General features: G+C 42.4%; 41 protein-coding genes, 3 tRNA genes, 3 rRNA genes and 2 pseudogenes (1 of these 49 cut by a window edge). 11 read left to right on the forward strand and 38 right to left on the reverse strand.

What is annotated here, in order from left to right:
* The 4 genes from CU053_RS02600 to CU053_RS02615 all read left to right on the forward strand — a co-directional run.
* Positions 1–984, forward strand: partial view of an aminotransferase class V-fold PLP-dependent enzyme gene (locus tag CU053_RS02600; RefSeq protein WP_199244186.1) — the 3' portion only. The gene continues 240 nt to the left of window position 1, outside the view; the window shows 984 of its 1,224 coding nt (coding positions 241–1,224); its start codon lies beyond the left edge, outside the window; the stop codon is at positions 982–984.
* 147 nt (positions 985–1,131) lie between these two features.
* Positions 1,132–1,842, forward strand: coding sequence for a purine-nucleoside phosphorylase (deoD, locus tag CU053_RS02605; RefSeq protein WP_100551095.1), 711 nt, complete (start codon positions 1,132–1,134; stop codon positions 1,840–1,842).
* Between the two features lie 75 nt (positions 1,843–1,917).
* Positions 1,918–2,151 carry a hypothetical protein gene (locus CU053_RS02610; RefSeq protein WP_100551096.1) on the forward strand — a complete coding sequence of 78 codons (234 nt, stop codon included), beginning with the start codon at positions 1,918–1,920 and terminating at the stop codon, positions 2,149–2,151.
* Positions 2,152–2,395: 244 nt separating this feature from the next.
* Positions 2,396–2,471 (forward strand) — tRNA-Thr (locus CU053_RS02615).
* A gap of 40 nt (positions 2,472–2,511) precedes the next feature.
* Here the strand turns inward: CU053_RS02615 and truA are convergent.
* The 5 genes from truA to CU053_RS02640 form a co-directional block, all read right to left on the reverse strand.
* Complete coding sequence (truA, locus tag CU053_RS02620) at positions 2,512–3,321, reverse strand: tRNA pseudouridine(38-40) synthase TruA (RefSeq protein ID WP_100551097.1); 810 nt, start codon at positions 3,319–3,321, stop codon at positions 2,512–2,514.
* 30 nt (positions 3,322–3,351) lie between these two features.
* On the reverse strand, positions 3,352–3,894 hold the full coding sequence (locus tag CU053_RS02625) for a M15 family metallopeptidase (RefSeq protein WP_100551098.1): 543 nt from the start codon (positions 3,892–3,894) through the stop codon (positions 3,352–3,354).
* On the reverse strand, positions 3,881–4,468 hold the full coding sequence (locus CU053_RS02630) for a DUF4823 domain-containing protein (protein WP_100551099.1): 588 nt from the start codon (positions 4,466–4,468) through the stop codon (positions 3,881–3,883). Before CU053_RS02630 ends, CU053_RS02625 begins: the two co-directional genes overlap by 14 nt.
* A 77-nt stretch (positions 4,469–4,545) precedes the next feature.
* Entirely contained in the window at positions 4,546–5,127 is a 582-nt protein-coding gene (gene folE, locus CU053_RS02635) for a GTP cyclohydrolase I FolE (protein ID WP_199244187.1), read from the reverse strand.
* Positions 5,128–5,151: 24 nt separating this feature from the next.
* Positions 5,152–5,928 (reverse strand): type III pantothenate kinase, encoded by a 777-nt coding sequence (locus CU053_RS02640; protein ID WP_100551100.1) that lies wholly within the window; start codon positions 5,926–5,928, stop codon positions 5,152–5,154.
* Positions 5,929–6,088: 160 nt separating this feature from the next.
* On the opposite strand from CU053_RS02640, the gene CU053_RS02645 reads away from it, so the two are divergent.
* Positions 6,089–7,279, forward strand: coding sequence for an MFS transporter (locus CU053_RS02645; protein ID WP_100551101.1), 1,191 nt, complete (start codon positions 6,089–6,091; stop codon positions 7,277–7,279).
* On the opposite strand, the gene CU053_RS02650 is transcribed toward CU053_RS02645, so the two are convergent.
* From CU053_RS02650 to grpE, 8 genes are all read right to left on the reverse strand, one after another.
* Positions 7,276–7,890, reverse strand: coding sequence for a hypothetical protein (locus tag CU053_RS02650; RefSeq protein WP_100551102.1), 615 nt, complete (start codon positions 7,888–7,890; stop codon positions 7,276–7,278). The genes CU053_RS02645 and CU053_RS02650 overlap by 4 nt on opposite strands.
* Positions 7,891–8,015: 125 nt before the next feature.
* Positions 8,016–9,371, reverse strand: coding sequence for an MFS transporter (locus CU053_RS02655; protein ID WP_100551103.1), 1,356 nt, complete (start codon positions 9,369–9,371; stop codon positions 8,016–8,018).
* A gap of 8 nt (positions 9,372–9,379) precedes the next feature.
* A complete protein-coding gene (locus CU053_RS02660) occupies positions 9,380–10,399 on the reverse strand; it encodes an inorganic phosphate transporter (protein WP_199244190.1) in 1,020 nt (339 codons plus the stop codon).
* Positions 10,399–11,046, reverse strand: a complete 648-nt coding sequence (locus CU053_RS02665) for a DUF47 domain-containing protein (RefSeq protein WP_100551105.1) — start codon at positions 11,044–11,046, stop codon at positions 10,399–10,401. The genes CU053_RS02660 and CU053_RS02665 overlap by 1 nt, the downstream gene beginning before the upstream one ends.
* 94 nt (positions 11,047–11,140) lie before the next feature.
* Positions 11,141–11,692: a 1,6-anhydro-N-acetylmuramyl-L-alanine amidase AmpD gene (gene ampD, locus CU053_RS02670; RefSeq protein ID WP_100551106.1), complete on the reverse strand. Its 552-nt coding sequence runs from the start codon at positions 11,690–11,692 to the stop codon at positions 11,141–11,143.
* 9 nt (positions 11,693–11,701) lie between these two features.
* The gene (gene dnaJ, locus CU053_RS02675; protein ID WP_456061812.1) at positions 11,702–12,853 is read right to left on the reverse strand and encodes a molecular chaperone DnaJ; all 1,152 of its coding nucleotides are present in this window, start codon (positions 12,851–12,853) and stop codon (positions 11,702–11,704) included.
* 76 nt (positions 12,854–12,929) lie between these two features.
* Complete coding sequence (gene dnaK / locus CU053_RS02680) at positions 12,930–14,870, reverse strand: molecular chaperone DnaK (protein ID WP_100551107.1); 1,941 nt, start codon at positions 14,868–14,870, stop codon at positions 12,930–12,932.
* A 184-nt stretch (positions 14,871–15,054) separates the two neighbouring features.
* Positions 15,055–15,651 carry a nucleotide exchange factor GrpE gene (gene grpE / locus CU053_RS02685; RefSeq protein ID WP_100551108.1) on the reverse strand — a complete coding sequence of 199 codons (597 nt, stop codon included), beginning with the start codon at positions 15,649–15,651 and terminating at the stop codon, positions 15,055–15,057.
* A gap of 264 nt (positions 15,652–15,915) precedes the next feature.
* On the opposite strand from grpE, the gene CU053_RS02690 reads away from it, so the two are divergent.
* Positions 15,916–16,977 carry a radical SAM/SPASM domain-containing protein gene (locus CU053_RS02690; protein ID WP_100551134.1) on the forward strand — a complete coding sequence of 354 codons (1,062 nt, stop codon included), beginning with the start codon at positions 15,916–15,918 and terminating at the stop codon, positions 16,975–16,977.
* A 36-nt stretch (positions 16,978–17,013) separates the two neighbouring features.
* On the opposite strand, the gene CU053_RS02695 is transcribed toward CU053_RS02690, so the two are convergent.
* The 3 genes from CU053_RS02695 to CU053_RS02705 form a co-directional block, all read right to left on the reverse strand.
* Complete coding sequence (locus tag CU053_RS02695; RefSeq protein ID WP_158106953.1) at positions 17,014–17,187, reverse strand: hypothetical protein; 174 nt, start codon at positions 17,185–17,187, stop codon at positions 17,014–17,016.
* 106 nt (positions 17,188–17,293) lie between these two features.
* Positions 17,294–18,349 carry a bifunctional nicotinamide-nucleotide adenylyltransferase/Nudix hydroxylase gene (locus tag CU053_RS02700; protein WP_100551109.1) on the reverse strand — a complete coding sequence of 352 codons (1,056 nt, stop codon included), beginning with the start codon at positions 18,347–18,349 and terminating at the stop codon, positions 17,294–17,296.
* On the reverse strand, positions 18,346–19,011 hold the full coding sequence (locus tag CU053_RS02705) for a BON domain-containing protein (RefSeq protein WP_100551110.1): 666 nt from the start codon (positions 19,009–19,011) through the stop codon (positions 18,346–18,348). Before CU053_RS02705 ends, CU053_RS02700 begins: the two co-directional genes overlap by 4 nt.
* A gap of 218 nt (positions 19,012–19,229) precedes the next feature.
* Between CU053_RS02705 and gloA the strand changes: the two genes are divergently transcribed.
* Both gloA and typA read left to right on the forward strand, forming a co-directional pair.
* Positions 19,230–19,622: a lactoylglutathione lyase gene (gene gloA / locus CU053_RS02710; RefSeq protein WP_100551111.1), complete on the forward strand. Its 393-nt coding sequence runs from the start codon at positions 19,230–19,232 to the stop codon at positions 19,620–19,622.
* A gap of 158 nt (positions 19,623–19,780) precedes the next feature.
* Positions 19,781–21,598 carry a translational GTPase TypA gene (gene typA, locus CU053_RS02715; RefSeq protein WP_100551112.1) on the forward strand — a complete coding sequence of 606 codons (1,818 nt, stop codon included), beginning with the start codon at positions 19,781–19,783 and terminating at the stop codon, positions 21,596–21,598.
* A gap of 20 nt (positions 21,599–21,618) precedes the next feature.
* On the opposite strand, the gene thrC is transcribed toward typA, so the two are convergent.
* The 4 genes and pseudogenes from thrC to thrA all read right to left on the reverse strand — a co-directional run bounded on the left by thrC (position 21,619) and on the right by thrA (position 26,665).
* Entirely contained in the window at positions 21,619–22,914 is a 1,296-nt protein-coding gene (gene thrC, locus CU053_RS02720) for a threonine synthase (protein WP_100551113.1), read from the reverse strand.
* Positions 22,911–23,897 (reverse strand): homoserine kinase, encoded by a 987-nt coding sequence (locus CU053_RS02725; protein WP_100551114.1) that lies wholly within the window; start codon positions 23,895–23,897, stop codon positions 22,911–22,913. Before CU053_RS02725 ends, thrC begins: the two co-directional genes overlap by 4 nt.
* Positions 23,898–23,932: 35 nt before the next feature.
* Positions 23,933–24,217, reverse strand: a pseudogene (locus CU053_RS06640) (hypothetical protein).
* A gap of 357 nt (positions 24,218–24,574) precedes the next feature.
* Positions 24,575–26,665 (reverse strand): annotated as a pseudogene (gene thrA / locus CU053_RS02735) (bifunctional aspartate kinase/homoserine dehydrogenase I).
* 158 nt (positions 26,666–26,823) lie between these two features.
* Between thrA and CU053_RS02740 the strand changes: the two are divergent.
* Together CU053_RS02740 and vapC are read left to right on the forward strand one after the other, a co-directional pair.
* Positions 26,824–27,051, forward strand: coding sequence for an antitoxin (locus CU053_RS02740; protein ID WP_100551117.1), 228 nt, complete (start codon positions 26,824–26,826; stop codon positions 27,049–27,051).
* Positions 27,048–27,473, forward strand: coding sequence for a type II toxin-antitoxin system tRNA(fMet)-specific endonuclease VapC (gene vapC / locus CU053_RS02745; RefSeq protein WP_199244188.1), 426 nt, complete (start codon positions 27,048–27,050; stop codon positions 27,471–27,473). Before CU053_RS02740 ends, vapC begins: the two co-directional genes overlap by 4 nt.
* Positions 27,474–27,638: 165 nt before the next feature.
* Here the strand turns inward: vapC and CU053_RS02750 are convergent, their stop codons facing one another.
* The 4 genes from CU053_RS02750 to CU053_RS02765 form a co-directional block, all read right to left on the reverse strand.
* Positions 27,639–28,511, reverse strand: a complete 873-nt coding sequence (locus tag CU053_RS02750) for an outer membrane protein (RefSeq protein ID WP_158106955.1) — start codon at positions 28,509–28,511, stop codon at positions 27,639–27,641.
* 104 nt (positions 28,512–28,615) lie between these two features.
* A complete protein-coding gene (locus CU053_RS02755; RefSeq protein WP_100551119.1) occupies positions 28,616–28,816 on the reverse strand; it encodes a DUF378 domain-containing protein in 201 nt (66 codons plus the stop codon).
* 103 nt (positions 28,817–28,919) lie between these two features.
* Positions 28,920–30,260, reverse strand: a complete 1,341-nt coding sequence (gene rimO, locus CU053_RS02760) for a 30S ribosomal protein S12 methylthiotransferase RimO (protein ID WP_100551120.1) — start codon at positions 30,258–30,260, stop codon at positions 28,920–28,922.
* 21 nt (positions 30,261–30,281) lie between these two features.
* Positions 30,282–31,094, reverse strand: coding sequence for a carbon-nitrogen hydrolase family protein (locus tag CU053_RS02765; RefSeq protein WP_158106956.1), 813 nt, complete (start codon positions 31,092–31,094; stop codon positions 30,282–30,284).
* Between the two features lie 242 nt (positions 31,095–31,336).
* Here CU053_RS02765 and CU053_RS02770 point away from each other — a divergent pair, with 242 nt between their 5' ends.
* Positions 31,337–31,783: a hypothetical protein gene (locus CU053_RS02770; protein ID WP_100551122.1), complete on the forward strand. Its 447-nt coding sequence runs from the start codon at positions 31,337–31,339 to the stop codon at positions 31,781–31,783.
* 43 nt (positions 31,784–31,826) lie between these two features.
* Here the strand turns inward: CU053_RS02770 and CU053_RS02775 are convergent, their stop codons facing one another.
* The 14 genes from CU053_RS02775 to CU053_RS02840 form a co-directional block, all read right to left on the reverse strand.
* Positions 31,827–33,029 carry an amino acid permease gene (locus CU053_RS02775; protein ID WP_100551123.1) on the reverse strand — a complete coding sequence of 401 codons (1,203 nt, stop codon included), beginning with the start codon at positions 33,027–33,029 and terminating at the stop codon, positions 31,827–31,829.
* 66 nt (positions 33,030–33,095) lie between these two features.
* Positions 33,096–33,416 carry an MGMT family protein gene (locus tag CU053_RS02780; protein ID WP_100551124.1) on the reverse strand — a complete coding sequence of 107 codons (321 nt, stop codon included), beginning with the start codon at positions 33,414–33,416 and terminating at the stop codon, positions 33,096–33,098.
* A 15-nt stretch (positions 33,417–33,431) separates the two neighbouring features.
* On the reverse strand, positions 33,432–34,403 hold the full coding sequence (locus CU053_RS02785) for a hypothetical protein (RefSeq protein WP_100551125.1): 972 nt from the start codon (positions 34,401–34,403) through the stop codon (positions 33,432–33,434).
* A 56-nt stretch (positions 34,404–34,459) separates the two neighbouring features.
* Positions 34,460–35,218 (reverse strand): hypothetical protein, encoded by a 759-nt coding sequence (locus tag CU053_RS02790; protein ID WP_100551126.1) that lies wholly within the window; start codon positions 35,216–35,218, stop codon positions 34,460–34,462.
* A complete protein-coding gene (locus CU053_RS02795) occupies positions 35,194–35,886 on the reverse strand; it encodes an HAD family hydrolase (protein WP_100551127.1) in 693 nt (230 codons plus the stop codon). The genes CU053_RS02790 and CU053_RS02795 overlap by 25 nt, the downstream gene beginning before the upstream one ends.
* On the reverse strand, positions 35,849–36,550 hold the full coding sequence (gene ubiG / locus CU053_RS02800) for a bifunctional 2-polyprenyl-6-hydroxyphenol methylase/3-demethylubiquinol 3-O-methyltransferase UbiG (RefSeq protein ID WP_407643789.1): 702 nt from the start codon (positions 36,548–36,550) through the stop codon (positions 35,849–35,851). The genes CU053_RS02795 and ubiG overlap by 38 nt, the downstream gene beginning before the upstream one ends.
* A gap of 83 nt (positions 36,551–36,633) precedes the next feature.
* Positions 36,634–36,918, reverse strand: coding sequence for an IS66 family transposase (locus tag CU053_RS02805; RefSeq protein ID WP_100551129.1), 285 nt, complete (start codon positions 36,916–36,918; stop codon positions 36,634–36,636).
* The gene (locus CU053_RS02810; RefSeq protein WP_100551130.1) at positions 36,878–37,096 is read right to left on the reverse strand and encodes an IS66 family transposase; all 219 of its coding nucleotides are present in this window, start codon (positions 37,094–37,096) and stop codon (positions 36,878–36,880) included. Before CU053_RS02810 ends, CU053_RS02805 begins: the two co-directional genes overlap by 41 nt.
* Entirely contained in the window at positions 37,048–37,197 is a 150-nt protein-coding gene (locus CU053_RS06645; RefSeq protein ID WP_407643788.1) for a DUF6444 domain-containing protein, read from the reverse strand. The genes CU053_RS02810 and CU053_RS06645 overlap by 49 nt, the downstream gene beginning before the upstream one ends.
* Before the next feature lie 248 nt (positions 37,198–37,445).
* Positions 37,446–37,560 (reverse strand): 5S ribosomal RNA (gene rrf / locus CU053_RS02820).
* Between the two features lie 41 nt (positions 37,561–37,601).
* A 23S ribosomal RNA gene (locus CU053_RS02825) occupies positions 37,602–41,667 on the reverse strand.
* Between the two features lie 175 nt (positions 41,668–41,842).
* Positions 41,843–41,918: transfer RNA gene (locus CU053_RS02830), tRNA-Ala, on the reverse strand.
* Between the two features lie 142 nt (positions 41,919–42,060).
* Positions 42,061–42,137: transfer RNA gene (locus CU053_RS02835), tRNA-Ile, on the reverse strand.
* 231 nt (positions 42,138–42,368) lie between these two features.
* Positions 42,369–44,004, reverse strand: a 16S ribosomal RNA gene (locus tag CU053_RS02840).
* Together the 16S, 23S and 5S rRNA genes with 2 tRNA genes alongside form the textbook arrangement of a ribosomal RNA operon.
* Positions 44,005–44,229 lie beyond the last annotated feature (225 nt).

The raw sequence follows: 44,229 nt of genomic DNA on the forward strand, positions 1-44,229 counted from the left end.
GCACAAAAGATGGAAGAAATCATCTTCACAAAAGGTGCGACGGAATCAATTAATTTAGTGGCAAGCTCGCTATTGGATCAGTATTTTAGTGCGGGTGATGAGATTGTTATTACCGAAATGGAGCATCACGCCAATATTGTGCCTTGGCAATTGATGAGTAAACATAAACCACTCACCATCAAATACATTCCTGTGACCGATAAAGGGGAGCTCAACTTATCCGTACTTCCTTCATTGCTGAACGATAAAACAAAGCTTATTTCACTGACTCACTGCTCAAATGTCCTAGGCACGATTAACCCCATTAAAGAGATTATTCAGCAAATTCGCCAAACTCATCCTGATGTTGCTGTTGTCGTCGATGGTGCGCAGTCAGTGGTTCATCAAAAAATTGATGTTGTTGATCTGGATTGTGATTTCTTTGTTTTTTCAGCGCATAAACTCTATGGCACAACGGGTGTCGGTGTGCTTTATGCCAAAGAGAAATGGCATCCACTTATGTCACCCTATCAAGGTGGTGGAGATATGATTAAGCTTGTGACCATGAAGGAGACAACGTTTGCTGATCCCCCTTATAAATTTGAAGCAGGAACACCCGATATTATTGGTGTTATTGGTTTAGCCAAGGCGATTGAATATGTGCAAAGTCTTGGTATCTGTAATATCAAAGCACATGAACAGATGCTGCTTAAGTATGCAACAACAAGACTCCAGGAAATTACTGGTTTAAAAATTCTAGGTCAAAGTGAGCATAAAGCAGCTGTGATCACATTTGTAATCGAGAATTTTCATGCGAATGATTTAGGCACTTTGCTGGATCTATCAGGTGTTTGTGTGCGCACAGGGCATCATTGTGCCCAACCTTTGCTACAACGGTATAATGTACCATCAACCGTGCGCGCATCATTTGGTGTTTATAATACCAAAGAGGACGTGGATGTTTTGGTCAAGGGGCTGCATAAGGCGATTCATATGCTAAGTTAGAAAAGTATAACTCAGTGCCATTAAAGTATAACTGTTGTCAACACTTAAAATTGCCAGCTTTTAGGGTAAATAAATTGTTGAAGTTCCTGCAAATACAGTACACTGGCGAACCTAAAATTTGATCGACTAAAATCATAAGGACAAACGATGATTCCTACCCCTCATATTGAAGCCTCTGACAAAGATGAATTTGCCAAAACAGTAATTATGCCCGGCGATCCACTTCGTGCCAAACTCATTGCTGAGACTTATCTCAAGAATGCCAGACTGGTGAATAGTGTACGCAATATGTTGGGCTATACAGGGACTTATAAAGGTAAAAAGCTAACCATTATGGCACATGGCATGGGGATGCCAAGTGCAGGCATTTATACCGCTGAGCTGTTTAACCACTATGACGTGGATAATATTATTCGCATTGGCTCTTGTGGTGCTTATGTTCCTGAGGTTAAAGTTTATGATGTCCTTCTGGTGACGGAGTCTTATTGTGAGTCTGATTATATTGAAATTGTAACAGGTGAGAAAACACGAACGATAAAACCAGATTTATCCCTGACTGAACACATTGCTATGATCGCAAAGAAACTCGATTTACCAGTCAGTAAAGCAAAAGTGCATTGCACGGATGTGTTTTACCGTAAGAACTTTGATGACTATTTGAACATTCGTGATCGGCATGGCTGTAAAGCAGTTGAGATGGAAACAGCAGCAATATTTGCTAATGCCAAAGCCTATGGCAAAAAAGCGGCATGTTTATTAACCGTCTCGGATTCTCTGGTAACAAAAGAAGTGACCACAAGCCAGGAGCGGCAAAATTCATTTACTAATATGATTAAAATTGCTTTAGCAAGTGTTTAATTATTGTTGCTCGCAAATTTTAAAATGATATCTATTCTTTGGGGTGCAGGTTAGTCGTACTACACAGGGAGAATAATGATGGAATGTAAACAATCTGGTTCAACTATTGGCTGTCTTGTAATTGGTATTATTTTGATTGTACTAAGCATTGTACTGATTGTGGGTGCGTTTAGCTGGTTCCCACCTGAGCATAGCCTGTATGATCTTAGTGAGTCAGTTATCACAGGTATGCTAGGCTGCGCAAGCTTAATTATCGGTGCAATTTTTGTTGTTGTTGGAATTGTCCTAAACAACGTGAGTTCGACATAAAAAACCTTGTCAAAGCGTCGTCTTTTCAAGCATTTCTGCGTTAGTATGCACTTAAAAATGCTCGAATTAGCGCAGCTAGTCCTGTGCTTTTTAAGTGCAAAAGCCTTGAACTGCTTAAAAATACTTGCTTTGAGCATGTCATTCAATGTTTCTTACGTCGAACTCACGTTAAACAGAGTTGAAAAACGGACTTAAGACTCGTACTATATGCGGCAAGGAATGATGAAAAAACAAATAAAACTAAGCCGACATAGCTCAGTTGGTAGAGCAATTGATTCGTAATCAATAGGTCAGCAGTTCGATTCTGCTTGTCGGCACCATCTTTCCGTATCAAACCATATCTTATGAAAGTTTTTCCCTTTAAAATGCAGTGTTACAGAGATTTGTGTCAATAAAAGGAACAGCTTGAAATGCTTTGATATTAAACCCATCAGGATAACCAACTTCAACAAGATATAACCCATGTGCTGGCACTGTAATACCTGCCTGCGCCCTATCTCTTGCCTTAACCAGCTCGCACATCCAGTTGACTGGCTTTTTGTGAAGCCCAATCTCAAGCAGTGATCCCACAATATTTCTGACCATGTGATGCAAAAAAGCATTCCCCTGAATATCAAAGATGATGAACTTGCCGTATTGCTTAAAATACGCGTGATGAACATTGCGCATGGCACTGAATGACTGGCATTGTGACGAACGAAAGGCACTAAAATCCTGTTCGCCTAACAGATCCCTGCTGGCTACATTCATGTTATCTATATCCAGTGCTTGATTTATCCACACTGTCCGATCATGCCAAATTGCGCTACTGGTTTTATTTTGATAGATGACATATTGATAGCGCCGATAAAGTGCGGTAAAACGCGCACTAAAATTTGCAGTGACTTTAAAAACTGCTGATACTTTAATGTCTTTAGGCAAATGGGCATTTACGCCAAACACCCAGGCTTTTGTATCTCGCAATGCCTTTGTAGCAAAATGCACAACCTGTGCTGTGGCATGAACTCCCGTATCGGTTCTCCCTGCACAAACTACAGTAATCGGTTCATTGGCAATAATCGATAAGGCTTTTTCCAGATTTTCCTGCACAGTTGTACTGTGATTTTGGCGTTGCCAGCCACAGTAATTGGTTCCCAGGTATTCAAGCACAAGAGCATAATGTTTAAACATAGTATTGCCACAGCAACTAAAAGCTACAGATCATAGCATGGCTTCTGACAGCTTATAACACCAATGCCATGGCTCGTAGATAAATCCAGCTTTGTTATTCCTGGGATAACTTAAGTAAAACTGAAATTTATGAGCATTTTCTATGAGCCAGGCAAAGGCTTTTGTTTCTTCAAAATCTTCGACTAACACATCCTTTATTTCAGTTGAGCTTAAATCTAATGCACGCCCTGTGTGGTGCTCACTAAACCCAGGTAATGCCAGCACTCTTAAAATATCCTCAAGTGCAACACCCTTATTTAGTTTATTGAGAATAAGATTGGCTTGATATAAATAACCGCGATAGGCAGAAACAACCTGCAAAGTGACGCCCTCTTGCAACGCTGTTTGATACATTTTTTGCCATGCTTGATAGGCGTTTTGCTGCATATAATAATCTCGCTGAAAAACGTCTTTACCCCCATAGATCAGTTGCGACCCCTCACATTCAGCAAATAATGACAGCTGTTGATTTTCTTTAAATTGAAAAGGCAAAATAGCATAAGCATCATGAAGTTTTTGATTATTCAGGGACATCTTTGTTCTCCGTTTGCATGAATAAATGACCTGCCACCGTCGTTAAAGGTTCCTTTAATAAGTCTGGTGGCGTTTTCTCAAATCCAGGTATTTTTGAACTTTCACTTTGGATATGAATTTCATCGATTAACTGGTTGGTTCTTAAGTCGTAAATTTTGATATCAATTACAACTTTATTTGCCACACCAGTAAAAAACGTATAGCTATCAGTCCATTGGAGAAGACGTGGCAAAATGAAATATTCATAGTGTTTATCACGTGCTGCTAAATACTCAAACTGTGCTGAATTAAAGCTTTTTGCAACACCTAGCTTTTTAAAATAAGGCTTAAAAATATTACTTAAAACAGTCATGGTTTTTGGGGCACTATCTGGGTAACTGTGGAGCTCATCGTAACCGTTATTAGGGTAAGCCATGTAGGCCGTGGCATGCAAAGGCAGCTTGACCAAAACATCACTGTAACGAATGGCATCATCCTGTGCTGCCAGCGTTTTTTGCATGGAGTTGGTCACAATCTCATGGGTGCTTGTGCAGCCAATAAGCGCAAAACAAAATGTCAAAAAAAATTTCTTCATCTGGTGAGTAGCAGAACTAATATTGCAAATATTATACCGTTTATATTTTTCCCACCAAGCCTTCACACCCTTTTTTGTCAGTCCAAACCAGAAATAAGCGACATAAGCTCGCTGCGACTCTTCTCATCTTTACGAAAAATACCACGCATGCAGCTTGTGACCGTTGAAGTTTCTGATTTATGCACCCCTCTTGTTGTCATACATTGGTGCATGGAATCAATAATAACGGCAACTCCTTTGGGTGTTAGCGCCTGTTCGATCGCCAAAGCAATCTGCATTGTCAAGCGCTCTTGTGTTTGCAGGCGCTTTGCATAAACATCTAACACGCGCGCAATCTTACTAATGCCCACGACTTTTCCATCGGGTAAATAGGCAATGTGCGCCTTACCAACAATAGGCACCATGTGATGCTCACAATAAGACTCTAAACGCAGGTTTTTGAGTAATACAATCTCATCATATCCCTCGACATCTTCAAAGGTCTTTGCCAAAATTTCCTCAGGATTCTCGTGATAACCTTTAAAAAACTCGTCATAAGATTTTATGACACGCTTAGGGGTTTCAAGCAGACCTTCACGCATTGGGTCTTCACCAATATATTCCAATAGCGTTTTAATCGCGGCTTCTGCCTGCTGTTTCGTTGGTTTTTTGGTCATCATTTTTCTTTTTAAACTTTTTTTACATTAACGGTTTTTATCGAAAGCAATTTTAATCCCCTGCAACACTAGCTCTGGCACAATGACATCAAAGAGCCCCTTTTCATTAAATAGCTGAGAAAATCCCCCTGTTGCAATCGTTATCACTTCCTCGGCTTTGACGTTAAGCTCTGCAATGATCACTGACTTAAGTTCTTTTAAGGCACCCAAATGTCCATAGTAAATACCCGATTGTAAATTGGTATCGGTATCCTTGCCTATGGCAATGCTTGGTTTAACAATGCTTACTGAAGATAGTTGCGCCGCATTATTACTTAATGCTTCTAAAGAAATTTTCACGCCAGGCAAAATGGCGCCACTAAGATACGCCTTATCTTTGCGTACCACATCAAACACGGTTGCCGTACCCAAATCAATCACCAGCACATCTTTATTGGGGAAAAGTTCAACCGCCGCTATGCACCCTGCTATGCGATCAGCACCCACTTCTTTAGGTGTAGCCACCTGCATTTTCAAGCCTGTTTTAACCCCTGGCTGTAAGAAAAATGGCTCAGTTTGAAAATATTTCAATATCGCTGAGCGCAATGAGTAATTAATCGCTGGAACCACGGAGGCAATCGCCACCCCAGTAATGGCTTTGGGGTCAATATCATTTTCACTTAAAGCCTGGCGCAAAAAAATACCAATCTGGTCTGAGCTTCCATGTGCTGAAGCCGTCGTATAACGAAACTGCAAGATAAGCTCGTTTTGGTTAAAAACTCCCGCATGAATGTGCGAGTTGCCAACATCTAAGGTAAGTAACATATCCAAATAAAATCTCCTTAATTTGGCTTCGCAGTATATATGTATTACTCGCCATTTTACAGTGAATATCCCCCATTTTTACTCACTACAGCACTATTATTTTTTTTGTTTTCGGCTATGATGGCGATAAATTTATCGCACTGTTTTTACGAATAATAATATGGCTACTTTCGATCGTCATTTTTACCACATTTTACTGCTAATCATCCTATTAACCGCAGCAGGACAGATGACCAACACCATTTACGTACCTGCCCTAACCCAGATGGCACATGAATTTTCTGTTAGTGTCGGTCGAATGCAGGCGGCCATTGCGTGTTATCTATTTCCTTATGGACTTTTACAGTTTGTTTATGGACCCTACTCTGACCGTTTCGGGCGTAAACCCCTGATTCTGATTGGGATAGCTTTTTTTACGCTAGGATCAGGCTTAGCAATTTTTGCCACACACTTTGCCACGCTTTTGTGCGCAAGTTTTTTGCAAGGAAGCGGAATAGCGGTGGCAGGGGTCATGGTAAGGACGGTAATGCGTGATTTATATTCAGGAATGAAACTGCATAGTGCCAATAGTATCATGTCGATTGCCCTTATCTTTGCCCCGCTGATTGCCCCACTTTTGGGCGGTATTTTCACCGATTTACACAGCTGGCGCGCTATTTTTGTTTTCCTGAGCCTTTATGGTATTGCTTTACTGACTATTCAGTGGCTATTTCTCCCTGAAACCAACAAGCAAAAATCAGCCAAGGGTAACTTACTTGCCAAATATAAAGCCGTATTAGGTAACAGTAATTTTATAATCAATTTGATTTTACTGATCGTTGCTAATGGAGGAGTCGCCGTTTTTGAAGTAAGCTCTGGTGCACTTTTTACCTCGGTACTTGCGCTTTCTCCAGCCATTGCAAGCATCTTGTTTATCATTCCCTTACCTTTTTATATGTTGGGAAGTTTTTTATCCGCACGTCTTGCGCGTTTTTATAGTCTGGATCGTCTACTTCTTATTGGGTGCTTTACGCTACTAGTCAGTGGTTTAGCCATGAGCTTATCCTATTATGTTATTGGCGTCACAAGCCCTGGCATTATTCTGCCAGGCTCGGTTTATTTTCTGGGTTGCGGGATTATCTTTCCAACAGCTACTACCAAAGCACTGGAGGAGTTTCCAATGATCGCAGGAACTGCGGGCTCAGTTTTAGGGGGAGCACAAAACTTAGGAGCAGGTCTATTAACAGCGCTTGCCGCATTTATTCCCTTAAGAAGTCAGCTGCCACTGTCGATTATCCTATCCACTCTTGCCGTATGCGCCCTGGTTAGCATTATCATGAGTCAACGCACGAGAATTATTAAAATATTCTAGAAATTCATCAACATCTTTTGCAGTTCATTCACGGGAACTTGCTGAGTTTCTTTGTGCATTTTACCATCCTTGCCTAGCCATTCTTTTGTTACCATAGCTGTTTTACCATCCTTATTGGTTTGAATGCTTACAGCATTAAACGAGCGCTGTACAGTATTGGCATCAGTAGCATTAACTGGTTTTTGGGTGGTAGGCGTGGATACTTGAGCAGCAGGCTGTGCTGCTACGGCATTCATTTGTTGTTGCAGTTGCTGCATCTCGGACTGAATACGCTGTGCAGTTTGCTGATATTTTTGTTCAAACGCTTGACGCTGTGCATCTAATTGCTGCTGCTGGAGAGCCAATGCGTTGACTGCCTGCTGATATTTTTCCTGAGCTTGAGATTGCTTAATTTGTGCGGTATTAACCCAACCAACTTGTCCTGTGGCAGTATCGGCTACCTTAATCCAGCCACCTTGTTGATAAAACTGAATATATTGATTCTGGTTTTGGTCAGTCAGTTGTGAGACGACTTGTGAATTTGCATCAGGTTGATTATAAACCTGATATGTGGCGGCAAAAGCACTGGTTGAAGCTGCTGCCAAACCTAAAGCTAAGAGTAGTTTCTTCATATTGATTCCTCACGTTATGTTGATTAAAAATAACTGATCACAAGATCAGTAGCGGCTAAAAACACAACCAAACTAAAAGAATAAACTTAACATAAACTTAAGGAATTCAGCACTTTTGATAAAGTTTATAGCAGGTATGCCTTTAGCTTTTCCTCATCAAAATGCTTCTTATCCACCTTAAGATACGCCACACATTCATCCAGGCAAACCATTGCTTCTTCAACGCCTGGGATAGTCAGGAGCTTTTGTTGCAGTGCTTTCGCGTCTGTGCACGCACCAAGCTTATCCAAACCATACAGCCTGGTGCTTAACTGCTTTGGCTGTTGCATCGTTGCAGCGATTGCCACCCAGATGACACCTAAGACACCATTAAAAACAAATACCCCTTTGACACCAAACTGATGCAATATCATGCCTCCCAATGCCCCACCAAAAAAAATACCTAAAAACTGCGCACTTGAGTAAATACCCATAGCAGTCCCCTTACTGGCGATCGGTGATATTTTTGAGATAAGTGAAGGTAATGCCGCTTCTAAGAAGGTGAAACTTGCAAAATAGAAAATGAGCAAAATACTCATGACGATGATATGCTGATCAAACTCAAATAACAAAAACTGCATTGTGGTTACTACAACAATGGCACCGACAAAAATTGGCTTCATTAAATTTTTAGTTTCAGCAAGGATAATAAACGGCACCATCAGTAAGAAGGAAATAAGCAATACTGGCAAATAAACCATCCACTGCTCAGCACTCTCAATGCCGATATAATCAATTAAAATGAGGGGAACAACGATAAACAAAGCCGTAAGCATTGCATGTAAACTAAAAATGCCGTAGTTTAAACGCAGGAGCTCAGGCTTACACAGCACACTTTTTATTTGCCTGGGTGTTGTTTCACTGCCGCGATGAAAAATAATTTTGGTTGGTGTGGGCACACCATAAACCAGAATAACGATACCGATTAAACCTAAAACAGCTGTTAGCCAAAATATTCCTGATAAACCCACTAAAGCGTTTAAAACGGGGCTTAAAACCATCGCCCCAATAAATGATAATCCAATGGTCATGCCGATAACAGACATCGCTTTCATACGATTCTCTTCCTTAGTAGTATCAGCAATAAGCGCCGTTAGCGTACTGCCTATTGCTCCTGCTCCTTGCAGCGCGCGTCCAATAATAATGCCATAAATTGTGTGCGACATGGCTGCGATGATACTGCCGATGATAAAAATAACCAAGCCAAATACAATGACTGATTTGCGACCATACTTATCCGACAAGACACCAAGAACAATCTGTAGCAATGCTTGCGTTAGCCCATAAACTCCCAAGGCCATTCCAACAAGAGTTGGGGTTGCATCGATAATTTTATCCGCATAAAGACTAAAAATGGGCAAAATAATGAACAGTCCAAGCATCCTAAACGCATATATGGCGGCGATGCTTAGCGTCGATTTTCTTTCTGATTGTAATAACATGCGTAAACCTAGACGTTGATAGCTAACCCTAAATCGCCAAACAGTATAAATAATAATTTGTAGATAATAAAACTCATGAGCATGCAACAAGGCAGAGTTAATAACCATGCGGTTGCCATGGTTCGTACTACTCGCCAATTGACCCCACCACTTTCTGGGTATCCTGCCCCCATAATGGAGCCAGAGGCTGCCTGCGTAGTACTCACAGGCAGTCCCAAATGAGAAGCACCAAGGATAAGTAACCCTGAGCTCATCTCAGCAGCAAATCCGTTCGCAGGTCCAATTTTGGCGACACGAGTCGTTAAAGTTTTAATAATCCGCATACCTCCTGTTAGCGTCCCTAGTGCCATGGTAAGCGCACACAGCGCAATCACCCAGGTTGGGATATATGTTACTGTGGATACCATTCCAAAACTAAACAAAGCAAGGGTTATAATCGACATGGTCTTTTGGGCATCATTTGAACCATGACTAAGCGCCAATAAGCTGCTTGAGATAACCTGAAGCTCACGAATCTGCGCATTTGATTTGCGCGGTGTTTTTCTTTTACTTAAAACTCTAAACACGATAACCACCAGAATAAGTGCCACAAAAAATGCCATGATGGGGGATAGTATCATCGGAATAATAATTTTCCAAACCAGAACTCCATAATGGACGGTTCCAAAGTTACTTGCAGCAACCGCAGCGCCTACAAGCGAACCAATCAGTGCATGCGAAGAGCTTGATGGGATGCCAAAATACCATGTAAGCAAGTTCCAGGTAATTGCTGCAAATAAGCCAGCAATTAACACTAAATGGGTAATAACATTGGCATCAACTAAGCCCTTACTAATCGTTGTCGCAACAGCCGTACCGATAAAAGCACCCACAAAATTAAAAACTGCTGCAAGAATAATTGCCTGATAAGGTGAGAGTGATCTTGAGGCAATTGGGGTTGCCACGACATTGGCAACATCGTGAAAACCATTGATAAATTCAAAAAATAAGGCGATAAGGATAATACTAATAAGAACTGCCATTGTAATTAGATTTCCTTAACATAAATGCGCATGACCGAATCACACAGTGTGGCACTTGTCTCAACTGCTGATTCAACCGCTTTAAATACTTCCTTAAGTTTAATCGTGGTCAGGGTGTCATAGTCTGCTTTTTTAATCAGATCAATGGCATCACCTAAGTCTTCAACCACGTTTTCATCGAGCTCAGTTGCACGCTGTGAAGCAAGTTTAAGTTTTTGACCATCTTTGTTTTTAAAAGCAATTAACAGCTCGCACAGCGATTTGGTCATTTCCTGCAGTGTTACAACACTGCGAATCAAACAATCATCAACTTTGCTGTCAATGGCATAAATCTGCATTTTTTTATTAATTTTGATAATGCGCTTGGTAAGCTTTAACATAATCCCTGAAAGATGAAAAATATCACCGCGATCAATAGGAGTGATGAACTGCTCATTGAGTTCAATAATAATCCTTTTATTGATCTCTACGGCATTTTGGCGCTGTTGACGAAGCTTAAGCATAAGCTCTGACGCCTGACAGGCATTTTCCTCATTAACGATATCCACAAGAAACGACGCCGATAGGTGAACATTTTCAGCAGCCTCAACAAACAGATCAAAAAAAATGTCTCCTCGGCTTGGGATAAGTGATTTAATAATTTTTCGCAACATACGCGGATTTTCTATAAACCTTCAAGGTATCGCCATGATAATTGGATTAAGGCAAAACACAACCTTAAACTTTAATTTTTAAGGAAGAAAACACTCACTTTACACTTGCTAAAAATCGCTGCCAGTCGAACCCCACACCAGGGTCCGTTTTCCTTTGAGGAGCAATCTCTGAATGTCCTGTTATATTATTTTCAATATCTGGATATTTCCGCCTGATTGCGTCGGTCAGTCGAGACAGGCTTTGATATTGCGCATCCTTGAAGTGCGTTTTATCCGTGCCTTGAAGCTCAATCCCAATCGAAAAATCATTACAGTTTTCTCGCCCTTTGTAACAGCTTATACCCGCATGCCAGGCACGCTTTTCTGTGGAAACAAACTGGATAATGTCACCTGCTCTTTTAATATAAAAATGGCTGGACACGGTCAGATTTTCTAACCCCACAAAACGCTTATCAAGCGTTATATCAAGTTTATTTAAAAACAGCTCTTCCACATGGGTATTATCGTACTCCCCTTCAGCTAAGGAAATACAATGAATGACCAGCAAATTCACCTCAGTGTTTTGTGGACGTTCATTATAATTAGGTGATGGCATCGACTGAACACCACTTAGCCAACCATCACTATTTAGCTGCAACTTATTCATCCTCTTTCATCAGCTTCCTGCAAAAAACTCCTTTACATTATCAAACCACGATTTAGATCTTGGTGAATGCGTGTGGTGTTCTCCTATTGAATTACCAAAAGCCTCCAGTAACTCGCGCTGCTTGCTGTTTAGATTCACAGGAGTTTCAATGGTAACTTTACACATCAAATCTCCCATGCTATTGCCTCTTAAAGACTTAACTCCCTTCCCTCTTAGCCTGAACATTTTACCAGTTTGTGTTTCAGCGGGAATTTTAAGTTTAACCTTTCCATCAATCGTTGGGACATCAAGTTCCCCTCCTAAACATGCCGCCATAAAACTAATAGGTACTTCACAATACAAATCAGAACCATTGCGTTCAAAAATAGCATGCTCCTTCACTCGTATTTGTACATACAGATCCCCTGCTGGCGCCCCATGTTCTCCTGCTTCGCCTTCGGCGGACAGCCTGATTCTATCTCCATTATCAACACCTGCTGGAATCTTCACTGACAAAGACTTAATCTCTTGTCTTCTGCCTTGACCATGACAAGTACGACAAGGATCTTTAATCGTAGCACCTGCGCCATGACAGCTTGGGCAAGTCTGCTGTACTGAAAAAAATCCTTGCGACATACGCACGGCACCCGCTCCATGACAGGTGTTACAGGTTTGCCTGCCTGAACCACCTGAGCCATGACAGCTGTCGCATGCAACATAAGTTGGCACTTTGATTTTCTTCGTTGTGCCATGCACGGCTTCCTCAAGCGTGATCTCAAGATTATATTGAAGGTCATTACCTCTTCTATTGTGAGCACGCGATGAATGCCCAGATCTCTGCCCTCCTCCAAAAATATCACCAAAAATATCACCAAAAATATCACCAAAGCCATGGGTCCCACTAAAGCCACCATGCCCGCCTTGATTAACCCCCGCGTGACCAAACTGATCATATGCTGCGCGTTTTTGCGGGTCACTTAAGACTTCATAAGCTTCTGATGCTTCTTTGAACTTGGCCTCTGCATCTTTATCCTCTGGATTCCTATCAGGATGATATTTCATCGCAAGTTTTCGATAAGAACGCTTTAACTCCTGTTCCGTGGCACTCTTCGACACCCCTAATATTTCGTAATAATCTCTTGGCATATTGCTACCATTATTTTGCGTAGGGGCGTATTGCATACGTCCCTTTGTTTAGTCAAATAAAAGCTGATCATAGCTTTTTCAAGGCTACTTATCGTCTAATCATTTCAATCGGTTATTTTTTATCATCATCTTTTACTTCTTCAAACTCAGCGTCGACAACATTGTCATTGCCTTTTTGTTGCTTTGAATCCTGATGAGCGGCACCATCCTTCGCATCGCCTTTATCCTGCGCTTTTTCATATGCCTTTTGAGCAATTGGCGCAAACGCTTCTTCAAGCGCTTTTGTTTTGGCTTCGATATCTTCTTTACGATCTGTTTTTAAGGCAGCCTCCAAGTCATTGCAGGCAGATTCCACTTTTGATTTTTCAGCTTCAGTGACCTTGCTTTCTAAGTCTTTGAGTGACTTGCGTGCACTATGCAATAGATTATCTCCCGCGTTGCGCACATTCACTAACTCATGAAATTTCTTATCAGATTCTGCATTCGCCTCAGCATCTTTAACCATGTTATTAATATCATTTTCAGACAAACCACTGGATGCTTTGATCACAATATTTTGCTCTTTACCAGTCGCTTTATCTTTAGCGGATACGTTTAAAATACCATTGGCATCAATATCAAAAGTCACCTCAATCTGCGGCATACCACGCGAAGCTGGCGGAATATCTGACAAATCAAATCGACCTAGAGACTTATTTGCCGAAGCCATGTCACGCTCACCTTGCAATACATGAATGGTTACCGCTGGCTGATTGTCTTCTGCTGTTGAAAAAATCTGAGATTTTTTCGTTGGAATAGTCGTATTACGCTCAATAAGTTTGGTCATTACCCCACCCATTGTCTCAATTCCTAATGAAAGAGGAGTCACATCCAATAACAGGACATCTTTGACATCACCTGCTAATACACCACCCTGAATAGCAGCACCAACCGCAACCGCCTCATCAGGATTCACATCGCGACGTGGTTCTTTACCAAAGAAGCTTTTCACCTCTTCTTGCACTCTAGGCATACGCGTTTGACCGCCGACCAATAACACATCGGTAATCTGAGAAATTTTTAACCCCGCATCCTGCAATGCTTTTTTACAGGGCTCAATGGAGCGCTTGATCAAGTCTTCCACAAGAGCCTCAAACTTTGCACGCGTTACTTTGATGTTAAGGTGTTTGGGTCCCGTGTTATCCGCAGTGATATAGGGCAAGTTCACATCAGTCTGTTGTGCTGAAGACAGTTCAATTTTTGCCTTCTCAGCCGCTTCACGCAGGCGCTGGAGTGCCAGTGTGTCGTTGTGCAGATCAATACCACTTTCTTTTTTGAACTCACCAATCAAGTAGTTCATTAACGCCACGTCAAAATCTTCACCTCCAAGGAAAGTATCACCATTGGTTGCTAATACTTCGATTTGGCTGTCACCATCCACGTTGGCAATCTCAATAATGGACACATCAAACGTACCACCACCTAAGTCATAAACCGCAATCGTCTGATCGGCTTTCTGCTTATCCATACCATAGGCAAGAGCAGCTGCCGTTGGCTCGTTGATAATACGCTTAACATCAAGACCTGCAATGCGTCCAGCGTCTTTGGTTGCCTGACGCTGAGCATCATTAAAGTAAGCAGGAACGGTAATGACTGCCTCAGTAATCGTTTCACCCAAAAAGTCTTCTGCCGTTTTTTTCATTTTGCGCAACACTTCTGCCGATACCTGTGGAGGCGCCATTTTTTTATCTTTCAGCACCTCAACCCACGCATCACCATTGTCCGCCCTAACTACTTTGTAGGGTACTTTTTTAACGATATCTGTTTGCACGACTTTCTCATCAAACTTGCGTCCAATCAGGCGTTTGACTGCAAATAATGTATTATGTGGATTGGTAACGGCCTGACGCTTTGCTGCCTGCCCAACCAGAATTTCTCCCCCTTCTGTGTACGCCACGATTGAAGGAGTTGTGCGCGCACCTTCTGCGTTTTCAATAACGCGCGCATTTTTACCATCCATTACTGCAACACAAGAATTTGTTGTCCCTAAATCTATACCAATTATTTTACCCATTATGATCTCCTCTTAATTTCAACGCCTCGAAATATGTCGACGCATTTTTATTTTTCAAGTTTTTCTTGTCTTAAGTTTTGTACCTTGTAAATTTCCAGCATTGCACTTGACGATTTTTACCCCCAAATACACATCCAACACGCTCCACATTTAAATGAAAACAGATGGAAAATCAGCTGAAATTCTAGTTTTTTACTACTAACACGCGCGCGGGTCGAATAACACGACCATTCAACTCATATCCTTTTTGAAAAACACTCATCACCACATTGTTGTGCATATCTGGATTGGGCGACATTGCCATCGCTTCGTGCTTGTTCGGATCAAATACTTCACCAGAAGGATCAATTTGCGTAACCCCAAAGCGATCCAACGTATCCACCAACATTCTCATCGTTAATGCCACGCCTTCTGCCATGACTTTTGCTTCTTCTGACTCGGTCGAAACTTCCACTGCTTTTTCCATGCTGTCTAACACAGGTAAAAGCGCATTGGCAAATCTCTCCAACGCAAATTTATGCGCGCTCTCCACATCTTTTTGCGCACGCCTTCTGATATTCTCCATCTCAGCATGGGCACGCAAAACCTTATCATCAGCTGTTGCCACCGTATCCTTCATGTTAGCAATGGTTGTTTTTAAAGCTTCATTTTCTTGATGAAGCTTTATGATTTCATCACTTGTTTGACCTGATGGAGACTCAAGCTCGGTAGAGAGATCTTCTTGTGCCAACTCAAAATCTTCTTCGTGCTGCTTTTCGTGTTTTTCATATTTTTTTGACATTGGTGTACCTTGTTTTCTATATATGTTTTTGTAACGGCGTATCAGTTGTGGGCGCTTTTGTGCTTTTCAAGTGATTATTTATGAAAGACTTTAATAATTTTTCGCTCACCCCGTTTGCCAAGAGGTGATGTCAACATGAGGTTACTCAACGCTGGTATCAGCGTACAAATTATTTACCAAAGCCAAATGAAACTTGATTTAACTCAATGAAAGAAGTTCAACTTGCTACTAAGATGGCGAGCTATTTCCAGAATGGGACACAAGATGATATTTGAGCCAAAATGGATTGCATGGGAGACAACAAGAGAATGTAATCTAAGCTGTGTGCATTGCCGCTCCAGTGCCTGCACTGGACAATTTAGGGATGTTGATTTTGGCACGGAAGAAGGTTTTGCAGTCATTGATAAAATCGCTGCAGTTTCAAAGCCCTGTCTTGTATTATCAGGAGGTGAACCGCTACTACGCCATGATGTGTTTGAGCTCGCGCACTATGGCGCCCAAAAAGGACTCCGCATGGCACTGGCAACCAACGGCACCTTGGTTGATGACAATATCTGCATTAAAATTAAAAACGCTGGAATTAAAATTGTGTCACTTAGCTTAGATGGCAGCCTGGCAGAAACGCATGATACTTTCAGACAACAAAAGGGTGCATTTGACGCCACTATTACAGCTGCAAAACTTTTTAAAAAACATGAGATTCCATTTATCATCAATTCTTCCTTCACTCAACAGAATCATCACGAGATCAAATCTACGTATCAGTTAGCCAAACAACTGCAAGCCAATGCGTGGTACATGTTTATGGTCGTACCCACAGGTCGGGGTCAGAACCTCATGAATAAGTTGTTACATGACGAAAAATATGATGCAGCACTGGATTGGCATTATGATATGGAAAGCAATGAACACGATATGCTGGTGCGCCCCACCTGCGCTCCACACTATTACCGCGTGCGTTTTGAGAAAAATAAGACTTCGGGACTTAACACCAAATCGCGCGCACTCTCATTCTCAAGTGGCGGTTCCAAGGGTTGTATTGCAGGTCAATCCATTTTAACCATCGATGTTGAAGGAAACGTACATCCTTGCAGTTATCTGCCTTTGAATGCGGGCAATATTTTTAAGTCGTCATTACAAGACATATGGCAAAATTCGACAATTTTTAAAAACTTACGTGACTTTAAGCAGTATAAAGGGAAGTGTGGTCATTGCGAGTATATTAAAATCTGCGGCGGATGCAGGGCTAGAGCGCATTTCATGAAAGGTGATTATATGGCAGAAGAGCCCCTATGTAATTACATGCCTAAGCGCTTACACGGATAAACACACACGCGCTTGACGTAAATTGGGAGTAAAGACTCATCTTGATTGAAGATATACCTGAGCATTTTCCTCTACCGAGGCAGACTTGTGGTTTTTGACTTGTAATTTTTTAGCCATGGTCGAGTTCGCCACGAAGTCCGTTCCTTCTGCCCAAGCAACATTACCACTCAAAAAAATTGCCATCATCGCGACTGATATTAGCTCTTTCATAATCTTACTCCTTTAGGTTTAAAACACACTTAACTCATGTCTAAGCCTAGGCAAGACTATAAAAATTAACAGCATTCACTTTAAGTTTCAGACATTTTCCTTGTGTTTAATCGATCAGCCGATACTTTATCGACATAAACTTAATGATTTGATAGTGATCATCCATAAGAAGGTGAGACATTTTCTCAAGCACCTCTTCCAGTTTTACCCATTTTACTGCCTTGGCATCATCGTCTGCCTGAATTTTTGGCAGTGACGTTAGGTTTAGCACAAACAATCCCAAATGCGTGATCACCCTGCCACGCAGAGAACGCTCAGGATAGTCAAACACTTCTTGATTTATAAAGCTTCTAACAAGACTGACCTCAGAAACATCAAGATGAGTTTCTTCGTTCAACTCACGCAAAATTCCATCAACAATCCGCTCATCCTGGTCTAAAAAACCACCTGGCAATGCCCATAGATTTTTCCCAGGGGGGTATTTGCGCTGAACAAGTAATAAATGCTTATTACATAGCACCATCGCATCGGTTGTCACAAACATCGGCTTAAAAGGAGCATCCTGCCAAGCTCTTTTATACTGCGTAATATACTCAAACTCTTGACACAAATCCTGATAGGTTTCTGTCTGCATGAATCTTTTTAAGGTTTGACAACCACCATTTACATGGGGATTATTAACCAGATACGTGGTATCTAATTGATGCTGTCCAAAAAACCTGACTCTAAAATCTGTTGCGTTAAACCCATTGAAATTAGCCACATCAATATGCTGCCAAGCGGGAAAACATTTTAGATAATAGCTGCTTGCATCTTTTTCATGCCCAATAATCGCGATTTTATTCTCCACACCAGCATGATGATATACACGCATTTCAGCTTCCTTCCTCCAGCCATTTTCATCATAAAACCAGTCACTTACAGGTTCGACGATAATCCGAGAAAACTCAATCCCTGAAGTCTGTAAGTCAGATAAAATCATGTCTCGCCTTTCCTCAAACGAAAAAGGATTTTTTATGCTTGGGGCTCTAAATGCTGATCCCACGATAATAATGAGCCGATCTACACACTTTAACGCCTCTTGTATATTGTGCAAATGCCCCACATGAAAAGGCTGAAATCGACCAATAAAAACGCCGTAGTCATATTTGCACTGACTCATCCTTCCTTCCCTATTGCTGCTTGCTCTATATTGGCTACAGGCTGCACTTGAGAAACATAGTCGTACACTTCAATCACTTTTTTAACACCTGAAACATTTGCCGCAATACTTGACGCTTTATCTCCCTCTGCTTTGGTCACTACACCCAAAAGGTATACAACACCGCTTTCGGTAACCACTTTAAATTTTAAACTGCTGACTCCGCTTGAAACCAGTGCCGATACAATTTTTGAGGTGGTCCAGCTATCTGCAAGGTAGTTTCCAATATTCACAGGGTTTCCAATCGTTAGCTGATTATAAACCACTTTCACACCTGGTATTTTGGACATCCTGTCGACCAGTTCAGTTCTTAGTGTCTCTGTTGGCACCTGTCCTAACAGTAACATGATATTATTAAATACGACAGGCTCAACATTTGAATTACCTTTAAGCTCGGGATAATCATTTAACAATGAAATGGCTTTAAACTGGATACTTTTGTCAGAAACATTGGTTTTGCTATCAACACTGCTGCCAGCGACATTGGCACCCACTACAGCTGCTCCAGCCCCTGCTATTACCACGGGTGCACAAGCACTTAATGAACCTGCAAATGCAGTCATTATCCATAAAATCTTCATACCCGCTAGTGTTACTTTTTTTACTTTTATCGTAGTTTTCATTGGTATTTGTCACACTTTGGTTGCACACCCATGGACAATCTTAACAACCAGAAGGAAACTTGTAATTGAATTTATTGCAGTTTCCTAATCTCTTTACGCAAAATCATATCAGGCGTCTCCGCGCTTAAGACATAATAATCAAACTTATAATCAAACTTGCCATGATGGGCTTGTTTCATTAATATCCTTTGCGGTAAAACTCACAAAAGGAAACCTGTATGCGTTTAGCTCACATGATGATTCGCGTGAATAATCTGGAAGAATCGATTGCATTTTATCGCGATATCTTTGGCATGACTTTATTTAAACAAACGGACAACGAAGCCTATCGCTATACATTAGCCTTCATGGGCTATGGTAATGATATCAATCAAATAACAGCAGTTGAGCTCACCTATAACTGGGATACGCATAGCTATGATCATGGGAAAGCCTTTGGGCATCTGTGCATTGAAGTGGATGATGTCTACCAAAGCTGTGACGCGATCAAGCAACAAGGCGGCGTGGTAACACGTGAGGCTGGTCCCGTGAAAGGTGGCACGAGCATTATCGCTTTTGTTAAAGATCCCAATGGCTATCAAATTGAGCTGATTGGCAAGAAGGTACGCTAGCGCTCGATCTTCAGTACAACCTCATTTGGGCAATGCTCATATTTCCGTCCACAAATTTGGAATGCGCCCCTTAGAATATAACAAAAAAAGATTGCGTATTTCTAAGCGCATCGTACAATCACCAATCAATTTAAGACAATCCTTAATGAATAACTTTTATGATCGAAAAATTACGTAATATTGCCATTATTGCGCACGTTGACCATGGCAAAACAACCCTGGTTGACAAGCTCTTACAGCAATCAGGGACCTTGAAAACCACGGGTTCAGATGTTGAGCGTGTCATGGATTCCAATGATTTAGAAAAAGAGCGCGGCATCACCATTCTCGCCAAAAATACGGCTATCAGATGGAATGATTATCGGATCAATATCGTTGACACCCCAGGACACGCCGACTTTGGTGGTGAGGTTGAACGTGTGATGTCGATGGTTGACTCAGTTCTACTTCTCGTTGATGCAGTCGATGGACCAATGCCACAAACGCGCTTTGTGACCGAAAAAGCGTTCGCACGTGGCTTAAAACCGATTGTTGTGATCAATAAAATCGATCGCCATGGAGCGCGCCCTGCCTGGGTAATGGATCAGGTTTTTGACTTGTTTGATCGCTTAGGCGCCACCGATGAGCAGCTTGATTTTCCTGTGGTTTATACTTCTGCCTTAAACGGCTATGCAACCTTGAATGAGAATAAGATCACTGACAATATGAATGCGTTATTTCAAGCCATTGTTGATCATGTTCCTGCTCCTGAAGTCAATCAGGCGGGTTCTTTTCAAATGCAGATTTCCTCTTTGGACTACTCAAGCTTCGTAGGCACGATTGGAATTGGTCGCATTAAACGTGGAAAAATAAAGACGAATACGCCCGTCAGTATCATCGGTAAAAATGGTAATACAAGACAAGGACGTGTGTTACAGATTTTGGGGCATATGGGACTGGAACGCACTGAAGTTCCAGAAGCCTCAGCAGGTGACATCGTTTGTGTTACAGGAATTGAAGGGCTTAATATTTCTGACACACTCTGCGCCTTGGATTGTGTCGAGGCATTACCTCCTTTAGCCGTAGATGAGCCGACGATTTCAATGACTTTTCAAGTAAATAACTCTCCATTTGCTGGACGTGAGGGAAAGTTTGTCACCTCGCGCCAGATTAAAGATCGTTTGGAGAAAGAGCTTCTTCACAACGTGGCACTGCGTGTTGAACAGCTTGATGATCCCGATAAATTTAAAGTCTCTGGTCGAGGTGAGTTACACTTGTCAATTTTGCTTGAAAACATGCGTCGTGAAGGTTTTGAAATCGCTGTTTCACGCCCTCATGTCATCTTCAAAGAAATGGATGGTGAAATGTGCGAACCCTATGAACAGGCCATTATTGATGTTGATGAGCAATATCAAGGTGCCGTGATGGAGAAAATGGGATTGCGTCAAGCTGAACTTAGAAATATGGAACCCGACGGTAAAGGGCGTGTGCGTCTTGAGTTTATTATTCCTTCTCGCGGCTTAATCGGTTTTTATACAGAATTTTTAACGATTACTTCAGGAACAGGCATTATCAACAAGATTTTTGATCATTATGGTCCAGTGAAAAAAGCTATCATCGAATCTCGCTTAAGCGGCACACTCATCTCAAACTGTGCGGGAAAAGCCGTGGCTTTTGCTCTGTTCAACCTGCAAGAACGTGGCAAAATGTTTATCGGTCATGGCGTTGAAGTCTATGAAGGCATGATCATTGGTATTAATGCCCGTGATAATGATCTCACCGTTAATCCATGCAAGGGGAAACAACTCACCAACATGCGCGCTTCTGGCAAGGATGAGAGCATTATTCTCACCACCCCGATTAAAATTACCTTGGAGTATGCGCTTGAATTTATTGAAGACGATGAATTGGTGGAGATTACCCCAAAATCAATTCGTCTACGCAAAAGATTCCTAACTGAATCTGATCGCAAACGTTATTCAAGAACAAAAGAATAAGGGTAAAAGCGACGAGGTTTTTACGTCGAACTCAGGTTAAAATACGCTTGATATAACTCTGTTATCGCCCCAACAGTTGGGGCTATTCCCACGTTTGATTGCTGCTGATTTAATAGTGTTTGCAAACTTTGTGGCACGGGAATTTTTTCTCCAACTATAGGTTCTATCACTTGTTCAAACTTCGCAGGATGCGCCGTCGCAACGATAATATAATGTTGATCAGAAGGCAAAAACTCACGAGCGTAAACCGCCGTTGCTGTATGCGGACAGATCAAAAGATCATGATCTTGTTTTACCTTCAATATCGTTCTTCTAATCGCCTCATCCGAGGCTTTAAAAGCGGTGACTTCTGCCTTAAACCGCTGAGTGCTGCCAAGTAGAAAATAAAGACGTTCAAAATTACTGGGGTTTCCCACATCCATCGCGTTTGCTAACGTCTCAACACTGGGCTTATGTGGCAGCTGAGCGCTCTGTAAAAACTGCCCGATAACGTTATTTTCATTCTGGCTTATGATGATTTCTCCAATCGGCAGCCCCATTTCCTTCGCCCAAAAGCATGCGCATACATTACCAATATTGCCTGATGGAACAATAAAATTAGCTTTTTTGCACTGGTTTAAAAAATATTGCCATGATACATAGGCATAATAGGTGGTTTGCGGTAAGAGTCTGCCAATGTTAATGCTATTTGAAGTGTTCAAATGCGTATGCTCTTGCCACCATTTATCGGCAAACGCCGCCTTGACTAGCACTTGACAATCATCGAATGTTCCATCGACTGCAACCGCACAGACATTATCTTGCCAGCAGGTAATTTGCTGTTGTTGGCGTAAAGAGATTTTTCCCTTTGGGAATAACACCATCACATTGATATTTGATTTGCTGTGAAATGCGGCGGCAACGGCTGAACCTGTATCCCCTGAAGTTGCCACCATAATCGTAAGCTTATTATCCGTTTTGATGTGGCTTAAGGCATTGGCAAGAAATCTTGCGCCAAAATCCTTAAACGACAGGGTTGGACCATGAAAAAGCTCAAGCAACGAACTTCGTTGATCCAAATCAACTATTGGCAAATCAAAACTAAAACTCTCATAACAAATGGCATGAAGTTTATCCTCAAGCTCGCCCCCCCTAAAAAAGGGCTCCAATAATTGTGTTGCAAAATCGGCGTAGCCCATATTTTTATCCAAACTCCGCCAGGGAAATAAAGGAAATTTTGCTGGCACGTACAACCCACCATCCTTAGCTAAGCCATGTTGTAAGGCGTAAGTTAGTGAAACTTCTTCTGATTTCCCCCGCGTACTCTTAAATTTCATACTTTCTCCTTTAAGATAACTTCACCGCCCTTTGCCTTAAGATCGCTGACATAGCTTTGTGCGCTCAAGCCTTCTTGAGCAAAAACCCGCACCAGTTCATCGGCAATTATTTGAGCACGGAAAAGACTGTCACCCAAAGCAAAAACAGCAGGACCCGAACCTGAAATACCAAACCCTAGTGCCCCTAAACGATAGGCACTTTGTTTGACCTTATCAAACCCTGTAATCATCATCTTACGTTTTGGCTCAATCAGTACATCGATAAAATACTTTTTAAATCGATCCAGATCATTTTCGTATAAGGCACTCACCACTGCTGCAGTTTTTGCGGTTTGTGCGACAACCTCCTTGATACTAAAAGGCACATCGATCAGTTTTCTGGCTTCTTTGGTTTCGATCTTTAAGTTTGGCACAGCAATTGCGGCACACAGATTCAAACTGGGCAGCTCAATAAATTCACAGGGCTTTGAGCTTTGCAGCAAAACCAGTCCGCCAAACATGGATGGCACAGCATTATCACCATGATAGACCCCACCTGAGATTAAGCTCTCCCCATAAATTGCATACTCGATCAATTGTTTTTTTGGCAAAGGTTGAGTCAAAAAGGCGTTTACGGCTAAAATGGCTGCTACGGAGGATGCTGCAGAGCCCCCAATACCAGAGCCTAAGGGAATACCTTTTTCAATCACAATATCCAGACCAAGCTTAAGCTTATAGTCTATTAAGAATTTCTTAATAACGGCACTACAAACGTTTTTATCAATATCAACACTCAAATCATTTTTGCCCAGCACTCCAATAATATCTTGAATGACCAACTGATTATCGTCGCGCTTCGACAAGTGAACCTTGTCTCCTACTCCTGAGATTGCAAAACCCATTAGATCGAAGCCTACTGCAAAATTGGCACTCGTGGCAGGGGCAAAGCTTGAGACCTTTGTTACACTCGGACTTATTGCTATTTGCCGTAATATTTCATCCATTTATTAAATCCTGTATTTTTATACATAATTACTGCTTAGTAAGCAACAGACAAAATATCCCCAAACACCCGCGCAGCAGTTACATCTACACCAGCTCCAGCCCCTCGTATCACCATGGGTGAGTGGCAATAACGCTGAGAGTGAATAAGTACCATATTATCAGCCCCACTTAAGCTTACAAAAGGGCTGTTTTTTTCCAGCGCCATCACCACAACACTTGCCCTGYCWTWACTTGATAYMTTRCSRAKMWYARTAYCWKSWSTTRMKTKKYRKSYRWTMGRYYRBYSTTRSYWYAKCYWCAWTCGCTGCGAGCCATGGATAGCGGAACGCGAGGGCGAGTAGACCCGGGTAGCCTTGCGCTGTTGATCAGCAAGCGACGTGCCGAAGGCGCCAGAGCGAAGTCTGTGAAAAAGCTTTTACCCAAGGCGTAGAGTAGAATCGGAAACGTGTTGTCTGTTCGGAATGAGCGTAGCGAATTTGTGAGGACAAGCACCGTTGAGGCGGGCGGCCCGGGCAAAATTTATACCGCCGAGGATAGCCGATTCGATTTTGTGTATGGATATACAAAATCTATCATGAGGCCCGAGGCACCCTGWTWWYTTTWYWKTTSTTYTAYTGTAACACTTTTTGTATTAGTAATAACTTTGAGCCGAGCTTCTAATGTGGAACCGACAGTTTTATAGTGCTMAAYYAWRMCTAAGACCAATTTCACGCGCAAGGCACACCACTTTGCGCGCCACATCCAAGCCAGATAAATCCTCACGTGGATCGGGCTCCGTATAACCCTTTTGATAAGCCAGCATTAAACTTTCAACGAAACTTTTTCCACGATTAACCTCGTTAAAAATAAAACTCAATGTGCCTGAGAATACCCCTTGGATCTTAGTGATCTGATCCCCTGTTTTTTGCATCATATCAATCGTGCTAATCAAGGGTAACCCAGCACAGACATTAGTTTCATACCTGAAACTCACATTATAGGCTTGTGCCGTTGCTCTTAATTGGTGGTAATACGCCATCGACTGCGTATTGGCATATTTATTTGGTGTCACCACACTGATTCCTTGACTTAAGAATTTGACATAATTTTTGGCAATATCTGCACTTGCGGTGGCATCAACAACCACCTTATGCGCACACGAAATGGATTGTAAGTGTTTGATGAGTGCCTCAACATCTGCGGTCTTCTCGCTAGCCTTTAGTGCTTCTAGGACATTTTCTTGCAATAACAGATTCTCAGCGCAAAGCAACTTGCTGGAATTCATTACCGAAACCAGGTCAAGATTTATACTTTTTTGCGCAAGTGCTTCCTGCTGAGCTTGCAACTGCTTGATAAGACTCACGCCAATGCCACCTACACCGATGATGGCAACCGCCATATTCTGTGTGGGTGGATTTTTTGCCTGCTGATGAATTAAGTTTAATGCTAACTCTTCATCTTCTTGTTTGACCGTCACGGTAATGCTGCGCTCAGAAGAGCCCTGCGTGATCGCATGAATATTGATCTTGGCATCGGCTAACGGCTTAATCACGCGCGCCAATGCTCCTGGCTGTGCTCTTAATCCATCACCTACTGCAGTGACCATGGCATAACCTGTTTCACAATAGATATGCTCAATGTCGCCTCGCTCTATTTCTGCTTTGAAGTGACGCTCTAAGGCTCTTGTCGATTTTTTCGCGAATTTAGATTCTATGGCAAAGCAAATGGAATACTCCGAGCTTGATTGGGAAATCATCATGACCGAAACCTCATTTTGCTCAAGTACTGAGAATACCTTAGCTGCAATCCCAGAAACTCCAATAATCCCCGCCCCTTGAACGCGCATTAAAGCCACATTGGAAATACTGGTTAGCCCTTTTATTAAGTATTGCGCAAGATTGCTTTGATCTAATTGTTTGATAATTTCTGTACCTGGTTTTTGAGGTTCATAGCTACTCTTGATTTCAATGGGAATCCCCATTTCCATCATGGGATTTATGGTCAATGGGTGCACAACTGAGGCACCAAAGTACGCCAGCTCCAGCGCCTCCTTATAAGATAAATACTTTAATTGCCTGGCACCTTTAACCACTTCAGGGTTCGCACTATAAACCCCAGCAACATCAGTCCAGATCACCAACTTACTGGCATGCAGCAACTTCGCAAAAATAGCCGAAGAGTAATCACTGCAATTCATGCCTAAGATGCTACGCACACCTTCCTGATTTTGCGCAATAAATCCCGTAATAATATAAATGATCTGATCCTTTTTAGTCATTCGTGCATCAATCGCCTGCTGGCTTTTTTGCCAATCAACCACGATAGGTTTCTGGTTATCGTCAATAAACAAAACTTCTGAGGCATCAATGAATTCTGTCTCTAAACCACTCTCTTTCAGGGCAGCTGTGAGGATTTGTGCCGACCAAAGCTCCCCAAAACCCAAGATAAAATATTCAAGCGCCTCACCACAAATCCGACTGATGGAAATCGTCATAAACATTTGTTGAAGATGAGTTATGTCTTCGCTAAATAAATCTACCAGTGTATTATTTTCAGAGCACAGCGCTTTTATCAGCCCCAAATGATGTTCACTCATTTGCACAAGCAACTTACTGCTATCTTTACCCTCCAAAGATAACTCGATTGCTTTTTTCAAGAAACTTGTGGTTTTACCACTGGCAGAGACAACAACGGACTGCGGTGTGGCACCAATAATATTCATGACACGTTGAATTTTTATTGCATCTGCAAGGCTACTTCCACCAAATTTATGCACCACATATCCCATTTACTGCTCACCCTAGAAACTTGCCGTAAAGCCTCATTATATAAATATTTCCTGGCAAAACTCATTATAAAAGTTTAAAAATATGTATCCCTTTTATTGTACATACTCAGTTTGGAGTATATACTCATGCGTGTGTACGTAATGATGGAGTGACAACAATGATTGCAACAGTTTTTAAAAATGGGAATAGTCAAGCAGTGCGAATACCAAAGGCTTTACAGATTCACACTAACAAGGTCGACATCACTAAAGTAGGTAGTGCATTAGTTATCAGAGAACTCCCTCAATCCTGGGATGAGGCATTTCAGTGCTTAAGTGAATTTGAAGATTTCATGATTGAGGGAAAAAGTGATTTTCCTCCACAAACTCGAGAAGAATTTAAGTGATTAAATCAATGCTTGATACAAACATTTGTATTTTTATTATCAATGAACGCCCTCCAATGGTGCTTGAAAGGCTAAAAGAATATAGATTCAACGAAATTGCCATATCTTCTATCGTCTACTCTGAACTAGCCTATGGCGCCTACAAAAGCAAAAAAATAGATAAGAATATTGCAGCCCTTGCAGGTTTTGTTGCTCCACTATCAATCCTGAGCTTTGATAAAAACGCTGCCAACGAATATGGCATCATACGATCCTCACTTGAATACCAAGGTCAGCTCATTGGGGCTAATGACCTATTGATAGCCGCACATGCAAAGAGCATGGATGTACCACTTATCACAAATAACCTTAAGGAATTTAGCAGAGTTGAAGGACTAACGGTTATTGATTGGACCAAAACCACAACCCGCTCGAGAATTTAGCGACTTTGGGGCAACTTTCATTCTCACCAGTGGACACACACAATGAAAGCAGATGTTGCACGCGCTTGATCGTCCACAACCCCCCTCTTCATTCCAACAAATCGCATTGATCAAACCCGTGCTGAATGGTTGTAATCTATCCACTAAGCGCAAACCTTCGCAGGTTTAGAAAGTATAGGAAACCCCCATCTGGAAGGTGTTCACTGAGAGGACCTTAGAGTTTGAGAAAAGGTGATCATACTCAAGATTTAAGCCAATTCCATTGGTAAATAAATAGCCAACTTCAGTGCCGATGCGTGGTGCGACACTACTGCCAATACTATTGCTTGGCTGACCAGAAGGAGTGGATTGACTGTTTTTGACATAGGCAACCCCCGCTTTTCCTGTCAGGTTAAAGCCTGACTGGAACAGATATTTTACTCGAAGCATGGTATTAATATCCCAGCTTTTGTAATCAACCGCATCCTTTGAGACTTTCCCATCATAGTTAAAGCCCAGTTCAAAACCTGCTAAAAACCCTTTGTTAAAGTGCCAGTCGTAACCCGCTCTTAAGCCACCTGAAGCAGAGATTCCCTTGCTGGTAATATTAGAACCTCCTACGGATGCCCCCATGAAGAACCCCTCAAATTCATATGCTAGAATTGTTGGAGAAGGCTCTACTTTGCTATAGTTAAACTGATCTGGGAAAGTCAGATCGTAAATAAGCTTTTTGCTCTTAGGATGGTAAATTTTAACGTGAGTCGATGCCTGATTAATCACAACATAGCCTTGATCCAATGAAATGACCGGGGCATCACTATAGCCTAACTGGTCCACTAAAATAATGGGCATATTGTTGCCTGTTACAGTTGGTGGGAATTTGATGTAGGTTTTATTTTGATCTACAAAGCCAAGCATGGGCTTGTAGGTTGAGTCTGAAGAGATCGTTTTGATATCAAAGTTAAAGTTAGTTGAAGGCAATGAAACCTCATCTGCAATAGCGATCGAAGTAAGACAACTCACGATTAATATTGGACCCAGAAGCTTGTTTTTCCACATAATATTCATTCCATGCAAAAGATGATAAAGCAATGCCAGAGAGTATAAACAGAATAGATAGCAAGCGAAAGATTTTTTGCCCCTGCGCGAAAGATTTTTCGCCACTACTTGGTTGTGTAAATTTGCTTTAATAGACTTAAGCAATATAAAGATGACAAGCCAATGACAACATAAGTTACTTTTTGCCATGTCGCTGAATCACTAAAAACGCTGGTGATAAGGTTAAAATTAAACACAGCTGAAATGAACCAGTTAAATCCACCGATGATAGTGAGAAGCAGCGCCAATGTATTGAGAAAACGCATATTTTTTCCTTGGTTTTTAAGTTGATAAACGCATACGTTCTTAGAGAACGTACGCCTGCGATTTTAATGCAAGCGACCGATAAAAAATAGCTGTTTACTGCTTTTAATCGTTGTGTAGCTTGGCAAACAAATCATGCTCATTAGCATCAGTGATGGTAACATTGACAAATAAGCCTTTGGCGATTGAACCGTTATGGCTATTGATGTTTTCAATAATGACTACACCATCGACTTCAGGAGCATCATATTGTGTTCGCGCCAGAGCAATATTTTCATCCGTGCGTATTTCATCAATAATCACTTTTTGTGTCGTGCCAATATGTCGCTTTAAACGCCTGGCACTGATGCGTGATTGTATCACCATAAAGCGCTCCAGGCGCTCTTGCTTAAGCTCTTTAGAAACCAGATTGGGGAAGCTATTGGCCTTGGCTCCTTCCACTTCAGAATAAGTAAAACAGCCAACCCGATCAAGCTCGGCTTCTTTGAGAAAGTTAAGCAGTTCAGTAAAATCTTCCTCGGTTTCACCAGGAAAGCCAATAATAAACGTGCTGCGAATCGTTAAATCAGGACATATTGTGCGCCAACGCTTAATCGCTTCCAGCGTATTAGTAGCATTGGCGGGGCGCTTCATCAGTTTCAAGATGCGTGCTGAGGCATGTTGAAAAGGAATATCCAGATAAGGTGTAATTTTGCCTTCTGCCATCAGCGGAATAACCTTATCGACATGTGGATAAGGATAAACATAGTGCATACGCACCCAGACGCCCAATGTCGAGAGCGCCTCTGCCAAATCAATAAAACGGCTTTGATAAACCTGGTTATTCCATTGGGCTTCGGCGTATTTAATATCAACACCATACGCACTTGTGTCTTGTGAGATCACAAGGAGCTCCTTAACGCCTGCATTGACAAGGCGTTTTGCCTCAAGCATCACATCATCAATTTTGCGTGAGTTTAATTTGCCACGAATATCGGGAATAATGCAAAAGGTGCAGCTGTTATTGCAACCTTCAGAAATTTTAAGATAGGCATAATGGCGTGGTGTGAGCTTAATGCCCTGGGCGGGGATTAATGAAGTAAAGGCATGATGTTCAATGGGCAGATTTTCATGTACTGCTTTGACCAGATTTTCATAGTCTTGAGGTCCTGAAATGCCAAGGACATTGGGGTATTTTTCTAAGATCATCTCTGACTTTTTACCCAAACATCCTGTAACCAGTACTTTGCCGTTCTCATCCAAAGCCTCACCAATCGCTTCTAAGGACTCTTCAATTGCGGAATTTAAAAAACCGCAGGTATTAACAACCACTAAATCAGCATGGCTATAATCAGCGGCAATTTCATAACCATCTGTTTTTAGTTTTGTAATAATGCGTTCAGAGTCAACTAAATTTTTAGGACAGCCAAGACTTACAAAGCCTATTTTTGGGGCGTTTATCTGCATAATGATACTCATGGGTTAATTTTATCTGCGGTATTGTAACTGGAATGGATTTTGATCAAAACAAATATTTTTAAAAGATTCATGATCAAGCTCAACATATAGAATATGCTCACCCGTTTCAACGTGATTGACGACTTGTCCCTTATTGTCAATCGCCATGCTGTTACCATAAAATAGCATGTCAGCATCTTCATGTACGCCACTTTGATTTGCTGCAAGAATCATCGTGCTATTTTCAAGTGCTCGTGATTTTAACAGCAGTGACCAGGCGTGAGTCCCTATATCACTACTAAAGGCGGCACTTAAGACAAAAATGTCGGCGCCTTGCTTTTTTAAGTAGCGAAAAACCTCAGGCGAAAACAGATCATAGGTCGAGGTTAAACCCAGGTTGGCAAATGGTGTCTCAATGACTTTGACTACTTCACCGTACTCTTGATCCTGAAGGAGACTATGCGTCGATTGGAAGGCATAAGGCAAGGCAGGTTGTAAGTGGTAATAGACTTCATGTAGCGCTCCTAAAGCATCATAAACAACGCTGGACAAGTAATACTTTTGCTTACTGTATTCAGAAACGATGGGAACGCCGCTGGCAATAATCCAGATTTGATTTTCCTGACTCAACTTTTGCAAGTAATCCTGAATACGACCTTCGCCTAAAATCTCTTTGTTAATCTCATAATCAGATGCGTTGAGCGAAAAAAGTGCGCATCTGTCGGGAAAAATAATGAGCTTAGCACCATTTTGAGCTGCTTTTTCAACCATACGCTTTAGGCAAAGTAAGTTCACTCCAACCGCCAGGCACGCATTTATCTGAGCTATTGCTACCTTTGCCATTGCACCCCTCATTTGTCCTGATCCGCTGAGGTCATTAGTATATAACTCCATCAAGCAACAATAAAGAGGTTACGCGATAGGGTTTTTGATATTTTAGGGTTTTCCATAAAAAAGCTAAAAACAGGTGGAGTATTTTGTTATGCTGCATATACTGAGGATAGGTAAGGTGTTAGCCGCACTGGAAGCATAGGGCTAACAGAGGGCAAAAGCCATGCGGCTAACCAAGAACAGGAGGATGCGCTATGACTACGTCACTTGATCAATTATTTACCAAACAACAACGCATTCAATTCGACAGCTGTTGCCAATACTATGAGTTAGCCTTGTCTTATTTTGGATACAACGTGCAAGCTCAGTGCTGCATTGATGATAAGAAAAAAATCGTGCTTTATGCGGTCAATGTTTTTTATCAAGGTCAGCAGCATCAGGTGTTTACAGCTTTAACCTTAGAAGAATTCTATAAAAAAATGGAGTTAGTTTATCAGCTTTATCTTTACGCTAAGGATCATCAAACTGATCTAGATGAAGCATTGGATTATTACCTTGATGAGTATCAGCAGTTTATCGCGATCCAAGGTGAGATAGATGATCTGCTAAATTGGCAGGATTTTGTCGATGAAGAACTCAGTAAGACGAGTCCCTATAGCTATGATATGGTACTAAGTAGTGAAAACAGGACATTGCACTAAGGTTGCTGAATAAGAAATAGGGATGATTTGAGTTTATAAGTTTCTAAAGTCTAGGAAGCGCATTAAGTAATGTCAGTATCTCAAGCAAAATCATAGCCCCAGCGATCAATAAAACCATTCCAAGATAGACCTTACTTAGGAGGTGATTCTTATTTTGTCGCCCACGAATAACCCAAGCCATTGCCGCAGGTAAGCCAATGAGTAAAATGGCGACAAAAATGCTGGCATAACCTAGCGCAATGATAAAGCCCTTGGGATATAAAACTGCAAATAAGAAAGGGGGTAGAAAAGTAATCATAAATGCGGCACCTTTATCGAGGTGTGTCAGTCGTTGTAGCCGATACGTATCGCGATTAAAGTCAAACAGTCCAAGGGTGACACCCAAAAACGAGGTGGTAATTGCAACCGATTCAAACAAATAAGCAAAACTACCGACGTGGGCACTGTGGTAACTTCCCACAATTCCTGAGCTAGTATTCCCATTTTGAATAATACCTTGAAAACCATCAGCACCATAAACAGGGATGGAACCCAAGGTGCAAATTATCCAAATTAAGTAAATCACCAGTGGGATGAGGCTTCCAAAAATAATGGCGTTACGTAAAGTCTTTCGATCAGATTTAACATAAGTGCGCAAGGTTGGGATAATGTGGTGAAAGCCAAAAGAAGTAATCAAAATGGGAAACGTAATCCACACAAAGTTCGATGAACGAGTTTCTGTGCTCAAGAGTACTTGCTGAACGCTGGGGATTATCGCAACAACAAAAGCGAAAAAAGCTAGAAATTTAACCAGCATCAATACCTTATTAGCATGATCTACGGCGCGTGTGCCAATATAAACAAAGAAACCCAGAACTAAGATAAACAAAGCACTGTTAAGCGTGTCAGGTAAATATATATCGAGTTTGTCAAGTCCCCCGGCAACGAGATTCCCTCCACCTGCACTATAAGCAGCAGTAAGGGAGTAAAGGAGTAAGAGATAGGAAATCAAGGTGATGATCTGACCACGCTTACCCAGGGTTGACTGCGCCATACGACTGAAGTTAGTGCCATCAGGCATTGACATGTTGACTTCCGCTAATAGCAATGCCGTAAGCATCATCACAAACCAGACAATGACTAAAAGCAGACTTGCAAGCCAAAAACCACAAGCAGCAACTGTGGCTGGAATGGCTAACATTCCTGCACCGACACTGGTGCCAGTGATAATCATTGCTGCACCAAAACCTCGAGAAGACAGCCACATAAGGCGTTAATCCTTTAATTTGTTTGGTGAGCATTGTAGCGATGAATGGTGAGCTCGACAATAACGTTAGCTCATCAGTTGAAATGTAAAAACACAGTAAGACATGACTTTCCCATGGTGAAAACTAACTCCCTCAGCTTGAAGATATGCGATTTTCTGGTCAATTTTATCCCCACGGGTATGCCCATTGTAACCCCCAATAGACAAGTCAGATTTTACCACTCTGTGGCAAGGCACCTCTGGAGCATTGAGATTTCGCTTAAGCGCCTGACCAATGGCTTGAGCACTGTTACAGCTTATGTATCGTGCAAGATGTTTATAGGTAGTGACCTTACCTTTTGGTATCAGCATTAAAGCCGAGTAAACCCGCTGTTGAAACTCTGTCATTACGCTTACATCCTATCAATTGCTGGATACTGAAACCGATACCCCGCTAGTTGATAGACTACAGCTCAGATCACCATTAGTGGCACTTGAACAACTAGACACAGGAAAAGAAAAACTGATATTCGTGGTCGTATTAGACGTATTGACAATTTGGGCGTAAAGCCTTGCAACTTGGTAATTTGCAGTGTTACTACCAATCGTTAAGCTGGTTAAGGCATAGCTTGAACTGCCACCAACAAGCTGATCACTGGTGAGATTTGTCGTGTTACTTGACATGCTAAGTGCGCTGTTGCACGCGCTGAAATTGGCATTACAGAATTTAATTGAGTTATAGGTAGAGCTTGAACCGCTGGCATTACCTGTGATCTTGAGACTAATGGCATGAGTTGAGGATGCGTTAGTCAATGGATTGATAAAAAGATTACCTTCTTTGGCAATTCCATAGCTGTAACTGCTATTAACTGCTGAAAACGTTGCCTGAAACTTAGTTGAGGAGTTTTTGGGATAATAAGGACTTCCACCGTAGTTGTTGTACGGGCTGTTGGCGTTTGAACTGTTTGAGCTGACATTGGCTGTCTGTCCATCCTTACTTTCTGCGTCTGTACCCTCGGTTGATTTGTCTGATGGTGTTAGGGCATCCGTCTGTTGTTTTGGGCTTTGACTCTTATATCCTTCAGGTGCTGGCGCACCACCTGGCAAGAAAATAGGACTATTCATTGCCTCGCGATCCATGGGGGACAAGGGTTGTGCAGGCTTATCAGTAATAATCGATTTAATATTTTTTTTCTGGACACTGCTTAACTTCTGGACTTCCCCCGTTAAATTATCAATCGTCTGTTGATTCTGCATGAGCAAGCTTCTAAGCAGCTGTTCATTGTTTGTAGCTTTTTCACCAGCAAGAGATCTGTTGTTGATTTGGTTGGCAGTGGTTGCAAAAGCATTATGTAAGATGGAAAGCCCAAATAATAAACCAAAGCGTGTTTTCATGGCGGCAGTAAAGCATATTTAAACTAGAAACGATTGTATAAGAAAAGTGCGCTGGATTAAAGTTTTGATGTGCAAAGTGTCGAAAATAACAAAGCCAGTGGTGAGATGCGAATACTCTGTGTAAATGGATTATCGATCTTTTGTACGAACTTTTTAACACATAAATTTTGCTGCTTGTGCAATAGAATGAGTGGTTTTAATTGTTTATAGGGCAGGTTTAACTGCGATATCATGATTTGCGCAGGCGCTAACAACGATTGAATAATCAGTCGGAATGTGTGCTGATTCACGCTTGGGCGAAGCTCTTCATGCAGGTGAATGTTGCGTGAAAAATGTTTGCCAATCATTAAGATGTGCCGCAAGAGCTCATCGACGTGATTAAGGGTTTCAATGGTCTTTATATCTTCGAAACCAAGTACTTTTGCCTTAAGTATTGCAATGCCAAGGAAGCTTTGACCTAAATCCAGACTGACTTGATAGTTGCGCCCTTTAGCAGTGGTGATTAAGGCGTATTGTAAGTCCTGCTGCAGAGGCTTAGTGAGCTCATCCATAGTGAAATATGCGCACAGTTTATCAATAAGCGGATGATTGCGATGTGACTTGGGATTAGTGAGTGCCTGCTGCCACCACTGCAATTTTTTCAGGCTTGGATAAGGTTCATGATAAAGCTCAGACGTCCTAAGCCATTGGTATTTTAGCTGATCCAGTGCGTAGAGTATTATGGTGGTTTCAGCATTGCATTTACGGTAAGCGTAGTAGTAAAGAGTCCCTGTTTTTGGAGTATTTTCAGTTAAGCACTCATATAGATAATCCACTGGCGTAATTGCTCCAAATTTGAGATTTTAAAATCATAATCGCTGCCTCCAAGTACACAAGCTTCGTAACCATATTCGGCAAAAATGCGATAGCAATGTGCATGTTTAGCAGCAAGCATATCACTTTTGGTGTCACCTACATAGGCGCAATATTGAGGGGATATGCCAAGAGTTTTGACAGCGTAAATCAGTGGCATCGGATGTGGTTTTTTATAATTTAAGTCATCGGCGCACACAACGATACGCGCTTGATCATAATAGGGGACTTTAGCCAATACAGACTCAGTAAGCTCACGCGTTTTACTTGTCACTATCCCCCATGAAATATCATGTGATTTTAGGGTTTCAATGATTTCTTTAACCCCTTGAAATGGGTGAGTTATGCTTACTGCGTGGGTTTGGTAGTGGGAAAAAGCTGCGTGTTTTAGGCTTAACAGTTGATCCTTGTTGAGTTTGTTATTGATTTTTTGTAATAGAAACTCAACACCACGACCCGCATGCTGTCTAAGTGTACTTGCCTCAAAATCAATAGTTAAATTATGACTGGTAAAGGCATACTGTATGGCGCTAAATATTCCTGTCGATGAATCAAGCAATGTGCCGTCAAGGTCAAATAAAACAAGCTTAAGCTTAGGTTTCTTTTTTGAACGCGGCGATGTAGTTGACATCTGCGTTACCCCCCAAAGATAAACGCCTGGTCAATGGGTTATAATGGACACCCGTGATTTTTTTGATCTTCAACCCATGTCTATGTGCGCTGTTTATCAGTTCAAACGGTTTAATATATTTGCTGTATTCATGCGTGCCTCTGGGAATCATATTCATGACATATTCCGCCATGACGATTGAAAGCACAAAGGATTTCAAATTGCGATTAAGCGTTGAGAAAAATACCCAGCCATTTTCTTTACACAACTTTGCACAGGACTCGATAATGCTGTTAGGGTCTGGAACATGCTCAAGCATCTCCATGCAGGTGACGACATCAAAGCTTAAAGGTTTTTCACAAGCCAGTTGCTCCACAGGTTGTTTTAAATAACGAATAGACAAGTTGGACTCTAATAAGTGGAGCTTAGCCACATTGAGTGAGGCATCGGCCATATCTAAACCTGTCACCGTTGCACTGTGTCTGGCAAGCGCTTCGGTCAGAATGCCACCACCACAACCAATATCGGCAATATTAAGCCCTGAAAGCTTACCTGCAAATTGTTGAATAAAGGCAAGACGCAGCGGATTGACCTGATGCAAAGTATGAAACTCACCATCCTCACACCACCATTGGTGTGCAAGGGCGCTAAACTTATTAATCTCAGATTGATCAACATTCATGATGAATTGTAATTGTATATAGAATCTGAGTTTATCATAACAAATGTGGCGCTTGATAAGATATAAAAAACAGCACTAGCATTTTGTTAATTGAACCGAGGTGTTTTGCCGTTAAATACATCCACAATGGCATCAATAATCTTCCAGCCTTGTTTACGAGCAGTCGATAGTAAAGTACGAATACGCACAAATTTCTGGGCCCCAGCCTCACTACGAAAGCAACCCGAAACTTTTTGCTTTACCTTCATCATACGCAAGTCATTCTCCGCTTGATTATTGGTAAATGGCACCTTAGCATCATAAATAAATCTCAATACCTCAGCTTTATAATCACCTAAGCGTTTTTGAGTCGATGCGATAACCAGTCTCATCCAAGTGCTTCACAGGCGCATTTTTAAGTCTCGCCAATATCTCTTGCTCAAACTCAATCAGCTGATCAGTACACGTTTGACCAGATTCGGCAATACTCGCCGTTGCCACACAAACACCAAATAAATCTTCTAACAGTTGTTGGACTCGTTGCTCAGGAATAAAATGTTGGGTTTGCAAATGCGTCGCATAGCTTTTATTAGGACGTACAAACCATCGCTTGAAGGCGGTTTTGAACTGTTGCGACTATTCTTAGAATAGCCGCTTCTTAAGTTGCTCAATCTCCTCTTTTAGTCGAGCATTTTCACGCTCAAGCGCGTCGATTCTGGTTAATAGCTCTTGAATCATTTTTTTCTAGGATCGTGTCCATTGGTAAGATTACGCCATACTTATTTGCAAATGAAAATACCTGATCTGGAAAAAATGCCAAAATTCATCATCTATCAAAATTTAACCTGCTGGGTGGTTACAGCAATTCTCAAGTTACAGAAACGAAAAAAGGCACCCTGAGGTGCCTTTCAAATAAAATACCTGATGATGTTCTACTTTCACATGGCGAATGCCACACTATCATCGACGCTAACTGTTTTCACTTCTGAGTTCGGAATGGAATCAGGTGGTTCACAGTCGCTATTTTCATCAGGTAACCTGCGAGCAGAAAGCTCTAACAATCTATCATAGAGTAATAACCAAGTCTCTCGGGCAATTAGTACTGGTTAGCTTCATACATTACTGCACTTCTACAGCCAGCCTATCAACGTCGTAGTCTTCAACAACCCTTAAGCTAGAGACTAGAAACTAGAGACTAGAAACTAGAGCTTGAATCGCTTCGCGATGAATTGATTTATAAAAAACAACCCATCTTGCAAAGCAAGACTCAACTCCTAGTTTCTAGTCTCTAGTTTCTAGTCTCTAGACGGGAGATCTCATCTTGAGGCTGGCTTCCCGCTTAGATGCTTTCAGCGGTTATCCATTCCGAACGTAGCTACTGGGCTATGCCTCTGGCGAGACAACCCAAACACCAGCGGTTCGTTCATTCCGGTCCTCTCGTACTAGGAACAAACCCTCTCAAATCTCCTACGCCCACGGCAGATAGGGACCGAACTGTCTCACGACGTTCTAAACCCAGCTCGCGTACCACTTTAAATGGCGAACAGCCATACCCTTGGGACCTGCTTCAGCCCCAGGATGTGATGAGCCGACATCGAGGTGCCAAACTCCTCCGTCGATATGAACTCTTGGGAGGAATCAGCCTGTTATCCCCGGAGTACCTTTTATCCGTTGAGCGATGGCCCTTCCATTCAGAACCACCGGATCACTAAGACCTACTTTCGTACCTGATCGAGCCGTCACTCTCTCAGTTAAGCGCACTTTTGCCTTTATACTCTTGGCGCGATTTCCGACCGCGCCGAGTGCACCTTCGTACTCCTCCGTTACTCTTTAGGAGGAGACCGCCCCAGTCAAACTACCCACCATACACTGTCCTCGACTCTCGTCTGAGTTAGAACTCCAAAAATATCAGGGTGGTATTTCAACGTCGACTCCTTCCATACTAGCGTACGAATCTCTTAGTCTCCCACCTATCCTACACAAATATTCTCAAAGTCCAGTGCAAAGCTATAGTAAAGGTTCACGGGGTCTTTCCGTCTAACCGCGGGTACGCTGCATCTTCACAGCGATTTCAATTTCACTGAGTCCCAGATGGAGACAGTGTGGCCATCGTTACGCCATTCGTGCAGGTCGGAACTTACCCGACAAGGAATTTCGCTACCTTAGGACCGTTATAGTTACGGCCGCCGTTTACTGGGGCTTCGATCCAGAGCTTCTCCTACCACTTAATTACTCTGATATTTCTTCTCTTAAGCCTTTATACAACAAACTCCTCATTCGATTCGCTCGCTTTAATTTAGCTTCTCTTAACCTAGCAAGCTTTTCACTTGCGTAAGCTTCGTAGTAGACAAGAATCCAATCTCTCGTTCGGCTTGTATATCTACTTCTACCCGACTTATGCGAATCAATCCTTTTCCTTAGGTTTTCACTATAACCCACAAGTAAAAACTATCTAATTCTTTCGAATAAATCACGTATACACAATACATATCAAACTCCAAAATAATTAAGTGGTAGGATAACCCCTTCAATTAACCTTCCAGCACCGGGCAGGCGTCACACCCTATACTTCCTCTTCCGAGTTCGCAGAGTGCTGTGTTTTTAGTAAACAGTCGCAGCCACCTGGTATTTGCAACCTCTTCACGCTCCAGACGTTCACCTGACCACTAAATTCCACGTCCTACAACAGGCTATCAACAAATTGTCTATCTCTACAACTCTCAACAGCTTTCATCCATCATAGAATTTAGTGGTCAGGCAAGTCCTTCACCCTAATGAGGCACACCTTCTCCCGAAGTTACGGTGTCATTTTGCCTAGTTCCTTCACCTGGGTTCTCTCATCGCCTTGGTATTCTCTACCCACCCACCAGTGTCGGTTTACAGTACGGTCAATGGTAATTTATGCTTAGAAGCTTTTCCTGGAAGCCGAGCATCAATCTCTTGGCAGAACCCCGTAGAGCCCTGTTCCCTCTCACGCCTCAGATCATCATACACCCGGATTTGCCTAAGTGCACTACCTACACGCTTTCACCTGGACTACCATCCGCCAGGCAGACCTAGCTTTCTCCGTCTCTCCATCGCAACTACCATCGGTACAGGAATATTAACCTGTTTCCCATCGACTACTCCCTTCGGATTCGCCTTAGGCGCCGACTTACCCTACGTTGATTAACATTGCGTAGGAAACCTTGGGTTTTCGGCCAATAAGAATCTCACTTATTTATCGTTACTCATGTCAGCATTCGCACTTCTGATACCTCCAGCACACTTCTCAATGCACCTTCATAAGCTTACAGAACGCTCCCCTACCGACTAGAAACTAGATACTAGAAACTAGATACTAGAATAGACATCAGCTATATCTTCTCTGTATACCTCTTAACATTCGCCCAACTTCGCAATACCTCTCATCGTAGCCCCTATGACTCTCCTGATCGATATACCCTAAGTCCCTTGCAAAATCCAGCCACACCCGGCATTCATCGCAAGAGCCTATCGCTATCTGAACAAACCTTCTTACTTCCTTTTCACTCGCTTGCTTGCCCATCCCTTCCGCTATGTTCGCACATATGGATTTGCTCGCTCGCCTTAATTGACTCCCAATCTCACACTGTTCTATCCGCGGCCACTTCATACTCTCCACGTGTAGCTCCAGCGCTAACTGATATGCCTTCTGATATACTGATAAATTGTGATACGGCATCTTATCTCCTCTAGTCTCCAGTTTCTAGTCTCTAGTCTCTAGTCCCGCAGCTTCGGTGTATCGCTTAGCCCCGTTAAATCTTTCGCGCAGGCCGACTCGACCAGTGAGCTATTACGCTTTCTTTAAAGGATGGCTGCTTCTAAGCCAACCTCCTGGCTGTCTATGCCTTCCCACATCGTTTCCCACTTAGCGATAACTTAGGGACCTTAGCTGGCGGTCTGGGCTCTTTCCCTCTCCACGACGGACCTTAGCACCCGCCGTGTGTCTCCCGTGATTCAACTTCGTCGTATTCTAAGTTTGCATCGAGTCGGTAAGATCGCAAAATCCCCCTAGTCGAAACAGTGCTTTACCCCAACGAGTCATTCACAAGGCACTACCTAAATAGTTTTCGGGGAGAACCAGCTATCTCCGCGCTTGATTAGCCTTTCACTCCGATCCACAACTCATCCCATAATTTTGCAACATTACCGGGTTCGGTCCTCCAGTTGGTGTTACCCAACCTTCAACCTGGTCATGGATAGATCGCGTCGGTTTCGGGTCTACTCCTAGCGACTGTCCGCTCTATTAAAACTCGCTTTCGCTACGGATCCCTTATTCAGTTATCCTCGCCACTAAAAGTAACTCGCTGACCCATTATACAAAAGGTACGCCATCACTAGTCTCCTAGAAACTAGAAACTAGAGACTAGAAACCAGGAGTCGTATCTTGCTTTGCAAGATGATTTATTTTTGTAAATTAATCATCGCGAAGCGCTTCAACCCCTAATCTCTAGTCTCTAGTTTCTAGTCTCTAGTTTCTAGCTCTGACTGCTTGTACGCAAACGGTTTCAGGTTCTATTTCACTCCCCTCATCGGGGTTCTTTTCGCCTTTCCCTCACGGTACTGGTTCACTATCGGTCAGTCAGTAGTATTTAGCCTTGGAGGATGGTCCCCCCTTCTTCAAACAGGATTTCTCGTGTCCCGCCCTACTTATTCGTATACCTAGTTCCACATCCAAGCTTTCGTCTACAGGACTATCACCTGCTATGGTCATCCTTCCCAGAATGTTCGACTAACTCACATGCTAAAGTATACCAGGCTCTTCCCCCTTCGCTCGCCGCTACTTAGGGAATCTCGGTTGATTTCTTTTCCTATGGGTACTTAGATGTTTCAGTTCCCCACGTTCGCCTCACTTAACTTACGTCAGTGATACCCCACTCTTAAAATACTCATTCATGCACAAATTACACCCTCTACTCACTCTAGTTTCTAGTTTCCAATCTCTAGTTTCTCGAAATGAATAAAGTGCTGAGCACTTTATGAGTGAGGTGGGTTCCCCCATTCAGATATCTTCGGATCAATGCTTATTTGCCAGCTCCCCGAAGCTTTTCGCAGGCTATCACGTCTTTCCTCGCCTCTGACTGCCAAGGCATCCGCCGTTTGCGCTTATTCTCTTGGTCATTACTCTATAATAAATTGTTAAAGATCTCGGCTCTAGATACTAGAACGCTCGCTGCGCTTACTCTAGAAACTAGAAACCAGACTCGAATCGCTTCGCGATGATTCATTTAAAAAATCATCTCGCACAGCAAGATTCAATCCCTAGTTTCTAGTCTCTTGACACTAGTCTCTAGATGGTGGAGCCAAGGAGGATCGAACTCCTGACCTCCTGCGTGCAAAGCAGGCGCTCTCCCAGCTGAGCTATGGCCCCTCTAGATACTAGAACGCTCGCTGCGCTTACTCTAGAAACTAGAAACCAGACTCGAATCGCTTCGCGATGATTCATTTAAAAAATCATCTCGCACAGCAAGATTCAATCCCTAGTTTCTAGTCTCTTGACACTAGTCTCTAGATGGTGGGTCTGAGTAGACTTGAACTACCGACCTCACCCTTATCAGGGGTGCGCTCTAACCAGCTGAGCTACAGACCCACTAGATACTAGAGACTAGAGACTAGTTTCTAGAAGTATTCTAGTTTCTAGTCTCTAGTCTCTAGTCTCTAGTTTCTAGTTTCTAGTTTCTAGTCTCTAGTTTCTAGTCTCTAGAAAAAACATCATTTGTAAACACTCAAATACTTCTCGCTCTTTCTTAATTTCTTTCGTACTTCAAACATCAAAAATTCAACATTCAACATTAAAAATTCAACATCATACTCGTACCTTTAAGGAGGTGATCCAGCCGCAGGTTCCCCTACGGCTACCTTGTTACGACTTCACCCCAGTCATGAATCACAAAGTGGTAAACGTCCCCCTTACGGTTAGACTATCTACTTCTTTTGCAACCCACTCCCATGGTGTGACGGGCGGTGTGTACAAGACCCGGGAACGTATTCACCGCGGCATGCTGATCCGCGATTACTAGCGATTCCGACTTCATGCGCTCGAGTTGCAGAGCGCAATCCGGACTACGAACACCTTTCTGAGTTTCGCTTCAGCTCGCACCTTCGCCTCCCTCTGTAATGCCCATTGTAGCACGTGTGTAGCCCTGCCCGTAAGGGCCATGATGACTTGACGTCGTCCCCACCTTCCTCCGCCTTATCAGCGGCAGTCTCTCTAGAGTGCCCAACTTAATGATGGCAACTAAAAATAAGGGTTGCGCTCGTTGCGGGACTTAACCCAACATTTCACAACACGAGCTGACGACAGCCATGCAGCACCTGTCTCATAGTTCCCGAAGGCACAACAAAATCTCTCTCGTCTTCTATGGATGTCAAGGGCAGGTAAGGTTCTTCGCGTTGCATCGAATTAAACCACATGCTCCACCGCTTGTGCGGGTCCCCGTCAATTCCTTTGAGTTTTAACCTTGCGGCCGTAGTCCCCAGGCGGAGTACTTATCGCGTTTGCTGCGCCACTAATCCTTTTACACCAGGACCAACAGCTAGTACTCATCGTTTACAGCGTGGACTACCAGGGTATCTAATCCTGTTTGATCCCCACGCTTTCGTCCCTCAGTGTCAGTTCAACCCCAGATTGTTGCCTTCGCCATTGATGTTCCTTCCGATCTCTACGCATTTCACCGCTACACCGGAAATTCCCCAATCCTCTAGTAAACTCTAGTCAAACAGTTTCAAATGACCCTCCCAGGTTGAGCCCAGGTATTTCACATCTGACTTATCTGACCACCTACGAACCCTTTACGCCCAGTCATTCCGATTAACGCTCGCACCCTCCGTATTACCGCGGCTGCTGGCACGGAGTTTGCCGGTGCTTATTCTTTCGCTAACGTCAAACTATCCAGCTCTTAACCTGATAGCCTTCCTCACGAACTAAAGTGCTTTACAACCCTAAGGCCTTCTTCACACACGTGGTATTGCTGGATCAGGGTTGCCCCCATTGTCCAATATTCCCCACTGCTGCCTCCCGTAGGAGTCTGGGCCGTGTCTCAGTCCCAGTGTGGCTGATCTTCCTCTCAGAACAGCTATGGATCATCGCCTTGGTGAGCCTTTACCTCACCAACCAGCTAATCCAACGCAGGCTCATCATACAGCGACCGCTTGCGCGACCTTTCACCCTCAGGCTTCATGCGGTATTAGCAGACGTTTCCATCTGTTGTTCCCCTCTGTACGGCAGATTCCTACGCGTTACTCACCCGTCCGCCGCTATCTAGAAACTAGAGACTAGAAACTAGAAAGTGGAAGTCGAACCTTACCAAGCAAGGTGATTCTTTAGAATAAATCATCGCGCAGCGATTCAACCCCTAGTTTCTAGTTTCTAGTATCTAGTTCCTAGACCGCTCGACTTGCATGTGTTAAGCATACCACCAGCGTTCAATCTGAGCCAGGATCAAACTCTTCAGTTTAAATCCTTAGATCATAACCACTTATATCAATTTTGAATGTTTAATTATGAATGTTAAATTTAAAATAACTCAACACACAATTAAACATTTAAAATTCAAAACTAACACAGTGACTACAATCCGCAATATTCTTCGCTCAAAGTATTCAAGTATCTACATCTTATATCTCTTTAAACATCTTCAAAAACCCACTACCTGGGCACCTGCACCGAACATTCTCAGCGA

The organism is Caedibacter taeniospiralis (assembly GCF_002803295.2).
In the GTDB taxonomy this organism is placed as follows: Bacteria; Pseudomonadota; Gammaproteobacteria; order Francisellales; family Francisellaceae; genus Caedibacter; species Caedibacter taeniospiralis.

Coding starts and splice junctions, on each gene's coding strand:
- deoD (WP_100551095.1), top strand. CDS start 1,132: ATGATTCCTACCCCTCATATTGAAGCCTCTGACAAAGATGAATTTGCC.
- CU053_RS02610 (WP_100551096.1), top strand. CDS start 1,918: ATGATGGAATGTAAACAATCTGGTTCAACTATTGGCTGTCTTGTAATT.
- truA (WP_100551097.1), bottom strand. CDS start 3,321: ATGTTTAAACATTATGCTCTTGTGCTTGAATACCTGGGAACCAATTAC.
- CU053_RS02625 (WP_100551098.1), bottom strand. CDS start 3,894: ATGTCCCTGAATAATCAAAAACTTCATGATGCTTATGCTATTTTGCCT.
- CU053_RS02630 (WP_100551099.1), bottom strand. CDS start 4,468: ATGAAGAAATTTTTTTTGACATTTTGTTTTGCGCTTATTGGCTGCACA.
- folE (WP_199244187.1), bottom strand. CDS start 5,127: ATGATGACCAAAAAACCAACGAAACAGCAGGCAGAAGCCGCGATTAAA.
- CU053_RS02640 (WP_100551100.1), bottom strand. CDS start 5,928: ATGTTACTTACCTTAGATGTTGGCAACTCGCACATTCATGCGGGAGTT.
- CU053_RS02645 (WP_100551101.1), top strand. CDS start 6,089: ATGGCTACTTTCGATCGTCATTTTTACCACATTTTACTGCTAATCATC.
- CU053_RS02650 (WP_100551102.1), bottom strand. CDS start 7,890: ATGAAGAAACTACTCTTAGCTTTAGGTTTGGCAGCAGCTTCAACCAGT.
- CU053_RS02655 (WP_100551103.1), bottom strand. CDS start 9,371: ATGTTATTACAATCAGAAAGAAAATCGACGCTAAGCATCGCCGCCATA.
- CU053_RS02665 (WP_100551105.1), bottom strand. CDS start 11,046: ATGTTGCGAAAAATTATTAAATCACTTATCCCAAGCCGAGGAGACATT.
- ampD (WP_100551106.1), bottom strand. CDS start 11,692: ATGAATAAGTTGCAGCTAAATAGTGATGGTTGGCTAAGTGGTGTTCAG.
- dnaJ (WP_456061812.1), bottom strand. CDS start 12,853: ATGCAATACGCCCCTACGCAAAATAATGGTAGCAATATGCCAAGAGAT.
- dnaK (WP_100551107.1), bottom strand. CDS start 14,870: ATGGGTAAAATAATTGGTATAGATTTAGGGACAACAAATTCTTGTGTT.
- grpE (WP_100551108.1), bottom strand. CDS start 15,651: ATGTCAAAAAAATATGAAAAACACGAAAAGCAGCACGAAGAAGATTTT.
- CU053_RS02690 (WP_100551134.1), top strand. CDS start 15,916: ATGATATTTGAGCCAAAATGGATTGCATGGGAGACAACAAGAGAATGT.
- CU053_RS02695 (WP_158106953.1), bottom strand. CDS start 17,187: ATGAAAGAGCTAATATCAGTCGCGATGATGGCAATTTTTTTGAGTGGT.
- CU053_RS02700 (WP_100551109.1), bottom strand. CDS start 18,349: ATGAGTCAGTGCAAATATGACTACGGCGTTTTTATTGGTCGATTTCAG.
- CU053_RS02705 (WP_100551110.1), bottom strand. CDS start 19,011: ATGAAAACTACGATAAAAGTAAAAAAAGTAACACTAGCGGGTATGAAG.
- gloA (WP_100551111.1), top strand. CDS start 19,230: ATGCGTTTAGCTCACATGATGATTCGCGTGAATAATCTGGAAGAATCG.
- typA (WP_100551112.1), top strand. CDS start 19,781: ATGATCGAAAAATTACGTAATATTGCCATTATTGCGCACGTTGACCAT.
- thrC (WP_100551113.1), bottom strand. CDS start 22,914: ATGAAATTTAAGAGTACGCGGGGGAAATCAGAAGAAGTTTCACTAACT.
- CU053_RS02725 (WP_100551114.1), bottom strand. CDS start 23,897: ATGGATGAAATATTACGGCAAATAGCAATAAGTCCGAGTGTAACAAAG.
- CU053_RS02740 (WP_100551117.1), top strand. CDS start 26,824: ATGATTGCAACAGTTTTTAAAAATGGGAATAGTCAAGCAGTGCGAATA.
- CU053_RS02750 (WP_158106955.1), bottom strand. CDS start 28,511: ATGTGGAAAAACAAGCTTCTGGGTCCAATATTAATCGTGAGTTGTCTT.
- CU053_RS02755 (WP_100551119.1), bottom strand. CDS start 28,816: ATGCGTTTTCTCAATACATTGGCGCTGCTTCTCACTATCATCGGTGGA.
- rimO (WP_100551120.1), bottom strand. CDS start 30,260: ATGCAGATAAACGCCCCAAAAATAGGCTTTGTAAGTCTTGGCTGTCCT.
- CU053_RS02765 (WP_158106956.1), bottom strand. CDS start 31,094: ATGGCAAAGGTAGCAATAGCTCAGATAAATGCGTGCCTGGCGGTTGGA.
- CU053_RS02770 (WP_100551122.1), top strand. CDS start 31,337: ATGACTACGTCACTTGATCAATTATTTACCAAACAACAACGCATTCAA.
- CU053_RS02775 (WP_100551123.1), bottom strand. CDS start 33,029: ATGTGGCTGTCTTCTCGAGGTTTTGGTGCAGCAATGATTATCACTGGC.
- CU053_RS02780 (WP_100551124.1), bottom strand. CDS start 33,416: ATGACAGAGTTTCAACAGCGGGTTTACTCGGCTTTAATGCTGATACCA.
- CU053_RS02785 (WP_100551125.1), bottom strand. CDS start 34,403: ATGAAAACACGCTTTGGTTTATTATTTGGGCTTTCCATCTTACATAAT.
- CU053_RS02795 (WP_100551127.1), bottom strand. CDS start 35,886: ATGTCAACTACATCGCCGCGTTCAAAAAAGAAACCTAAGCTTAAGCTT.
- CU053_RS02805 (WP_100551129.1), bottom strand. CDS start 36,918: ATGAGACTGGTTATCGCATCGACTCAAAAACGCTTAGGTGATTATAAA.